This is a genomic window from Kitasatospora sp. NPDC058063 (genome assembly GCF_042885395.1).
Taxonomy (GTDB): domain Bacteria; phylum Actinomycetota; class Actinomycetes; order Streptomycetales; family Streptomycetaceae; genus Kitasatospora; species Kitasatospora lactacystinica.
Genome location: NZ_JBHVSD010000023.1, coordinates 66,330 through 119,613 on the forward strand (window position 1 = coordinate 66,330; position 53,284 = coordinate 119,613).

At 71.0% G+C, this 53,284-nt stretch carries 65 protein-coding genes (1 of these 65 running past the window's edge); 56 read left to right on the plus strand and 9 right to left on the minus strand.

Going from position 1 to position 53,284, the window contains the following annotated elements; genetic code table 11:
- Positions 1-1,153, minus strand: the 5' portion of a protein-coding gene (locus ACFVUY_RS32270) for a hypothetical protein (protein ID WP_387735825.1). It extends 608 nt beyond the left edge of the window; only the first 1,153 of its 1,761 coding nucleotides appear in the window; the start codon lies at positions 1,151-1,153; its stop codon lies beyond the left edge, outside the window.
- Between the two features lie 288 nt (positions 1,154-1,441).
- Between ACFVUY_RS32270 and ACFVUY_RS32275 the strand changes: the two genes are divergently transcribed.
- The 37 genes from ACFVUY_RS32275 to glmM all read left to right on the plus strand — a co-directional run bounded on the left by ACFVUY_RS32275 (position 1,442) and on the right by glmM (position 26,043).
- The gene (locus ACFVUY_RS32275) at positions 1,442-3,253 is read left to right on the plus strand and encodes a hypothetical protein (RefSeq protein ID WP_387735827.1); all 1,812 of its coding nucleotides are present in this window, start codon (positions 1,442-1,444) and stop codon (positions 3,251-3,253) included.
- Positions 3,254-3,645: 392 nt separating this feature from the next.
- The gene (gene rpsJ, locus ACFVUY_RS32280) at positions 3,646-3,954 is read left to right on the plus strand and encodes a 30S ribosomal protein S10 (RefSeq protein ID WP_012785157.1); all 309 of its coding nucleotides are present in this window, start codon (positions 3,646-3,648) and stop codon (positions 3,952-3,954) included.
- A 14-nt stretch (positions 3,955-3,968) separates the two neighbouring features.
- On the plus strand, positions 3,969-4,616 hold the full coding sequence (gene rplC, locus ACFVUY_RS32285) for a 50S ribosomal protein L3 (protein ID WP_189916064.1): 648 nt from the start codon (positions 3,969-3,971) through the stop codon (positions 4,614-4,616).
- A gap of 5 nt (positions 4,617-4,621) precedes the next feature.
- Positions 4,622-5,299, plus strand: coding sequence for a 50S ribosomal protein L4 (gene rplD, locus ACFVUY_RS32290; RefSeq protein WP_359897509.1), 678 nt, complete (start codon positions 4,622-4,624; stop codon positions 5,297-5,299).
- Complete coding sequence (rplW, locus tag ACFVUY_RS32295) at positions 5,299-5,616, plus strand: 50S ribosomal protein L23 (RefSeq protein ID WP_030280768.1); 318 nt, start codon at positions 5,299-5,301, stop codon at positions 5,614-5,616. The genes rplD and rplW overlap by 1 nt, the downstream gene beginning before the upstream one ends.
- 43 nt (positions 5,617-5,659) lie before the next feature.
- Positions 5,660-6,496 (plus strand): 50S ribosomal protein L2, encoded by an 837-nt coding sequence (gene rplB / locus ACFVUY_RS32300; protein WP_320440637.1) that lies wholly within the window; start codon positions 5,660-5,662, stop codon positions 6,494-6,496.
- An 11-nt stretch (positions 6,497-6,507) separates the two neighbouring features.
- On the plus strand, positions 6,508-6,789 hold the full coding sequence (gene rpsS / locus ACFVUY_RS32305) for a 30S ribosomal protein S19 (RefSeq protein WP_030055821.1): 282 nt from the start codon (positions 6,508-6,510) through the stop codon (positions 6,787-6,789).
- Between the two features lie 57 nt (positions 6,790-6,846).
- A complete protein-coding gene (gene rplV / locus ACFVUY_RS32310; RefSeq protein ID WP_030055822.1) occupies positions 6,847-7,194 on the plus strand; it encodes a 50S ribosomal protein L22 in 348 nt (115 codons plus the stop codon).
- Positions 7,194-8,018 (plus strand): 30S ribosomal protein S3, encoded by an 825-nt coding sequence (rpsC, locus tag ACFVUY_RS32315; protein WP_359820416.1) that lies wholly within the window; start codon positions 7,194-7,196, stop codon positions 8,016-8,018. The genes rplV and rpsC overlap by 1 nt, the downstream gene beginning before the upstream one ends.
- Positions 8,019-8,023: 5 nt before the next feature.
- Positions 8,024-8,443, plus strand: coding sequence for a 50S ribosomal protein L16 (gene rplP / locus ACFVUY_RS32320; protein WP_030055824.1), 420 nt, complete (start codon positions 8,024-8,026; stop codon positions 8,441-8,443).
- A complete protein-coding gene (gene rpmC / locus ACFVUY_RS32325) occupies positions 8,443-8,667 on the plus strand; it encodes a 50S ribosomal protein L29 (protein WP_063348970.1) in 225 nt (74 codons plus the stop codon). Before rplP ends, rpmC begins: the two co-directional genes overlap by 1 nt.
- Positions 8,667-8,939 carry a 30S ribosomal protein S17 gene (gene rpsQ / locus ACFVUY_RS32330; RefSeq protein ID WP_030055826.1) on the plus strand — a complete coding sequence of 91 codons (273 nt, stop codon included), beginning with the start codon at positions 8,667-8,669 and terminating at the stop codon, positions 8,937-8,939. Before rpmC ends, rpsQ begins: the two co-directional genes overlap by 1 nt.
- Positions 8,940-9,041: 102 nt before the next feature.
- Positions 9,042-9,413, plus strand: a complete 372-nt coding sequence (gene rplN, locus ACFVUY_RS32335; RefSeq protein WP_030393301.1) for a 50S ribosomal protein L14 — start codon at positions 9,042-9,044, stop codon at positions 9,411-9,413.
- Between the two features lie 15 nt (positions 9,414-9,428).
- Positions 9,429-9,740: a 50S ribosomal protein L24 gene (gene rplX / locus ACFVUY_RS32340; protein ID WP_030055828.1), complete on the plus strand. Its 312-nt coding sequence runs from the start codon at positions 9,429-9,431 to the stop codon at positions 9,738-9,740.
- Positions 9,740-10,309, plus strand: coding sequence for a 50S ribosomal protein L5 (gene rplE / locus ACFVUY_RS32345; RefSeq protein ID WP_030393302.1), 570 nt, complete (start codon positions 9,740-9,742; stop codon positions 10,307-10,309). The genes rplX and rplE overlap by 1 nt, the downstream gene beginning before the upstream one ends.
- 4 nt (positions 10,310-10,313) lie before the next feature.
- Positions 10,314-10,499: a type Z 30S ribosomal protein S14 gene (locus ACFVUY_RS32350; RefSeq protein WP_030393303.1), complete on the plus strand. Its 186-nt coding sequence runs from the start codon at positions 10,314-10,316 to the stop codon at positions 10,497-10,499.
- A 268-nt stretch (positions 10,500-10,767) separates the two neighbouring features.
- Complete coding sequence (rpsH, locus tag ACFVUY_RS32355) at positions 10,768-11,175, plus strand: 30S ribosomal protein S8 (RefSeq protein WP_033824224.1); 408 nt, start codon at positions 10,768-10,770, stop codon at positions 11,173-11,175.
- Positions 11,176-11,197: 22 nt separating this feature from the next.
- Positions 11,198-11,737 (plus strand): 50S ribosomal protein L6, encoded by a 540-nt coding sequence (rplF, locus tag ACFVUY_RS32360; RefSeq protein WP_030393304.1) that lies wholly within the window; start codon positions 11,198-11,200, stop codon positions 11,735-11,737.
- 3 nt (positions 11,738-11,740) lie between these two features.
- Positions 11,741-12,124, plus strand: coding sequence for a 50S ribosomal protein L18 (gene rplR / locus ACFVUY_RS32365; RefSeq protein ID WP_030280785.1), 384 nt, complete (start codon positions 11,741-11,743; stop codon positions 12,122-12,124).
- Between the two features lie 48 nt (positions 12,125-12,172).
- Positions 12,173-12,796, plus strand: a complete 624-nt coding sequence (rpsE, locus tag ACFVUY_RS32370) for a 30S ribosomal protein S5 (RefSeq protein WP_030055834.1) — start codon at positions 12,173-12,175, stop codon at positions 12,794-12,796.
- On the plus strand, positions 12,796-12,978 hold the full coding sequence (gene rpmD, locus ACFVUY_RS32375) for a 50S ribosomal protein L30 (protein ID WP_030055835.1): 183 nt from the start codon (positions 12,796-12,798) through the stop codon (positions 12,976-12,978). The genes rpsE and rpmD overlap by 1 nt, the downstream gene beginning before the upstream one ends.
- Before the next feature lie 2 nt (positions 12,979-12,980).
- On the plus strand, positions 12,981-13,433 hold the full coding sequence (rplO, locus tag ACFVUY_RS32380; protein WP_255752515.1) for a 50S ribosomal protein L15: 453 nt from the start codon (positions 12,981-12,983) through the stop codon (positions 13,431-13,433).
- A 309-nt stretch (positions 13,434-13,742) separates the two neighbouring features.
- Positions 13,743-15,053 (plus strand): preprotein translocase subunit SecY, encoded by a 1,311-nt coding sequence (gene secY, locus ACFVUY_RS32385; RefSeq protein WP_387686301.1) that lies wholly within the window; start codon positions 13,743-13,745, stop codon positions 15,051-15,053.
- Positions 15,053-15,706, plus strand: coding sequence for an adenylate kinase (locus tag ACFVUY_RS32390; protein WP_380538526.1), 654 nt, complete (start codon positions 15,053-15,055; stop codon positions 15,704-15,706). Before secY ends, ACFVUY_RS32390 begins: the two co-directional genes overlap by 1 nt.
- A 117-nt stretch (positions 15,707-15,823) precedes the next feature.
- On the plus strand, positions 15,824-16,663 hold the full coding sequence (gene map, locus ACFVUY_RS32395; RefSeq protein ID WP_387686304.1) for a type I methionyl aminopeptidase: 840 nt from the start codon (positions 15,824-15,826) through the stop codon (positions 16,661-16,663).
- A 131-nt stretch (positions 16,664-16,794) separates the two neighbouring features.
- Positions 16,795-17,220: a large conductance mechanosensitive channel protein MscL gene (mscL, locus tag ACFVUY_RS32400; RefSeq protein WP_359897506.1), complete on the plus strand. Its 426-nt coding sequence runs from the start codon at positions 16,795-16,797 to the stop codon at positions 17,218-17,220.
- A 194-nt stretch (positions 17,221-17,414) separates the two neighbouring features.
- Complete coding sequence (gene infA / locus ACFVUY_RS32405) at positions 17,415-17,636, plus strand: translation initiation factor IF-1 (protein WP_003956442.1); 222 nt, start codon at positions 17,415-17,417, stop codon at positions 17,634-17,636.
- A gap of 32 nt (positions 17,637-17,668) precedes the next feature.
- Complete coding sequence (gene rpmJ, locus ACFVUY_RS32410) at positions 17,669-17,782, plus strand: 50S ribosomal protein L36 (protein ID WP_003956441.1); 114 nt, start codon at positions 17,669-17,671, stop codon at positions 17,780-17,782.
- Positions 17,783-17,958: 176 nt separating this feature from the next.
- On the plus strand, positions 17,959-18,339 hold the full coding sequence (rpsM, locus tag ACFVUY_RS32415; protein ID WP_350511311.1) for a 30S ribosomal protein S13: 381 nt from the start codon (positions 17,959-17,961) through the stop codon (positions 18,337-18,339).
- A gap of 72 nt (positions 18,340-18,411) precedes the next feature.
- The gene (gene rpsK / locus ACFVUY_RS32420) at positions 18,412-18,819 is read left to right on the plus strand and encodes a 30S ribosomal protein S11 (RefSeq protein WP_030232513.1); all 408 of its coding nucleotides are present in this window, start codon (positions 18,412-18,414) and stop codon (positions 18,817-18,819) included.
- Between the two features lie 129 nt (positions 18,820-18,948).
- A complete protein-coding gene (locus ACFVUY_RS32425; RefSeq protein WP_049649049.1) occupies positions 18,949-19,971 on the plus strand; it encodes a DNA-directed RNA polymerase subunit alpha in 1,023 nt (340 codons plus the stop codon).
- 127 nt (positions 19,972-20,098) lie between these two features.
- On the plus strand, positions 20,099-20,578 hold the full coding sequence (gene rplQ, locus ACFVUY_RS32430) for a 50S ribosomal protein L17 (RefSeq protein WP_359897505.1): 480 nt from the start codon (positions 20,099-20,101) through the stop codon (positions 20,576-20,578).
- 82 nt (positions 20,579-20,660) lie between these two features.
- The gene (truA, locus tag ACFVUY_RS32435) at positions 20,661-21,572 is read left to right on the plus strand and encodes a tRNA pseudouridine(38-40) synthase TruA (protein ID WP_380631384.1); all 912 of its coding nucleotides are present in this window, start codon (positions 20,661-20,663) and stop codon (positions 21,570-21,572) included.
- A gap of 41 nt (positions 21,573-21,613) precedes the next feature.
- On the plus strand, positions 21,614-23,272 hold the full coding sequence (locus ACFVUY_RS32440; RefSeq protein ID WP_387686310.1) for an ABC-F family ATP-binding cassette domain-containing protein: 1,659 nt from the start codon (positions 21,614-21,616) through the stop codon (positions 23,270-23,272).
- A 242-nt stretch (positions 23,273-23,514) separates the two neighbouring features.
- The gene (rplM, locus tag ACFVUY_RS32445) at positions 23,515-23,958 is read left to right on the plus strand and encodes a 50S ribosomal protein L13 (protein ID WP_030055846.1); all 444 of its coding nucleotides are present in this window, start codon (positions 23,515-23,517) and stop codon (positions 23,956-23,958) included.
- A 45-nt stretch (positions 23,959-24,003) separates the two neighbouring features.
- Positions 24,004-24,513 carry a 30S ribosomal protein S9 gene (gene rpsI / locus ACFVUY_RS32450; protein ID WP_387735829.1) on the plus strand — a complete coding sequence of 170 codons (510 nt, stop codon included), beginning with the start codon at positions 24,004-24,006 and terminating at the stop codon, positions 24,511-24,513.
- A gap of 165 nt (positions 24,514-24,678) precedes the next feature.
- Positions 24,679-26,043, plus strand: coding sequence for a phosphoglucosamine mutase (glmM, locus tag ACFVUY_RS32455; protein ID WP_359897502.1), 1,365 nt, complete (start codon positions 24,679-24,681; stop codon positions 26,041-26,043).
- A gap of 65 nt (positions 26,044-26,108) precedes the next feature.
- Here the strand turns inward: glmM and coaA are convergent, their stop codons facing one another.
- Positions 26,109-27,104, minus strand: a complete 996-nt coding sequence (coaA, locus tag ACFVUY_RS32460; RefSeq protein WP_359897501.1) for a type I pantothenate kinase — start codon at positions 27,102-27,104, stop codon at positions 26,109-26,111.
- A 98-nt stretch (positions 27,105-27,202) separates the two neighbouring features.
- On the opposite strand from coaA, the gene glmS reads away from it, so the two are divergent.
- Positions 27,203-29,059 carry a glutamine--fructose-6-phosphate transaminase (isomerizing) gene (gene glmS / locus ACFVUY_RS32465; protein ID WP_387686379.1) on the plus strand — a complete coding sequence of 619 codons (1,857 nt, stop codon included), beginning with the start codon at positions 27,203-27,205 and terminating at the stop codon, positions 29,057-29,059.
- Positions 29,060-29,096: 37 nt separating this feature from the next.
- On the opposite strand, the gene ACFVUY_RS32470 is transcribed toward glmS, so the two are convergent.
- On the minus strand, positions 29,097-29,648 hold the full coding sequence (locus ACFVUY_RS32470) for a Uma2 family endonuclease (protein WP_387735832.1): 552 nt from the start codon (positions 29,646-29,648) through the stop codon (positions 29,097-29,099).
- 180 nt (positions 29,649-29,828) lie between these two features.
- Here ACFVUY_RS32470 and ACFVUY_RS32475 point away from each other — a divergent pair, with 180 nt between their 5' ends.
- From ACFVUY_RS32475 to ACFVUY_RS32495, 5 genes are all read left to right on the plus strand, one after another.
- On the plus strand, positions 29,829-31,304 hold the full coding sequence (locus ACFVUY_RS32475) for an NAD(P)H-hydrate dehydratase (protein WP_387735835.1): 1,476 nt from the start codon (positions 29,829-29,831) through the stop codon (positions 31,302-31,304).
- Between the two features lie 140 nt (positions 31,305-31,444).
- Entirely contained in the window at positions 31,445-32,644 is a 1,200-nt protein-coding gene (alr, locus tag ACFVUY_RS32480) for an alanine racemase (RefSeq protein ID WP_380538516.1), read from the plus strand.
- Positions 32,641-33,876: an alpha/beta fold hydrolase gene (locus tag ACFVUY_RS32485; RefSeq protein ID WP_387735837.1), complete on the plus strand. Its 1,236-nt coding sequence runs from the start codon at positions 32,641-32,643 to the stop codon at positions 33,874-33,876. Before alr ends, ACFVUY_RS32485 begins: the two co-directional genes overlap by 4 nt.
- An 85-nt stretch (positions 33,877-33,961) precedes the next feature.
- The gene (gene tsaE, locus ACFVUY_RS32490) at positions 33,962-34,459 is read left to right on the plus strand and encodes a tRNA (adenosine(37)-N6)-threonylcarbamoyltransferase complex ATPase subunit type 1 TsaE (RefSeq protein WP_359897495.1); all 498 of its coding nucleotides are present in this window, start codon (positions 33,962-33,964) and stop codon (positions 34,457-34,459) included.
- Positions 34,460-34,591: 132 nt separating this feature from the next.
- Entirely contained in the window at positions 34,592-34,786 is a 195-nt protein-coding gene (locus ACFVUY_RS32495; protein WP_387735839.1) for a hypothetical protein, read from the plus strand.
- A 41-nt stretch (positions 34,787-34,827) separates the two neighbouring features.
- Here the strand turns inward: ACFVUY_RS32495 and ACFVUY_RS32500 are convergent, their stop codons facing one another.
- The gene (locus ACFVUY_RS32500) at positions 34,828-35,394 is read right to left on the minus strand and encodes a hypothetical protein (protein WP_387686322.1); all 567 of its coding nucleotides are present in this window, start codon (positions 35,392-35,394) and stop codon (positions 34,828-34,830) included.
- A 154-nt stretch (positions 35,395-35,548) separates the two neighbouring features.
- On the opposite strand from ACFVUY_RS32500, the gene tsaB reads away from it, so the two are divergent.
- Genes tsaB through ACFVUY_RS32525 form a run of 5 tightly spaced genes read left to right on the plus strand, consistent with a single transcriptional unit; the run spans position 35,549 to position 39,047 of the window.
- Positions 35,549-36,205 (plus strand): tRNA (adenosine(37)-N6)-threonylcarbamoyltransferase complex dimerization subunit type 1 TsaB, encoded by a 657-nt coding sequence (gene tsaB, locus ACFVUY_RS32505; protein WP_380356892.1) that lies wholly within the window; start codon positions 35,549-35,551, stop codon positions 36,203-36,205.
- Positions 36,206-36,228: 23 nt separating this feature from the next.
- Positions 36,229-36,717, plus strand: coding sequence for a ribosomal protein S18-alanine N-acetyltransferase (gene rimI, locus ACFVUY_RS32510; RefSeq protein WP_387686383.1), 489 nt, complete (start codon positions 36,229-36,231; stop codon positions 36,715-36,717).
- Positions 36,710-37,801, plus strand: a complete 1,092-nt coding sequence (gene tsaD / locus ACFVUY_RS32515; RefSeq protein WP_387735842.1) for a tRNA (adenosine(37)-N6)-threonylcarbamoyltransferase complex transferase subunit TsaD — start codon at positions 36,710-36,712, stop codon at positions 37,799-37,801. Before rimI ends, tsaD begins: the two co-directional genes overlap by 8 nt.
- The gene (locus tag ACFVUY_RS32520) at positions 37,798-38,058 is read left to right on the plus strand and encodes a hypothetical protein (protein ID WP_387686327.1); all 261 of its coding nucleotides are present in this window, start codon (positions 37,798-37,800) and stop codon (positions 38,056-38,058) included. Before tsaD ends, ACFVUY_RS32520 begins: the two co-directional genes overlap by 4 nt.
- 50 nt (positions 38,059-38,108) lie before the next feature.
- Complete coding sequence (locus ACFVUY_RS32525) at positions 38,109-39,047, plus strand: polysaccharide deacetylase family protein (RefSeq protein WP_387735844.1); 939 nt, start codon at positions 38,109-38,111, stop codon at positions 39,045-39,047.
- Positions 39,048-39,068: 21 nt separating this feature from the next.
- Here ACFVUY_RS32525 and ACFVUY_RS32530 read toward each other — a convergent pair whose 3' ends face one another.
- Together ACFVUY_RS32530 and ACFVUY_RS32535 are read right to left on the minus strand one after the other, a co-directional pair.
- Complete coding sequence (locus tag ACFVUY_RS32530) at positions 39,069-40,253, minus strand: methyltransferase domain-containing protein (RefSeq protein WP_387735847.1); 1,185 nt, start codon at positions 40,251-40,253, stop codon at positions 39,069-39,071.
- Positions 40,254-40,291: 38 nt separating this feature from the next.
- Entirely contained in the window at positions 40,292-40,621 is a 330-nt protein-coding gene (locus ACFVUY_RS32535) for a hypothetical protein (protein ID WP_387735849.1), read from the minus strand.
- A 320-nt stretch (positions 40,622-40,941) separates the two neighbouring features.
- On the opposite strand from ACFVUY_RS32535, the gene groES reads away from it, so the two are divergent.
- From groES to ACFVUY_RS32550, 3 genes are all read left to right on the plus strand, one after another.
- Entirely contained in the window at positions 40,942-41,247 is a 306-nt protein-coding gene (gene groES / locus ACFVUY_RS32540) for a co-chaperone GroES (RefSeq protein WP_014136232.1), read from the plus strand.
- Between the two features lie 116 nt (positions 41,248-41,363).
- Complete coding sequence (groL, locus tag ACFVUY_RS32545) at positions 41,364-42,992, plus strand: chaperonin GroEL (RefSeq protein WP_387686335.1); 1,629 nt, start codon at positions 41,364-41,366, stop codon at positions 42,990-42,992.
- Positions 42,993-43,124: 132 nt separating this feature from the next.
- The gene (locus tag ACFVUY_RS32550; protein ID WP_387686337.1) at positions 43,125-44,123 is read left to right on the plus strand and encodes a LysR family transcriptional regulator; all 999 of its coding nucleotides are present in this window, start codon (positions 43,125-43,127) and stop codon (positions 44,121-44,123) included.
- A 99-nt stretch (positions 44,124-44,222) separates the two neighbouring features.
- On the opposite strand, the gene ACFVUY_RS32555 is transcribed toward ACFVUY_RS32550, so the two are convergent.
- Complete coding sequence (locus ACFVUY_RS32555; RefSeq protein ID WP_387686340.1) at positions 44,223-44,549, minus strand: WhiB family transcriptional regulator; 327 nt, start codon at positions 44,547-44,549, stop codon at positions 44,223-44,225.
- Between the two features lie 562 nt (positions 44,550-45,111).
- Here ACFVUY_RS32555 and ACFVUY_RS32560 point away from each other — a divergent pair.
- From ACFVUY_RS32560 to ACFVUY_RS32575, 4 genes are all read left to right on the plus strand, one after another.
- Complete coding sequence (locus ACFVUY_RS32560; protein WP_014136228.1) at positions 45,112-45,723, plus strand: response regulator transcription factor; 612 nt, start codon at positions 45,112-45,114, stop codon at positions 45,721-45,723.
- A 446-nt stretch (positions 45,724-46,169) separates the two neighbouring features.
- On the plus strand, positions 46,170-46,778 hold the full coding sequence (shbA, locus tag ACFVUY_RS32565) for an RNA polymerase sigma factor ShbA (protein ID WP_387686385.1): 609 nt from the start codon (positions 46,170-46,172) through the stop codon (positions 46,776-46,778).
- 294 nt (positions 46,779-47,072) lie between these two features.
- A complete protein-coding gene (guaB, locus tag ACFVUY_RS32570; protein WP_387686343.1) occupies positions 47,073-48,575 on the plus strand; it encodes an IMP dehydrogenase in 1,503 nt (500 codons plus the stop codon).
- Positions 48,576-48,816: 241 nt separating this feature from the next.
- Positions 48,817-49,944, plus strand: coding sequence for a GuaB3 family IMP dehydrogenase-related protein (locus ACFVUY_RS32575; protein WP_380356899.1), 1,128 nt, complete (start codon positions 48,817-48,819; stop codon positions 49,942-49,944).
- A gap of 80 nt (positions 49,945-50,024) precedes the next feature.
- Here ACFVUY_RS32575 and ACFVUY_RS32580 read toward each other — a convergent pair whose 3' ends face one another.
- Complete coding sequence (locus ACFVUY_RS32580; protein WP_387686346.1) at positions 50,025-50,588, minus strand: hypothetical protein; 564 nt, start codon at positions 50,586-50,588, stop codon at positions 50,025-50,027.
- A gap of 253 nt (positions 50,589-50,841) precedes the next feature.
- Between ACFVUY_RS32580 and ACFVUY_RS32585 the strand changes: the two genes are divergently transcribed.
- A complete protein-coding gene (locus ACFVUY_RS32585) occupies positions 50,842-52,722 on the plus strand; it encodes a serine/threonine-protein kinase (protein WP_387735852.1) in 1,881 nt (626 codons plus the stop codon).
- A gap of 7 nt (positions 52,723-52,729) precedes the next feature.
- On the opposite strand, the gene ACFVUY_RS32590 is transcribed toward ACFVUY_RS32585, so the two are convergent.
- The gene (locus tag ACFVUY_RS32590) at positions 52,730-53,260 is read right to left on the minus strand and encodes an SHOCT domain-containing protein (RefSeq protein ID WP_387735854.1); all 531 of its coding nucleotides are present in this window, start codon (positions 53,258-53,260) and stop codon (positions 52,730-52,732) included.
- Positions 53,261-53,284: the final 24 nt, after the last annotated feature.

Genomic DNA, 53,284 nt, shown 5'->3' on the forward strand with positions numbered 1-53,284 from the left:
GGATCGTGAAGAGGCCGACCCCGCCGATCTCGCCGGGGACCGGCCAGGTGCTCTGGCCGTCGGTGCCGGGGAGGTCGTCGCGCCACATCGCGAAGTAGGTGGGCTCGGTGTAGGTGTCGAAGTAGCAGTAGCGGTCGACGGTGCTTCCGGCGGACCCGAGCAGCCGGACCAGGTAGAAGCCGGCGACGACCAGGAAGACCCCGGCGGCGCCGCCGATCGCGCACAGGGCGTTGAGCAGGCCGGGGGTACCGCCGGTGCGGCGGGCGCGCAGCAGCAGCACCAGGGTGAGCACCACCACTCCGGCCGCGGACCACACGAACCAGCCGGAGTAGAGGAGGAACAGCAGCCCGATCCCGAGGCCGAGCACGGCGCCGCGGACGGCGGCGGTGCGGCGCGGGAGGTCCGGGGCGCGCTGGAGGAGCTGCATCAGCTTCGCCACCACCGGGAGGAAGGCGACGAGCACGAAGGTGGTGTACGGCTTGTACGGCTGCGCCATCGGCAGGGCGGCGGTGACGCCGATCCCGAGCGCCCAGAGCGGGGGCAGCAGCAGGCGCCAGGACAGGTAGGCGAGCGGGCCCAGCAGCGCGGTGAACGCCAGGTCGGCGAGCTTGAGCGCGTAGCCCACCTGGCCGTGGGTGAGGTGCTCGGCGATGAAGGCGACGATGTGCGGGAACAGCGGCGGGTAGGCGCCGTCGAGGGACTTGCCGTCCATCAGGGCGCCGACCCAGGCCTGGAGGCTGCCGGAGTCGCCGTGCTGGGCGTACAGCGGCCAGTTGGTGTCGCGCAGTGCGAGCGAGATGCCGGCGGCCAGGACGCCGGAGGACAGGCCCGCGATCGCGGCGGCGGCGAACCGCACCGGGAGGTCCGCCCAGCGGCGCATCGCCGGCACCAGGACCAGGACGACGAGGCCGACGAGCAGCAGGAGCCGGAGCTGGAGCGCGGCGAGGCCGCTGACCTGGCCGATCCTCGACATGGGGTTCAGGTGGACGGTCCATGCCAGACCGGTCATGAAGAGCGCCGCCGTGGCCGCGGTCAGGATCTCCGCGGCCCAGAGGACGGCGGGGAGGCGAAGAGCGGCTGCCCGTCTCCTCTGGCTGGGCGGTATGCCCTGATGCCTGCCCGAGGCGGGGGCGGGCTGGACGCTCGTCGTCACTGTTCGGTCCTTCTGCTTCCCGCAGCACGTGGACGCGGGGGCGGTGTGTGGTTTCGGTGGCCGGACACCGCGATTCTGCCAGCACCTCGATCGGGGGATCGTCGCGGGCTGAACCACCGTTCCCGGGCGGGTCGTTGTCGTCCAGGGGCGAGGAGTGCGTTGGCTCCGGCCGATCACCGCGTGGCACACTGCCGATGCGCTTCGACGCGTGGTGGCAGGACCCGTGGCACGCCGTCCGGAACCGGCCATGACGAGGTCGTCAACTCATACAAGTAGGGAAGTGTCTCGGTGCAGCCGCTGATCGACTCTGCCCACACGTCCGACGGGCCGCGCCGGGGTGAGGGCGGCGACGGGAGCGCGTCCGGCACCCCGGCCCCGGTCGTGCCGGTCCGGCTGCGGGCGCTCGTCGCCCACCGCTGGTTCTGGCCGGCGGCCCTGCTGCTCGGGTACGGCGCGCAGGTGGCGTTCCGCCTGGTGCTGTCGATCCACAACTACTTCCCGTCGGTGCACGCCGACGAGGACTCGTACCTGGTGATAGCGCGGGTGCTGGCCGGCCGGCCGACCACCGAGATGCCGGTCGGCGTGGTGATCCCGGGCGGTTACCCGCTGCTGATCTCGCCGGCGCTGCGGATCGCCGACAACCCGGCCACCGCGTACCACCTGGTGATGGGCATCAACGCGGTGCTCAACGCGCTGGTGTTCCCGCTGGCCGTGGTGGCGGCGCGCCGGCTGGGCCTGTCCCGGCCGCAGGCGTACCTGGTGGGCACCGCCGTGGCGCTGGTGCCGCCGGTGGTCTTCTACTCCCAGTTCGTCATGTCGGACACCGTGCTGCCGGTGCTCCTGCTGGCCTGGGTGCTCGCGATGCACGGCTGGCTCTCGCCCGGCACGGCGCGCCGCCGCGCGCTGTACGCGGCGGGGATGGGCCTGGCGGCCGGCTACACGATGGCCACCCACGACCGGGGCGGCGTGGTCGTGGCGCTGACGGCGCTGGTGCTGGTCGTGGTGCTGGTCCTCGGCTGGGCGCCGCGGCTCGCCTCGCTGGCCGGTGTCGGCGCGCTCGGGGTGTCGTACCTGGGCGCGAAGCTGCTGGCCGGCTTCGTCGAGAGCCAGTTCAAGGACGTGCCGCCGAGCGACGTCGGCAACAAGGTCTTCGAGAACCTCGAGGACAGCAAGTACATCGGCACGATCGTCGCCCGCACGTTCGGGCAGCTGTGGTACTTCATGACCTCCACGTACGGCTTCGGGGCGATCGCCCTCGTGCTGTGCGTGGTGGTGGTGTTCCGGCGCCGGTACTCGGTGGCCGAGCGGGTGGTGGCCTTCACCCTGGTGGCGATGCTGTTCGGCACCGCGCTGGCCTCGGCGGCCGGCCTGGCGGACAACGACCGGACCGACAACTGGGTGTACGCCCGGTACTGCGCGGTGCTGGTGCCGCTGTTCCTGGTGGTCGGCCTGACCGCGCTGTTCCGGGCCGGGGTCCGTGCGCTGCTGTGGATGGCGCTGGTCGGCACGGTGGTGATCGGTGTCATCCAGGTGTCGGTCGGCGCGTACGCGGGTGCCGCGCTGAAGCTCTGGATCAGCCCGTGGACGGTGCCGGACGCGATGTTCCTGGCCTCGACCTGGGACGGCCTGCACATGATCCGGACGAGCTTCGGCGCGCTGGCGGTGCTGGCCGCCTGCCTGCTGCTGCGGGTGGCCGGCGGGCGCCGGGTGGTCGCCGCGGTGGTGGCCTGCCTGACGCTGTTCGCGGCCTACGCGACGATCGCCATTACCGACAACGTCTCCGAGCCGCACGCCAAGTTCCGCAAGTACCAGGCGGTCGGCGTGGCCAAGGAGGCGGGCCTGCGCAAGGGCGACAACGTGGTCCTGGACTGGGACCTCGACTGGGACACCCGGATGGCGATGGCCTACGAGGTCTACTGGGGACGGGTCTGGACGGACGACGTCAAGGGCGGCAACACCCCGCCGGAGAAGGCCACCGCGTTCCTGGCGGCCACCGGCAAGGACGCCCCGCCGGAGACCAGCTGGCCGAATCCGAAGCCCGGCTGGCACGTCGCGAAGTACAACAAGGACCGCGGCTGGGTGCTCTGGCGCAAGGACTGACCAGGGCGTTCACCCCATCGGGGCCGGTGAGGAGCGCCTCACCGGCCCCGATTGGCATCCGGGCTGCTCCATGTGGCAGTATGTCCAAGTTGCTCGGTTGAGTGCCGATGCTGCGCGCCTCCCGCCGGGAGGACTGGAAGCGAGTCCCATGTACTCGTCGTTCCCGTGATGGCCGTCAAGCGTGAGTTCTACGCCACGGCAGCTGCGGGGCGAAAGTACGGGAATCTTCCGGGAAGCGTGAGCGGGGCCTCGACCCGGCGCCCCCAACCCCGAAAGTTTGAAACCGACGAAGTAATTCGTTGGTTTTTTGCAAGCGCGAGTGCGACACGCCCGAGCGCGGGGGTCGGAGGGTTGTCGTGCAGTGACTAAGGACAAAGGACTACTGAGTAGCCATGGCGGGACAGAAGATCCGCATCCGGCTCAAGGCCTACGACCACGAGGTCATCGACTCTTCGGCGAAGAAGATCGTCGAGACGGTGATCCGTACTGGTGCGCAGGTCGCGGGCCCGGTGCCGCTGCCCACTGAGAAGAACGTGTACTGCGTCATCCGCTCGCCGCACAAGTACAAGGACTCGCGCGAGCACTTCGAGATGCGTACTCACAAGCGTCTGATCGACATCCTCGACCCCACGCCGAAGACGGTTGACTCGCTCATGCGTCTCGACCTGCCGGCCGGCGTCGACATCGAGATCAAGCTCTGAGAGGCGCACCGAAGATGGCTAAGCAGATTAAGGGCATCCTGGGCGAGAAGCTCGGCATGACCCAGGTCTGGGACGAGAACAACCGGGTTGTCCCGGTGACCGTCGTCAAGGCTGGGCCCAATGTCGTGACCCAGGTCCACACCGCCGACAGCCCGGCCGGCTACGACGCCGTCCAGATCGGCTTCGGCGAGATCGACCCCCGCAAGGTGAACAAGCCCCTCGCGGGTCACTTCGCCAAGGCCGGTGTCACCCCGCGCCGCCACCTGGTCGAGCTGCGTACCTCGGACGCGTCCGAGTACACCCTGGGCCAGGAGATCACCGCCGAGCTGTTCGAGGCGGGTGTCAAGGTCGACGTGACCGGCACCTCCAAGGGCAAGGGCTTCGCCGGTGTCATGAAGCGCCACAACTTCCGGGGCCTCGGCGCCGGTCACGGCGTGCAGCGCAAGCACCGTTCGCCCGGTTCCATCGGTGGCTGCGCCACCCCGGGCCGCGTGTTCAAGGGCCTGAAGATGGCCGGCCGGATGGGTCACGAGCGTGTGACCACCCAGAACCTGACCGTGCACGCGGTTGACGCGGAGAAGGGTCTGCTCCTGATCAAGGGTGCGATCCCGGGCCCGAACGGCGGCCTCGTCCTCGTCCGCACCGCGGCGAAGGGGCTGTGAAGGATATGAGCACCATTGACATCCTGTCGCCCTCGGGTGACAAGACCGGCAGCCTCGAGCTGCCGGCCGAGATCTTCGACGCGAAGGTCAGCGTTCCGCTGATGCACCAGGTCGTCGTGGCGCAGCTCGCTGCGGCCCGTCAGGGCACCCACAAGACCAAGACTCGTGGCGAGGTCCGCGGCGGCGGCAAGAAGCCGTACCGCCAGAAGGGCACCGGCCGCGCCCGTCAGGGCTCGACCCGTGCGCCGCAGTTCGCCGGCGGTGGCGTCGTGCACGGTCCCGTGCCGCGCGACTACTCGCAGCGGACCCCGAAGAAGATGATCGCCGCCGCTCTGCGCGGTGCGCTCACCGACCGGGCCCGCCACAACCGCATCCACGTCGTCACCGACGTGGTCGCGGCCGAGGTGCCGTCGACCAAGGCCGCCAAGGGCCTGTTCGGCAAGATCACCGAGCGCAAGAACGTCCTCCTGGTCGTCGAGCGCGAGGACGAGCTGGGCCTGAAGTCCGCTCGGAACCTGCCGCACGTGCACATCCTGGACGCCGGTCAGCTGAACACCTACGACGTGCTCGTCTCCGACGATGTGGTCTTCACCCAGGCCGCCTTCGAGCGTTTCGTGGCCGGTCCGGCCGCGTCCGCCAAGGCCGTTGCCGCTGAGGGCGAGCTCGAAGGGAGCGCCGCCTGATGAGCGACGTTACGAGCAAGACGTTCACGGACCCCCGTGACGTCCTGGTGAAGCCGGTCATCTCCGAGAAGAGCTACAGCCTTCTCGACGAGAACAAGTACACGTTCATCGTGTCGCCGGGCGCCAACAAGACCCAGATCAAGCAGGCCGTCGAGGCGGTCTTCTCGGTCAAGGTCGAGGCTGTCAACACGATCAACCGTCAGGGCAAGCGCAAGCGCTCCAAGACGGGCTTTGGCAAGCGCAAGGACACCAAGCGCGCCATCGTGACGCTGGCCGAGGGCAACCGCATCGACATCTTCGGTGGTCCGGTCTCCTAACGGAGATCGTGATCGTCGATAAGGACGAGGACGAGAGAGCCAAATGGGCATCCGCAAGTACAAGCCGACTACGCCGGGCCGTCGTGGCTCCAGCGTGGCCGACTTCGTAGAGATCACGCGGTCCACGCCGGAGAAGTCGCTGGTTCGCCCCCTGCACAGCAAGGGCGGCCGTAACAACGCCGGTCGGATCACCGTTCGCCACCAGGGTGGCGGTCACAAGCGCGCCTACCGCGTGATCGACTTCCGTCGTCACGACAAGGACGGCGTGCCGGCCAAGGTCGCGCACATCGAGTACGACCCGAACCGCACCGCGCGCATCGCGCTCCTGCACTACGCGGACGGCGAGAAGCGCTACATCATCGCGCCGCGCGGCATCGCGCAGGGTGACCGGATCGAGAACGGCGCTGGCGCCGACATCAAGCCGGGCAACAACCTGCCGCTGCGCAACATCCCGGTCGGTACCACCATCCACGCGGTGGAGCTGCGTCCCGGTGGCGGTGCCAAGCTGGCCCGCTCCGCCGGCTCCGGCATCCAGCTGCTGGCGCGTGAGGGCAAGATGGCGCACCTGCGCATGCCCTCCGGCGAGATCCGCCTGGTGGACGCGCGCTGCCGCGCGACCGTCGGCGAGGTCGGCAACGCCGAGCAGTCGAACATCAACTGGGGCAAGGCCGGCCGTATGCGCTGGAAGGGCGTTCGCCCGACCGTGCGTGGTGTGGCCATGAACCCGATCGACCACCCGCACGGTGGTGGTGAGGGTAAGACCTCCGGTGGTCGCCACCCGGTCTCGCCGTGGGGCCAGAAGGAGGGTCGTACCCGTCGCCCGAAGAAGGCGTCGGACGCTCTCATCGTGCGCCGCCGCAAGACCAACAAGAAGCGCTAGGAGCAGGTCAGATGCCGCGCAGTCTCAAGAAGGGCCCCTTCATCGACGGCCACCTTCTCAAGAAGGTGGACGCGCAGAACGAGGCGGGTACCCAGAACGTCATCAAGACCTGGTCCCGTCGCTCCGTGATCTTCCCGGCCATGCTCGGCCACACGATCGCGGTTCACGATGGTCGCAAGCACGTCCCGGTGTTCGTCACCGAGTCGATGGTCGGCCACAAGCTGGGCGAGTTCGCTCCGACCCGCACCTTCCGCGGCCACGTCAAGGACGACCGCAAGTCGAAGCGTCGCTAGTCGCCTGAGCTTCACCGCCAGAACGACTCAATGACTTACTCCATTAAGGGGACAACCATGGAAGCCAGGGCCCAGGCGCGGTACATCCGCGTCACGCCCATGAAGGCCCGCCGCGTGGTGGACCTCATCCGTGGCCTGCCGGCCACGGAGGCCCAGGCCGTCCTGCGTTTCGCTCCGCAGGCCGCCACCGTGCCGGTCGGCAAGGTGCTCGACAGCGCCATTGCCAACGCCGCGCACAACTACAACCACTCCAACGTGGACGACCTCGTCATCAGCGAGGCGTACGTTGACGAGGGTCCGACCCTGAAGCGGTTCCGTCCGCGTGCCCAGGGCCGCGCCTACCGGATCCGCAAGCGGACCAGCCACATCACCGTGGTCGTCAGCAGCAAGGAAGGGACCCGGTAATGGGCCAGAAGGTTAACCCGCACGGGTTCCGCCTCGGCATCAGCACGGACTTCAAGTCCCGCTGGTACGCCGACAAGCTGTACAAGGACTACGTCAAGGAAGACGTTGCCATTCGTCGCATGATGACGAAGGGCATGGAGCGCGCCGGCATCTCGAAGGTTGAGATCGAGCGCACCCGCGACCGCGTCCGCGTCGACATCCACACCGCTCGCCCCGGCATCGTCATCGGTCGCCGTGGCACCGAGGCCGACCGCATCCGCGGCGACCTCGAGAAGCTGACCGGCAAGCAGGTCCAGCTGAACATCCTCGAGGTCAAGAACCCCGAGCTGGACGCCCAGCTCGTGGCTCAGGGCGTCGCGGAGCAGCTGTCCTCGCGCGTCTCCTTCCGCCGTGCCATGCGCAAGTCGATGCAGGGCACCATGAAGTCCGGCGCCAAGGGCATCAAGGTCCAGTGCTCCGGTCGTCTCGGCGGCGCCGAGATGAGCCGTTCGGAGTTCTACCGCGAGGGTCGCGTGCCGCTGCACACCCTGCGTGCGAACGTCGACTACGGCTTCTTCGAGGCCAAGACCACCTTCGGCCGCATCGGCGTGAAGGTCTGGATCTACAAGGGCGACGTCAAGAACATCGCCGAGGTCCGCGCTGAGAACGCCGCTGCCCGCTCGGGCAACCGCCCGGCCCGTCCCGAGGGTGGTCGTCCCGCCCGCGGTGGCGACCGCCGTGGTGGCGAGCGCGGTGGCCGTGGCCGTCGCCCCGCCGCTGCCGAGGCCCCCGCGGCCGCGGCCGCCGAGGCGCCGGCTGCCGAGAACACCGGAACGGAGGCCTGACCCCAATGCTGATCCCCCGTCGGGTCAAGCACCGCAAGCAGCACCACCCCAAGCGCCGTGGCGCTGCCAAGGGTGGCACCGAGCTCGCGTTCGGCGAGTACGGCATCCAGGCCGTCACCCCGGCCTACGTGACGAACCGGCAGATCGAGTCCGCTCGTATCGCCGTCACCCGTCACATCAAGCGTGGCGGCAAGGTCTGGATCAACATCTACCCGGACCGTCCGCTCACCAAGAAGCCGGCCGAGACCCGCATGGGTTCCGGTAAGGGTTCGCCCGAGTGGTGGATCGCGAACGTGCACCCGGGTCGGGTCATGTTCGAGCTGTCGTACCCCAACGAGAAGGTGGCTCGTGAGGCGCTGACCCGCGCAGCTCACAAGCTCCCGATGAAGTGCCGGATCATCCGGCGCGAGGCAGGTGAGAGCTGATGTCGGCCGGCACCAAGGCTGCTGACCTCCGCGAGCTGGACAACGAGGGTCTCGTTGCCAAGCTCCGTGAGGCCAAGGAGGAGCTGTTCAACCTCCGCTTCCAGGCGGCGACCGGGCAGCTCGACAACCACGGACGGCTGAAGCTCGTCCGCAAGGACATCGCGCGGATCTACACCCTGATGCGCGAGCGCGAGCTGGGCATCGAGACGGTGGAGAACGCCTGATGACTGAGAACACCAACGAGACGCGCGGTTTCCGCAAGACCCGTGAGGGTCTCGTCGTCAGCGACAAGATGGACAAGACCGTCGTCGTCGCCGTCGAGGACCGCGTCAAGCACGCTCTGTACGGCAAGGTCATCCGCCGTACGAACAAGCTGAAGGCGCACGACGAGGCGAACGCCTGCGGCATCGGCGACCGGGTCCTCCTCGCGGAGACCCGCCCGCTGTCCGCGACGAAGCGCTGGCGCGTCGTCGAGATCCTCGAGAAGGCCAAGTAACGAAGCCGATGTGGTACGGCCGTATGTGCAGCGGGTCCCTGCGGGACGCCGGTGTGAGCAGCGGCCGGCCCGTCAGCTCTCGTTGACGATCAGGAGAAAGCTGTGATCCAGCAGGAGTCGCGACTGCGTGTCGCCGACAACACGGGCGCGAAGGAAATCCTTTGCATCCGCGTTCTCGGTGGCTCCGGTCGTCGCTACGCCGGTATCGGGGACGTCATCGTCGCGACCGTCAAGGACGCGATCCCCGGCGGTTCGGTGAAGAAGGGTGACGTCGTCAAGTGCGTCGTCGTCCGTACCGTGAAGTCGCGTCGTCGTCCGGATGGCTCGTACATCCGCTTCGACGAGAACGCCGCGGTTGTTCTGAAGAACACCGATGGTGACCCCCGTGGCACCCGCATCTTCGGCCCGGTGGGCCGCGAGCTGCGTGACAAGAAGTTCATGAAGATCATCTCGCTTGCGCCGGAGGTGCTCTAACTCATGGCGAACAGCATGAAGATCAAGAAGGGTGACCTGGTTCAGGTCATCACCGGCAAGGACCGCGGCAAGCAGGGCAAGGTCATCCAGGCCATGCCCGCCGAGAACAAGGTCCTGGTCGAGGGTGTGAACCGGGTCAAGAAGCACACCAAGCCGGGCCCGGGCACTCAGGGTGGCATTGTCACCGTCGAGGCCCCGGTGCACGTCTCCAACGTCCAGCTGGTCGTGGAGAAGGACGGCAAGAAGGTCGTCACCCGCGTTGGCTACCGCTTCGATGACGAGGGCAACAAGATCCGCGTTGCCAAGCGAACCGGTGAGGACATCTGATGTCTGAGACGACTGTTGAGAAGGTGACCCCCCGTCTCAAGGAGCGTTACAACTCCGAGATCAAGGGTCAGCTGCAGGAGCAGTTCTCGTACGAGAACGTCATGCTGACGCCCGGCCTGGTCAAGGTCGTCGTCAACATGGGTGTCGGCGAGGCCGCCCGTGACAGCAAGCTGATCGAGGGCGCGATCCGCGACCTGACCGCGATCACCGGTCAGAAGCCGGCCGTGACCAAGGCTCGCAAGTCCATCGCGCAGTTCAAGCTGCGCGAGGGCCAGCCGATCGGCACGCACGTCACCCTCCGCGGTGACCGCATGTGGGAGTTCCTGGACCGTCTGGTTTCGCTGGCCCTGCCGCGAATCCGTGACTTCCGCGGCCTCTCCCCGAAGCAGTTCGACGGCCGTGGCAACTACACCTTCGGTCTGACCGAGCAGGTTATGTTCCACGAGATCGACCAGGACAAGGTCGACCGTCAGCGCGGTATGGACATCACCGTCGTGACCACCGCTCAGACCGACGACGAGGGCCGGGCGCTCCTGCGCGCTCTGGGCTTCCCGTTCAAGGAGGCGTGAGCCAATGGCGAAGAAGTCCCTCATCGCGAAGGCCGAGCGGAAGCCGAAGTTCGGCGTCCGGGCCTACACCCGGTGCCAGCGCTGCGGCCGTCCGCACTCGGTGTACCGCAAGTTCGGCCTCTGCCGTGTCTGCCTCCGTGAGATGGCGCACCGCGGCGAGCTGCCGGGCGTGACCAAGAGCTCCTGGTAATCAAGGCGCTTTAGGCACACAGCGAAGCAGAGGTGCCCGATCCCACACCGGCCCGTTTTGGGCCTGCCGTACGGAGTCCCGTAAGGTAGTGGGGTCGGGCCCCCTGCCACGGCTTCCCCATGGATGTCCGTGGCCCTCTCAAGGGAGGGCTCGCACCCAGTCTTACGACGTCGCAGGTCCCCTGCGCTTGTGCCCCTGACGAACTCGGAAGAGTGCGTAAGGGGGACCTGGCGCGGAGAAACCGCGGCGAGAGAGGCCTGAGGCCATCATGACCATGACCGACCCCATCGCAGACATGCTCACGCGTCTGCGTAACGCGAACTCGGCGTACCACGACACCGTGGCGATGCCGGCCAGCAAGATCAAGGCGCACGTCGCCGAGATCCTGCAGCAGGAGGGGTACATCTCCTCCTACAAGGTTGAGGAGCCCGTCGAGGGCGAGGTCGGCAAGAAGCTGACCATCGAGCTCAAGTTCGGCCCCAACCGTGAGCGCTCCATCGCCGGCATCAAGCGCATCAGCAAGCCGGGTCTGCGTGTTTACGCAAAGTCCACCAACCTGCCGAAGGTTCTCGGCGGCCTGGGCGTGGCGATCATCTCCACGTCCTCCGGCCTCCTGACCGACAAGCAGGCCGCCAAGAAGGGCGTAGGCGGAGAAGTTCTCGCCTACGTCTGGTAATTCGGGAAACGGAGGTACAGCAATGTCGCGCATTGGACGGCTGCCCATCCAGGTCCCCGCTGGCGTGGACGTCACCATCGATGGCCAGACGGTCTCGGTGAAGGGCCCGAAGGGCTCCCTCACCCACGTCGTCGCCGCGCCGATCGAGATCGGCAAGGGCGAGGACGGCATTCTGGCTGTCACCCGCCCCAACGACGAGCGTCAGTCGAAGGCCCTGCACGGCCTGACCCGCACGCTGGTGGCGAACATGATCACCGGCGTGACCGCGGGCTACCGCAAGTCGCTGGAGATCAGCGGTGTCGGCTACCGAGTTCTGGCGAAGGGCTCCGACATGGAGTTCCAGCTGGGCTACAGCCACCCGATCCTCGTCGAGGCGCCCGAGGGCATCTCCTTCGTCGTCGAGTCGGCCACCAAGTTCCACGTGGACGGCATCGACAAGCAGAAGGTCGGCGAGGTCGCCGCGAAGATCCGCAAGCTGCGCAAGCCGGACCCGTACAAGGCCAAGGGTGTCAAGTACGCGGGCGAGGTCATCCGCCGCAAGGTCGGAAAGAGTGGTAAGTAAGCGATGAGTGTCTCTGTCAAGATCGGCAAGGGCAACGCCTACAAGAGCGCCGCTCGCAAGCGCCGCGCGATCCGCGTTCGCAAGCGCGTCGTCGGCACCGAGGTGCGTCCGCGCCTCGTCGTGACGCGCTCGAACCGTCACATGGTCGCCCAGGTCATCGACGACGCCAAGGGTCACACCCTGGCGTCGGCGTCCACCCTCGACGTGTCCATCAAGGGCGCCGAGGGCGACAAGACCGAGCTGGCCAAGAAGGTCGGGAGCCTGGTCGCCGAGCGCGCCAAGGCCGCCGGCATCGAGTCGGTCGTCTTCGACCGCGCGGGCAACCGGTACGCCGGCCGCATCGCCGCCCTGGCGGACGCGGCTCGCGAGGCCGGGCTCGACTTCTAAGCCGCTCGTCGACTCTGTCGACGGACGTAAACGAGAGAGGTAATTCCAATGGCTGGACCCCAGCGCCGCGGTAGCGGCGCCGGCGGTGGCACCGGCGGTGGCGAGCGGCGCGACCGTAAGCGTGACGACCGGGGCAACGCCCCCGCCGTCGAGAAGACCGCTTACGTCGAGCGCGTCGTCGCGATCAACCGTGTCGCCAAGGTTGTCAAGGGTGGTCGTCGCTTCAGCTTCACCGCGCTGGTCGTGGTGGGCGACGGTGACGGCACCGTGGGTGTCGGTTACGGCAAGGCGAAGGAGGTTCCGGCCGCCATCGCCAAGGGTGTTGAGGAGGCCAAGAAGAACTTCTTCAAGGTCCCCCGTATCCAGGGCACCATCCCGCACCCGATCCAGGGTGAGAAGGCCGCCGGCGTCGTGCTGCTGAAGCCCGCCGCCCCCGGTACCGGTGTTATCGCCGGTGGTCCGGTGCGCGCCGTCCTGGAGTGCGCCGGCATCCACGACATCCTGTCGAAGTCGCTCGGCTCGGACAACGCGATCAACATCGTGCACGCCACCGTGGCCGCTCTGAAGGGCCTCGTGCGCCCCGAGGAGATCGCCGCCCGTCGTGGTCTGCCGCTGGAGGACGTGGCCCCCGCCGCTCTGCTGCGGGCGCGTGCTGCTGGGGTGAGCGCCTGATGGCTCGCCTGAAGATCACGCAGACCAAGTCGTACATCGGCAGCAAGCAGAACCACCGTGACACCCTGCGTTCGCTTGGTCTCAAGCGCATGCACGACGTGGTGGTCAAGGAGGACCGTCCCGAGATTCGCGGGATGGCCCACACGGTCCGTCACCTGGTGACGGTTGAGGAGGTGGACTGATCATGGGCGACAACCCGATCAAGATCCACAACCTGCGTCCCGCCCCGGGTGCCAAGACCGACAAGATCCGCGTGGGTCGTGGTGAGGGCTCCAAGGGTAAGACCGCTGGTCGTGGTACCAAGGGCACGAAGGCCCGCTACCAGGTTCCGCAGCGCTTCGAGGGTGGCCAGATGCCGCTCCACATGCGCCTGCCGAAGCTGAAGGGTTTCAAGAACCCGTTCAAGATCACCTTCCAGGTCGTCAACCTCGACAAGCTGGCCGAGCTCTACCCGCAGGGTGGAGAGGTCACGGTCGAGGACCTGGTCGCCAAGGGCGCGGTTCGCAAGAACTCCCTCGTCAAGGTGCTCGGCACCGGCGAGATCTCGGTTGCCCTGCAGGTGACGGTCGACGCCGTCTCCGGCTCGGCCGCCGAGAAGATCACCGCCGCCGGCGGTACGGTCACCGAGCTCGTCTGAGCCCGCTGACAACCGGCTTCGAGCCCCGCACCTCCTCCGGGAGGTGCGGGGCTCGTGCCGTTCCCGGGGATATCCGGCCGGACGGCGCTCGTTCTTTTGTGTGGCAAACCCGGGCATCCCGTACCCCATGAGTGGGGGAGGGGCGGTACGCGCTTCTTCCGAGTGGCTGCGCACTGTTAGAGTCCGTGGAGTTCCCTTGTAGGCTGCGCGTAGGCTCGCCTGTGCCGTCTGTACGGGGGCCCGAACCGCAAACTCCCCATTCAGGACCGACCCTCCCGCCGACGACGCGCGGGAGGCGCAGGAGGCACCGTGCTCAGTGCGTTCGCGCGGGCGTTCCAGACGCCCGACCTGCGCAAGAAGCTGCTGTTCACGCTGGGCATCATGGTGCTGTTCCGCCTGGGCTCGCACATCCCGATCCCGGGCGTGAGCTTCACGGCCGTGAACGAGTGCGTGAAGGAGACCAAGAACAGCGGCCTCTTCGGACTCGTCAACCTGTTCAGCGGTGGCGCGCTCCTCCAGCTGACGATCTTCGCCCTCGGCATCATGCCGTACATCACGGCGAGCATCATCCTCCAGCTCCTCACCGTCGTGATCCCGCGACTGGAGATGCTGAAGAAGGAGGGACAGGCCGGCCAGGCCAAGATCACCCAGTACACCCGCTACCTGACCATCGCGCTCGCCGTGCTCCAGGGCACCGGCATCGTGGCGACGGCCTCCAGCGGTGCGCTGTTCTCCGGCTGCCCGCTGGCCAACGAGATCGTCCCGGACACCGGCGTGTTCCGGATCGCCGTCATGGTGCTCACCATGACCGCCGGCACGACGGTCATCATGTGGCTCGGCGAGCTGATCACCGACCGCGGCATCGGCAACGGCATGTCGCTGCTGATCTTCACCTCGATCGCGGCCCAGTTCCCGTCCTCGATGTGGGCGATCAAGCAGTCCGGCACCATCGGCGGCGGCTGGGTCGAGTTCCTCTCCGTGGTCGCGGTCGGCGTCATCGTCGTGATGCTGGTCATCTTCGTCGAGCAGGCCCAGCGCCGGATCCCGGTCCAGTACGCGAAGCGGATGATCGGGCGCCGGGCGTTCGGCGGGACCTCGACCTACATCCCGCTCAAGGTGAACCAGGCCGGTGTCATCCCGGTCATCTTCGCCTCGTCGCTGCTGTACATCCCCGCCCTGGTGGTCCAGCTGACCAACAGCCAGGCAGGCTGGGCCACGTGGATCCGGACGAACTTCGTCAAGGGTGACCACCCGATCTACATGGCCACCTACTTCCTGCTGATCGTCTTCTTCGCGTTCTTCTACGTCGCCATCTCCTTCAACCCCGAAGAAGTTGCCGACAACATGAAGAAGTATGGTGGGTTCATCCCGGGTATCCGGGCCGGCCGACCGACGGCCGAGTACCTGAACTACGTGCTGACCCGTATCACGTGGCCGGGTTCGCTCTACCTGGGCCTGATCGCGTTGATCCCGATGATCGCCCTGGTCGCCTTCGGACAGCAGACCAACTTCCCGTTCGGCGGCACCAGCGTGCTCATCGTCGTCGGCGTCGGACTCGAAACTGTGAAGCAGATCGAGAGCCAGCTCCAGCAGCGCAATTACGAAGGGTTCCTCCGCTGATGCGTATCGTCCTCGTTGGTCCTCCCGGGGCCGGGAAGGGTACTCAGGCGCACCTGCTCGCCAAGACCCTGTCCATCCCGCACATCTCCACCGGCGACCTGTTCCGTGCCAACATCGGCCAGGGCACCCCGCTGGGGCTCGAGGCCAAGGGCTACATGGACGCAGGCCGCCTGGTACCGGACGAGGTCACCATCGGGATGGCCAAGGACCGCATGCTCCAGGCGGACGCCGAGAACGGCTTCCTGCTCGACGGCTTCCCCCGCAACCTCGGCCAGGCCGAGGCGCTCGACGAGTTCCTCGCCGAGAAGGGCATCAAGCTGGACGGCGTCCTGGACCTGGAGGTCCCCGAGGACGAGGTCGTCAAGCGGATCGCGGGCCGTCGCCTGTGCCGCAAGAACGGCAGCCACGTGTTCCACGTCGCGTACAACCCGCCGAAGGAGGAGGGTGTCTGCGACGAGTGCGGTGGCGAGCTCTACCAGCGCTCGGACGACACCGAGGCAGCGGTGCGCACCCGCCTGGAGGTCTACCACACGGAGACCGAGCCGATCATCGGCTACTACAAGGAGCAGGGGCTGCTGGTGACCATCCCGGCCCTCGGCAAGGTGGACGAGGTCACCTCCCGCGCCATCGAGGCGCTGAAGCAGGACAGCTGAGTCTCTCGGCGAACGTACGACGGTACGGCCGGGTCGCCCGCCCCTCGCGGGTGGCCCGGCCGTTTCGGCGTCGTACGGTGGTAGCAGTGGTAATCCGGACTTGGAAGGCGTGACCAGATGGTGGAGATCAAGACCCCCGAGCAGATCGCGAAGATGCGAGCGGCCGGGCTGGTCGTCGCCGAGGCCCTGAAGGCCTGTCGCGAGGCGGTCGTCCCCGGGGTGACCACCCAGGAGCTCAACGACGTCGCGGACAAGGTCATCACCGGCCACGGTGCCACCTCGAACTTCCGGGCCCACCACGGCGGGCTCTGGTTCCCGGGCGTGATCTGCGCCTCGGTGAACAACGAGGTCGTGCACGGCATCCCCGGCGAGCGGGTGCTCCAGGAGGGTGACGTCATCTCGATCGACTGCGGCGCCATCCTGGACGGCTGGCACGGCGACTCGGCCATCACGGTGGCGGTCGGCGAGGTCCGCCCGGAGGTCGAGATGCTGAGCCGGGTCACCGAGGGCTCGATGTGGGCCGGCATCGCCCAGATGAAGAAGAACAACCGCCTGGTGGACGTCTCCAAGGCGATCGAGGGCTTCATCCGTCGCCAGCCGCTGCCGCCGAAGGGCAAGTGGGGCATCACCGAGGGCTACGGCGGTCACGGCATCGGCACCGCGATGCACATGGAGCCGCACGTGCTGAACTACGTCGAGCGCGGCCGCGGCAAGGGCCCGAAGCTGGTCCCCGGCACCGTGCTCGCGATCGAGCCGATGGTGTCGCTCGGCACCCCGCACACCACCGTGCTGGACGACGAGTGGACGGTCGTCACCAACGACGGCACCTGGGCCTCGCACTGGGAGCACTCGGTGGCCGTCACCGAGCAGGGCCCGCTGGTGCTGACCGCCTTCGACGGCGGCAAGGCCGAACTGGCCAAGCTGGGCATCACCGCAGCTCCGGACCCCCTCGCGTAGTCGCCACGGCGCTCAACTGCCGCTGCTGACAAGGGATCAGAGCCCTGGAGGTTTGGACCTCCAGGGCTTTTGTCCTATTTTTATCGGCTGGCAGGGTCTGTAGTGGCTTACGAGCGAGCAGGAGAGAGTACGTGCTCAAGGGATTCCGCGACTTCATGATGCGCGGCAACGTCGTCGACATGGCGGTCGGTGTGGTCATCGGTGCCGCGTTCACCGCGGTGGTGACCGGCTTCGTGTCCGCCTTCCTCACCCCGCTGGTGGGCGTGGTGGTCGGTGCGGCCGGCGACTTCAGCTCGTACAAGGCGCACATCGCGGGGGTGACCTTCCCGTACGGGCAGTTCCTCAACGTGCTGATCGCGTTCTTCATGACCGCCGCGGTGCTGTACTTCTGCGTGGTGCTGCCGATCACCAAGGCGACCGCGCGCTACATGCCGAAGAAGCCGAAGACGCCGAAGCGTCCCTGCCCCGAGTGCCTGACCGAGATCCCCGAGGCCGCCCGCCGCTGCTCGGCCTGCACCGCCCACGTCGAGCCGCTGGTGGTCGTCGCCAAGGCCTGACGCGACGGGTGTGACGGTGACCGCTTTCCGGGACCCCCGTTTTGGTCCGTCGGACGCGCTGGCGTAGGATGGACCGTCGGCTCACTCGTAGCGTGCTTCAGCGCGCCCTCTTCCCCCCGGGGGAGGGGTGAACCCAGGTTCGCACGAGCGTTCCGCATACGGTAGCCGGTCCCGGAAGGTGGATCTCGCAGTTCATGGCTAAGAAGCAAGGCGCCATTGAGATCGAGGGCACCGTGATCGAGTCTCTGCCGAACGCGATGTTCAAGGTCGAGCTGCAGAACGGTCACAAGGTCCTCGCGCACATCAGTGGCAAGATGCGCATGCACTACATCCGCATCCTGCCGGACGACCGGGTCGTCGTGGAGCTCAGCCCCTACGACCTCACGCGCGGGCGGATCGTCTACCGCTACAAGTAAGAACGTCAGATCTAGACCCGGAGAACCTGAACATGAAGGTCAAGCCGAGCGTCAAGAAGATCTGCGACAAGTGCAAGGTGATCCGCCGTCACGGCCGGGTCATGGTGATCTGCGACAACCTGCGCCACAAGCAGCGCCAGGGCTGATCTCTCCCCAGCATTTCTCGTAGTACTTCGCGCGACGCGAAAACGTCATAAGCGGGCTGCCCGATCCGTTCCGTCCGGAACGGACTGCCACCCCCGGTCAGAGGCCGGGGCTCCCTCACCGTGAGGTGTCGGAGTAGGTAGCACGCAAGACCTCTGAAAAAGCACAGGAGCCTTGAATGGCACGCCTCGCCGGCGTTGATCTCCCCCGTGAGAAGCGGATCGAGATCGCCCTCACCTACGTGTACGGCATCGGCCGTACCCGCGCCCAGCAGACCCTGGCCGAGACCGGTGTGAACCCGGACGTCCGCGTCCGCGACATCACCGAGGACGACCTGGTCAAGCTGGGTCAGTACATCGACGCCAACTACACGGTCGAGGGTGACCTCCGCCGTGAGGTGGCCGCCGACATCCGCCGCAAGGTCGAGATCGGCTGCTACGAGGGTCTGCGTCACCGCCGTGGCCTGCCGGTCCGCGGCCAGCGCACCCACACCAACGCGCGTACCCGCAAGGGCCCGCGTCGCGCGATCGCCGGTAAGAAGAAGCCGGGCAAGAAGTAGTCCGTCCCGTAACCGGACATCCCTCCGGCCCGCGGGTCAGCGGACCGACCACCTCAGTAGGAGAACAGACTTATGCCCCCCAAGGGTCGTCAGGCTGCCGGCGCGAAGAAGATCCGCCGCAAGGAAAAGAAGAACGTCGCTCACGGCCACGCGCACATCAAGAGCACGTTCAACAACACCATCGTTTCGATCACCGACCCCGCGGGCAACGTGATCTCCTGGGCCTCTGCCGGCCACGTCGGCTTCAAGGGCTCGCGCAAGTCGACCCCGTTCGCCGCGCAGATGGCCGCCGAGGCCGCTGCCCGTCGCGCGCAGGAGCACGGCATGCGCAAGGTTGACGTCTTCGTGAAGGGTCCGGGCTCCGGCCGCGAGACCGCGATCCGTTCGCTCCAGGCCACCGGCCTGGAGGTCGGCTCGATCCAGGACGTCACCCCCACCCCGCACAACGGCTGCCGTCCGCCGAAGCGCCGCCGCGTCTGACGCAGCGCCTTCGGGCACGCAGGTGATGTTTTAAACCTCGTACGGGCTCCCGTTCTCCACGGGAGCCCGTACGCTTGGTCCTGTCGGCATCAAATAGTGGGTGCCGAAGACAACCGGAGGATTTCCCCCATGCTTATCGCTCAGCGTCCCTCGCTGACCGAAGAGGTCGTCGACGAGTTCCGCTCCCGGTTCGTGATCGAGCCGCTGGAGCCGGGCTTCGGCTACACCCTCGGCAACTCCCTGCGCCGCACGCTCCTGTCGTCGATCCCGGGTGCCGCTGTCACCAGCATCCGCATCGACGGCGTCCTGCACGAGTTCACCACCGTGCCGGGCGTCAAGGAGGACGTGACCGACCTCATCCTCAACATCAAGCAGCTGGTCGTCTCCTCGGAGCACGACGAGCCGGTCGTGATGTACCTGCGCAAGCAGGGCCCGGGTGTCGTCACCGCCGCCGACATCGCCCCGCCGGCGGGTGTCGAGGTGCACAACCCCGAGCTGGTCCTCGCCACGCTGAACGGCAAGGGCAAGCTGGAGATGGAGCTGACCGTCGAGCGCGGTCGCGGCTACGTCTCCGCCGTCCAGAACAAGGCCTCCGGCCAGGAGATCGGCCGCATCCCGGTCGACTCGATCTACAGCCCCGTGCTGAAGGTCACCTACAAGGTCGAGGCCACCCGTGTCGAGCAGCGGACCGACTTCGACAAGCTGATCGTCGACGTCGAGACCAAGCCCGCCATGCGTCCGCGCGACGCCATGGCCTCGGCCGGCAAGACCCTGGTCGAGCTGTTCGGTCTCGCCCGCGAGCTGAACATCGACGCCGAGGGCATCGACATGGGCCCGTCCCCGACGGACGCCGCCCTGGCCGCCGACCTGGCGCTGCCGATCGAGGAGCTGGAGCTCACCGTCCGCTCCTACAACTGCCTCAAGCGCGAGGGCATCCACACCGTGGGTGAGCTCGTCGCCCGCTCCGAGGCCGACCTGCTCGACATCCGCAACTTCGGTGCGAAGTCGATCGACGAGGTCAAGGCGAAGCTGGCCGGCATGGGCCTGGCCCTCAAGGACAGCCCGCCCGGGTTCGACCCGACCGCTGCCGCCGACGCCTTCGGCGCCGACGACCTCGACGACTCGCACTTCGCCGAGACCGAGCAGTACTAAGAGAATTGGCCGCGGGGGCGGTTCCACGGAGCCGCCCCCGTCGTCGTGAAAGTCGTACGGGCAACAGTGCCCGTACGCCCGCTGCGGTACCTGATACGGCCGTAGTCGGAGATCCAAGGAGAAATCCATGCCGCGTCCCACCAAGGGTGCCCGCCTCGGCGGCGGCCCGCACCACGAGCCGCTGCTGCTCGCCGGTCTGTGCCGGGAGCTGTTCCAGTACGGCCGCATCACCACGACCGAGGCCAAGGCCCGTCGGATGCGCCCGCTGGCGGAGAAGCTGATCACCAAGGCGAAGAAGGGCGACATCCACAACCGTCGCCTGGTGCGCAAGACCATCACCGACATCTCGGTGCTGCACACCCTCTTCACCGAGATCGCGCCGCGCTACGAGAACCGCCCGGGTGGCTACACCCGCATCACCAAGATCGGTCCCCGTCGTGGCGACAACGCCCCGATGGCCGTGATCGAGCTGGTCGAGGCGCTGACCGTCGCGCAGACCGCCGTCGGCGAGGCCGAGGCCGCCACCAAGCGCGCCGTCAAGGAGGCCGACGAGGCCGCTGCCGTCGAGACCAAGGCCGACGAGGCCGAGGCCGCCGAGCAGGCCTGACGCCTCTAGGTGTTCCGCGGGCCCGTTTCCCCAGCAGTGGGGGAGCGGGCCCGTTCCTCATCCCCGGGAGATGTGAGAAGCAGTGGTCAACGATTGCGCCGAGCAGCCGCCGGTGAAGGACGGCCCGGCCGACGGGTACGTCCGGGTCCGGCTCGACCTCGCCTACCAGGGCGCCGAGTTCTCCGGCTGGGCCCGCCAGAAGGGCGGCCGCCGGACGGTCCAGGAGGAGATCGAGACCGCGCTGCAGATCGTCACCCGCAGCCCCGAACTGTTCCCGCTGACCGTGGCCGGCCGCACCGACGCCGGGGTGCACGCCCGCGGCCAGGTCGCCCACGTCGACCTGCCGGCCGAGCTGTGGGAGGCGCACCGGGAGAAGCTGCTGCGCCGGCTGGCGGGCCGGCTGCCCGGGGACGTCCGGATCTACCGGGTCGGCGAGGCCCCGGCCGGGTTCGACGCCCGCTTCTCGGCGGTCTGGCGCCGGTACGCGTACCGCGTCGCCGACCACCCCGGCGGGGTGGACCCGCTGCTGCGCGGCCACGTGCTCTGGCACGACCGCCCGCTCGACGTGGACCGGATGAACGCCGCCGCGAAGCTGCTGCTCGGCGAGCACGACTTCGCCGCGTACTGCAAGAAGCGCGAGGGCGCCACCACCATCCGCACCCTGCTGGAGCTGCACTGGGACCGCGTCCCGGTGGACTCCTACGCCGCCCAGGAGGGCTCGCTCGCGGTCGCCACCGTCCGGGCCGACGCCTTCTGCCACAACATGGTCCGGGCGCTGGTCGGCGCGATGCTGCTGGTCGGCGACGGGCACCGGCCGGTGGAGTTCCCCGGCGAGGTGCTGGCGGGCGGGGTGCGCAACTCCGCCGTCAACGTGATCCGGCCGTACGGGCTCACGCTGGAGGAGGTCGGCTACCCGCCGGACGACCAGCTGGCCGAGCGCAACCGGGCGGCCCGGCGGATGCGGACCCTGCCCGGGCAGCCGGCCGTCGGGTAATCCGTTTTGGCACGGCGCGTCCGCTTGGGAGAATCGCTCCCATGGGACACGTCGAGATTTCGCACCTGGAGTACTACCTGCCGGACGGGCGCGTGTTGTTCGACGACGCGTCCTTCCGGGTCGGAGAGGGCGCCGCGGTCGCCCTGGTCGGTGCCAACGGCGCCGGCAAGACCACCCTGCTGCGCATGATCGCGGGGGACATCCAGCCGCACGGCGGCTCGGTGACGATCAGCGGCGGGCTCGGCGTGATGCGCCAGTTCGTCGGCACCACCGGCCGCGAGGACCAGTCGTCCACCCCCGGCGCGCTGCCGGCCGACGCCTCGGTGCGCGACCTGCTGGTGTCGGTCGCCCCCGAGCGGATCGCCAAGGCCGCCCGCGCGGTGGACGCCGCCGAGCTGGCGATGATCGCCCAGGACGACGAGAAGACGCAGATGGCCTACGCCCAGGCGCTCTCCGACTGGGCCGACGTCGGCGGCTACGACTACGAGACGGACTGGGACGTCTGCACCACGGCGGCCCTCGGGGTGCCGTTCGACAAGGCCCAGTGGCGGGGCCTGAACACCCTCTCCGGCGGCGAGCAGAAGCGGCTCGTCCTGGAGGCGCTGCTGCGCGGCCCGGAGGAGGTGCTGCTGCTCGACGAGCCGGACAACTACCTGGACGTCCCGGGCAAGCGCTGGCTGGAGGAGGCCATCAAGACCACCTCGAAGACCGTGCTGTACATCTCGCACGACCGCGAGCTGCTCTCGAAGACCGCGGACAAGATCATCGCCGTCGAGTCCGGCGCCGCCGGCAGCAGCGTCTGGGTGCACGGCGGCGGCTTCGACAGCTTCCACGAGGCCCGCAAGGACCGCTTCGCGCGCTTCGAGGAGCTGGGCCGGCGCTGGGACGAGGAGCACGCCAAGCTCAAGAAGCTGGTCGTCACCCTGCGCCAGGCGGCCTCGGTCAGCCACGCGCTCGCCACCCGCTACGCCGCCGCCCAGACCCGGCTGAAGAAGTTCGAGGAGGCCGGCCGCCCCGAGGAGCCCCCGCGCGAGCAGAGCATCACCATGCGGCTCAAGGGCGGGCGCACCGGCATGCGCGCCTTCACCCTGGAGCAGCTGGAGCTCACCGGCCTGATGCAGCCCTTCGACCTGGAGGTCTTCTACGGCGAGCGGGTCGCGGTGCTGGGCGCCAACGGCGCCGGCAAGTCGCACCTGCTGCGGCTGCTGGCCGGTGACACGACGGTCGGGCACACCGGGAACTGGAAGCTCGGCGCCCGGGTCGTCCCCGGCCACTTCCGGCAGACCCACGCCCACCCGGAGCTGTTCGGCCGCACCGTGCGGTCGATCGTCGAGGAGGAGCACGCGCTCAGCCGCGGCGCCGCGATGGGGGCGCTGCGCCGCTACGAGCTGGACCGCCAGGAGGAGCAGAAGTTCGAGTCGCTGTCCGGCGGGCAGCAGGCCCGGCTGATGATCCTCAAGCTCGAACTCTCCGGCGTGACGGCCCTGTTGCTCGACGAGCCGACCGACAACCTGGACCTGGAGAGCGCCGAGGCCCTGCAGACCGGCCTGGAGGCCTTCGAGGGCACCGTGCTGTGCGTCACCCACGACCGCTGGTTCGCCAGGACCTTCGACCGCTTCCTGGTGTTCGGGGCGGACGGCCGGGTGTACGAGTCGTCGGAGCCGGTCTGGGACGTGACCCGGGTGGAGCGCGAACGCTGAGTCGCGACCGGCCCCGACCGGGAGGGGGCCAGCCGATTTTTGACCCCTCAGGGTCGGGCCGGTAACCTGGACGCTTGATGTGCGTATTGGCTCGCTCTATCTCACGTGAGAGGTCGGTACGCCGGAGACATCAGGTCGTCGACCAGCGGTCCCCCTTGAATTGCGTCCAAGGTTGGCCAGGCTGCTCTGCCGTCCGGGTGCTCCTGTCAGGACTCACTCACTGAAAAGCGAAGGCTACGACCGTGCGTACGTACAGCCCCAAGCCCGGCGACGTCCAGCGTCAGTGGCACGTCATCGACGCGACCGACGTCGTGCTCGGCCGCCTGGCCTCCCAGGCCGCCAACCTCCTCCGGGGCAAGCACAAGGCGATCTACGCGCCGCACGTTGACACTGGTGACTTCGTCATCATCATCAACGCCGACAAGGTGCACCTGTCCGGTAACAAGAAGACCCAGAAGCTGGCCTACCGCCACTCGGGCTTCCCGGGCGGTCTGCGCTCGGTGCGCTACGACGACCTGCTGGCGAACAACCCGGAGAAGGCCGTCGAGAAGGCCATCAAGGGCATGATCCCCAAGAACAGCCTGGGCCGCCAGATGCTCTCCAAGCTGAAGGTCTACTCGGGCGACCAGCACCCGCACGCTGCCCAGCAGCCGGTGCCGTTCGAGATCACCCAGGTCGCGCAGTAATTCGGCCACCAAGCCCCCCAACACTGAAAAGAGCTGAGGAACATCGTGGCCGAGACCACTGAAACCCTTGAGGTCGACTTCGACGAGGCCGTTGAGGCCGTCGAGGGCGAGTACACCTCCGAGGAGAGCTACACCTCCGAGTCCCTGGCCGGCCGCTTCGGCGAGGCCACCCCGGGCGCCGGCCTCGGCCGTCGCAAGGAGGCGATCGCCCGCGTGCGCATCGTCCCCGGCACCGGCCAGTGGAAGATCAACGGTCGCACCCTCGAGGGTTACTTCCCGAACAAGGTGCACCAGCAGACCGTGAACGAGCCCTTCAAGCTCCTTGAGCTGGACGGCCGTTACGACGTCATCGCCCGCATCAGCGGTGGTGGCACCTCCGGCCAGGCCTACGCGCTGCGCCTCGGCGTCGCCCGTGCCCTGAACGAGGCCGACGTGGACAACAACCGCGCCGCCCTGAAGAAGGCCGGCTTCCTGATGCGTGACGCCCGTGCCGTCGAGCGCAAGAAGGCCGGTCTGAAGAAGGCCCGCAAGGCGCCGCAGTACAGCAAGCGCTAATCGCCTCCCCGGGGGTGCGCTCCGCCCTGGCGGCGCACCCCCTGGTTGTGCGAAACCGTCGCCCCGGAGTACCTCGAGTACTCCGGGGCGACGTGTTCCCCGGCTACTGTGCGGCGGCCGGGATCTTCGGTTGGGTTCCGAGCAGTGGTGATGGAGGACGGGACAGTGGGACGACTCTTCGGTACGGACGGCGTGCGCGGGGTGGCCAACGAGGGCCTGACGGCGGAGCTGGCGCTCGGCCTGTCGGTCGCGGCGGCCCATGTGCTCGGCGAGGCCGGCGCCTTCGACGGCCACCGGCCGGTCGCGGTGGTCGGCCGTGACCCGCGCGCCTCGGGCGAGTTCCTGGAGGCCGCCGTCATCGCCGGTCTGGCGAGCGCCGGCGTCGACGTCCTGCGGGTCGGCGTCCTGCCCACCCCGGCCGTGGCGTACCTCACCGGCGCGCTCGGCGCCGACTTCGGCGTGATGCTGTCCGCCAGTCACAACGCCATGCCGGACAACGGCATCAAGTTCCTCGCCCGCGGCGGCCACAAGCTGGACGACCGGATCGAGGACGCGATCGAGTCCCACTACCGCAAGCACACGCTCGGCGACGAGGACTGGAACCGTCCGACCGGCGCGGCCGTCGGCCGGGTGCGCGAGTACACCGAGGGCTTCGACAAGTACGTCGCCCACCTGATCGGCGTGCTGCCCAACCGCCTGGACGGCATCAAGGTCGTCATCGACGGCGCCCACGGCGCGGCCGCCTACGTCGCCCCCGAGGCCTTCGCCCGGGCCGGCGCCGAGGTGGTCCACACCCTGGGGGCCGAGCCCACCGGCCTCAACATCAACGACGGCGTCGGCTCCACCCACCTGGACCGGCTGCGGGTCGCGATGAAGGAGCACAAGGCCGACCTGGGCATCGCCCTGGACGGCGACGCCGACCGCTGCCTGGCCGCCGACGCCGAGGGCGCCGAGGTGGACGGCGACCAGATCATCGCGATCCTCGCGGTCGCCATGAAGGAGGCCGGCACCCTGCGCCGCAACACCGCGGTGGCCACCGTGATGTCCAACCTCGGCTTCAAGCTGGCGATGGAGCGCGAGGGCATCGAGCTGGTGGAGACCGCCGTCGGCGACCGCTACGTGCTGGAGGCGATGAAGGAGCACGGCTTCGCGCTGGGCGGCGAGCAGTCCGGCCACGTGATCCTGCTGGACCACGCCACCACCGGCGACGGCACCCTGACCGGCCTGATGCTGGGCGCCCGGCTGGCCGCCACCAAGCAGCCGCTGGCCGACCTGGCCGCCGTGATGACCCGGCTGCCGCAGGTGCTGATCAACGTCAAGGGCGTCGACAAGTCCCGGGTGCGGACCAGCACCGAGCTGACCGCGGCGGTCGCCGCGGCCGAGGCCGAGCTGGGCTCCACCGGCCGGGTGCTGCTGCGCCCGTCGGGCACCGAGCCGCTGGTCCGGGTGATGGTCGAGGCCGCCGACCCGGCGCAGGCCGAGGCGGTCGGGCAGCGGCTGGCCGACGCGGTGCGCACCCACCTGGGCTGAGCCCCGGAGACGGCGAAGGGCCCCCGCGCGACGCGGGGGCCCTTCGTGTCGTGCCCGGCGGGCGTTCAGAGCTTGCGCAGCAGCGCCCGGCGGACCTTGTGGTCCGAGCCCTTCTGGAGGATCAGGGTGGCGCGGCCGCGGGTCGGCAGCACGTTCTCCAGCAGGTTGGGCTTGTTGATGGTGCGCCAGACCTGCCGGCCGTACTCCATCGCCTCCTCCTCCGGCACCTCGGTGAAGCGGCGGAAGTAGGAGTTCGGGTCCTGGAAGGCGGTCTGCCGCAGCTTGCGGAAGCGGTCCAGGTACCAGTGCTCGATGTCGTCGGTCCGGGCGTCGACGTAGATCGAGAAGTCGAAGTAGTCGGCCACCGCGAGGCGGGTGCGGCCGTCGGAGCCGGGCAGGGCCGGCTGGAGCACGTTCAGCCCCTCGACGATCAGGATGTCCGGGCGCTCCACGGTCAGCCGCTCGCCCTGCACGATGTCGTACACCAGGTGCGAGTAGACCGGCGCGCTGACCCGCTCCTTGCCCGCCTTCACGTCCGCGACGAAGCGCATCAGCGCCCGGCGGTCGTACGACTCCGGGAAGCCCTTGCGGGCCATCAGGCCGCGCCGGCGCAGCTCGGCGTTGGGGAGCAGGAAGCCGTCGGTGGTGACCAGCTCGACCCGGGGGTGCTCGGGCCAGCGGGCGAGCAGCGCCTGGAGCAGGCGGGCGGTGGTGGACTTGCCGACCGCCACGGAGCCGGCCACGCCGATGATGAACGGGGTGCGGGTGCGTTCGGTGTCCGGGGTGTCCAGGAAGGTGCCCAGCGTGCCGCGCAGCTCGTGCGTGGCGTGGATGTACAGGTTCAGCAGGCGCGACAGCGGCAGGTAGACGTCGCGGACCTCGTCCAGGTCGAGGGCGGTGCCGAGGCCGCGCAGCCGTTCCACCTCCTCGGCGGTCAGCGGCAGTGGCGTACGCTCGCGCAGCGCGCTCCACTCGGCCCGGCTGAGGTCGACGTAGGGGGACGGCGACGGGCCGGGCGTGGCGGCGCCCCGCGTACAGAGTTCGGTCAGCACATGCTCCATTGTGAGCCGTAGCGGCGCTCACGGTGGCTGTGGTGTCGGTCACGCAGCGTTCGCGCGCGAGGGGAAACGGCCACAGAACCGCCCTTATGCTGGCACGCATGTGCGGAATTGTTGGATACGTGGGCGCTCAGTCCGCCCTCGACGTAGTAATCGCAGGCTTGCAGCGACTGGAGTACCGGGGCTATGACTCGGCCGGTGTCGCGGTGCAGGTCCAGGACTCCGAGGGGCAGTGGAGCCTGGCCACCGACAAGCGGGCGGGCAAGCTCGCCAATCTGGAGAAGTCGCTCGCCGAGACCCCTCTGCCCGGCGGCACCACCGGCATCGGCCACACCCGCTGGGCCACCCACGGCGGCCCGACGGACGCCAACGCCCACCCCCACCTGGACGACCAGCAGCGGGTGGCCGTGGTGCACAACGGCATCATCGAGAACTTCGCGCAGCTGCGCGCCGAGATCGCCGAGCGCGGCCACACCCTCCGGTCCGAGACCGACACCGAGGTCGTCGCCCACCTGCTGGGCGAGGCCTACGCGGGTGACCTCGCCGAGGCCATGCGGGTGGTCTGCCGTCAGCTGCAGGGCGCCTTCACCCTGGTCGCCGTGCACGCGGACGCGCCGGACGTGGTCGTCGGTGCCCGCCGCAACTCGCCGCTGGTCGTCGGCCGCGGCGAGGGCGAGAACTTCCTCGCCTCGGACGTCGCCGCCTTCATCGCCCACACCCGCGAGGCGATCGAGCTGGGCCAGGACCAGGTGGTCGAGCTGCGCCGGGAGGGCGTGACCGTCACCAACTTCGACGGCACCGCGGCCGACGTGCGCGAGTACCACGTCGACTGGGACGCCTCGGCCGCCGAGAAGGGCGGCTACGACTACTTCATGCTCAAGGAGATCGCCGAGCAGCCGAAGGCGGTCGCCGACACCCTCCTCGGCCGGATCGGCACCGACGGCCGGCTGACCCTGGACGAGCTGCGGATCTCCGACGCCGACCTGCGCTCGGTCGACAAGGTCGTCATCGTGGCCTGCGGCACGGCCTTCCACGCCGGCATGATCGCCAAGTACGCGATCGAGCACTGGACCCGCATCCCCTGCGAGGTCGAGGTCGCCTCCGAGTTCCGCTACCGCGACCCGATCATGGGCCCGGGCACGCTGGTCATCGCCATCTCGCAGTCCGGCGAGACCATGGACACCCTGATGGCCCTGCGGCACGCCCGGGAGCAGGGCGCCAAGGTGCTGGCGATCTGCAACACCAACGGCTCCACCATCCCGCGCGAGTCGGACGCGGTGCTGTACACCCACGCCGGCCCGGAGGTCGCGGTCGCCTCGACCAAGGCGTTCCTGACCCAGCTGGTCGCCTGCTACCTGGTCGCCCTGTACCTGGGCCAGGTGCGCGGCACCAAGTGGGGCGACGAGATCTTCGCCGTCATCAAGGAGCTCGGCGACGCGCCGAAGCAGGTCGAGCAGGTCCTGGAGACCATGGAGCCGGTGCGCGAGCTGGCCCGCTCGCTGGCCGACGCCCGCTCGGTGCTGTTCCTCGGCCGCCACGTCGGCTTCCCGGTGGCCCTGGAGGGCGCGCTCAAGCTCAAGGAGCTGGCGTACATGCACGCCGAGGGCTTCGCGGCGGGCGAGCTCAAGCACGGTCCGATCGCGCTGATCGAGGAGGGGCTGCCGGTCGTCGTGGTCGTGCCCTCGCCGCGCGGGCGCTCGATCCTGCACGACAAGATCGTCTCCAACATCCAGGAGATCCGGGCCCGCGGTGCCCGCACGATCGTGATCGCCGAGGAGGGCGACGAGGCCGTCGTCCCGTACGCGGACCACCTGATCCGCATCCCGGCCACCCCGGTGCTGCTCCAGCCGCTGGTCGCCACCGTCCCGCTGCAGGTCTTCGCCTGCGAGCTGGCCACGGCCAAGGGCCACGAGGTCGACCAGCCGCGCAACCTGGCGAAGTCGGTCACCGTCGAGTAGTCGCTCGGCGGCACGGCGCCCCTGCGGTGGCTGCGTCCTACCGCAGGGGCGCCGTGTCGAGCGTGAAGGAGAACGGGGCGGGGAGGTCGATGGGCTTGCCGAACTCGATCCTGGTCTGCGTGGCGTAGTCGCCGCCCTGGGGGTTGGTGAAGAGCGTGACCACCCCATCGTCACGGTCGATCAGCAGGTAGCAGGGGATGCCTGCGGAGGCACAGCCCTTGCGCTTGGGCTCGCGGTCCTTGTGCGGGTTGATCGAGGTGATCTCGAAGACGAGCAGGACGCCTTCGGCCGGGGCCCAGGAGTCCGCGTTCTCGAAGTGGCCGACCGGGCTCACGGTGCCGTCCGGGATGAACCGGCTCTTGGGGCCGATGATCAGGCCCTTGTTCCCCGAGAGGTCCAGATCGATCGCGGCCTTGCGGAAGAACTGCTTGGCGAGCAGCGAGAACGCGGTCTCGTGCGCTCCGTCCGGCGGCGGCGTCACGACGATCTCCCCTTCGATGAATTCAGCCTTGCTTCCCAGCGGGGTGTCCAACTCCAGAAACGCCTGGAGGAGGCTGTCCTCGCCCAGTGGGTGCTCAGTAGCTGGCATGGCGACCATGGCCCTCCTCCCTCCTGTGGGTCCGTGCCGAGCCACAAGGTAGGCGTACGGACCGGCACCGGCGGGGGATCGAAGTGGTTGTCACTCGAAAGTGTGCCGCAGGCCCGGCTCCCGCGGGGCGGTGGCGCGGGCTAGCGTCGGAGGCAGCCGACCGCTGAAGGAGTTCTCCCCATGCGTCATGCACACCCTGTGGAAACCGTCCGGGCCGCCGAGGCCGAGCTGATGGCGCGGCTGCCGGAGGGCACCCTGATGCAGCGGGCGGCCGCGGGGCTGGCCGCGACCTGCGCGCGGCTGCTGACGCGGCGTCGGGGGCGGGTGTACGGCAGCCGGGTGACGGTGCTCGCGGGCAGCGGGGACAACGGGGGTGACGCCCTGTACGCCGGGGCCGCGCTGGCCCGGCGCGGGGCGCGGGTGACGGCGGTGCTGCTGGCGCCGCAGAAGGCCCACCCGGGCGGGCTGGCCGCGCTGCGGGCCGCCGGCGGGCGGGTGACGGCGGAGCAGGAAGTCGGCCTGGCCGACTTCTCGCGCGCGGACCTGGTGCTGGACGGCATCGTCGGCATCGGCGGCCGGGGCGGGCTGCGCCCGGAGGCCGTGCCGTACGCCCAGGCCGAGCGGCACGGGATCGTGGTGGCGGTGGACCTGCCCAGCGGGGTGGACGCCGACACCGGGGAGGTGCCGGGCGCCGCGCTGCGGGCCGACGTCACGGTCTGCTTCGGCACGTACAAGCCCGGGCTGCTGGTCGACCCGGGCGCCTCGTACGCGGGCGCCGTGCAGCTGGTCGGAATCGGGCTGGAGCCGCCGGAGGCGGACGTGACGGCCCTCCAGCACGCGGACGTGGCGGCGCTGCTGCCGCTGCCGGGCGCGGAGAGCGACAAGTACCGGCGCGGCGTGGTCGGGGTGGCGGCCGGCTCGGCGACCTACCCGGGGGCGGCGCTGCTGGCGGTGGCCGGGGCGCTGCACGGCGGCGCGGGCGCCGTCCGGTACGTGGGCACGGCGGCCGAGGAGGTGGTGCGGCGCTTCCCGGAGGTGCTGGTCACCGAGGGCGGGCCGGCCGGCGCCGGACGGGTGCAGGCCTGGGTGGTCGGGCCGGGCGGCGGCGAGGGGGCGCGGCAGGCGCTGACCGAGGCGCTGGCGAGCGACGTCCCGGTGCTGGTGGACGCCGACGGGCTGACCGAACTGGGCCGGCTCGGCCCGGACGTGCTGGCCGGCCGCACCGCGCCCACCCTGCTCACCCCGCACACCGGCGAGGCCGCCCGGCTGCTCGCCGGCGCCGACGGCGGCACACCGCCGGCCGCCGCCGACCTGGCCGCGGCCCGGCTGGCCACCGCCCGGCGGCTGGCGGCCGGCTACCGCGCCACGGTGCTGCTGAAGGGCTCCACCACGGTGGTCGCCGATCCGGGCGGAGCCGTCCGGGTGAACCCCACCGGCACCTCCTGGCTGGCCACCGCCGGCAGCGGCGACGTGCTGGCCGGGCTGGCCGGCTCCCTGCTGGCGGCCGGCCTCGCGCCGCTGGACGCCGCGTCCGTGGCCGCCTACCTGCACGGCCTGGCCGGCCGGGAGGCGGCGGGCGTGCCGGGCGCCCCGACCACGGCGCTCGCGGTGGCCGGGGCGCTCCCGGCGGTGTGGCGGGCGGTCCGCGCGGGGTGACCCCCGGAACCGGGACATCCGGTTGCGGCGTCCTGAACGGGGTGAACGGGCGGTCCGCCGCACGTCGGCGCGTCGTAGGGGTCCGCCGCGCCGACGGGCCGTTCGGCGAGGACTCCGGGACGTCTGGGAGACTGACCCTGATGACAACTGCGAACACGACCGGCACAGCCACCCGCACCGACGGCCTCCGGGCCGAGGCGACCATCGATCTCGCCGCCCTGCGCGGCAACCTCGCCGCCCTGCGCGAACGCGTCGGCGGCGCGGCGGTGATGCTCGCCGTCAAGGCGAACGCCTACGGCCACGGCGCGGTCGAGTGCGCCCGGGAAGCGGTCGCGAACGGGATCGGCTGGCTCGGCTGCGCGACGCCGGACGAGGCGCTGGCGCTGCGGGCCGCGGGCATCCGCCCGGAGCAGGCCCGCATTCTGTGCTGGCTGTGGACGCCGGGCGGGCCCTGGCACGAGGCGCTGCGCGCCGACCTGGACATCTCGGTCAGCGGCCAGTGGGCGCTGGACGAGCTGCTGCCCGCCGTCCGCGAGACCGGTATCCCGGCCCGGGTGCACCTGAAGGCCGACACCGGCCTCGGCCGCAACGGCTGCCAGCCGCACGACTGGCCGCGGCTGGTGGCCGCCGCCCGCCGGGCCGAGACGGAGGGGCTGCTGACGGTCGTCGGCGTCTGGTCGCACTTCGCCGCGGCGGACGAGCCGGGCCACCCGTCGATCCAGGCCCAGCTGGACTCCTACCGCGCCGCGCTGGCCACGGCCGAGGCCGCCGGGCTGCGCCCCGCGGTCCGGCACCTGGCGAACTCCCCGGCCACCCTGCTGCTGCCCGAGTCGCACTTCGACCTGGTCCGCACCGGCCTGGCCGCGTACGGGCTGTCGCCGGTGCCGGAGGTGGGCTCGCCGGCCGACTTCGGGCTGCGCCCGGTGATGGCGCTGACCGCGCGGCTGGCGCTGGTCAAGCACGTCCCCGGCGGGCACGGGGTCAGCTACGGCCACCACTACACGACGCCGGGCGAGACCACCCTGGGCCTGGTACCGGTCGGCTACGGCGACGGCATCCCCCGGCACGCCAGCGGCACCGGCCCGGTGCAGATCGACGGCAAGTGGCGCACGGTGGCCGGCCGGGTCGCGATGGACCAGTTCGTGGTGGACCTCGGCGGCGACACCCCGGCGATCGGCGACGAGGTGCTGCTGTTCGGCAACGGCGAGCGCGGCGAGCCCACCGCGGAGGACTGGGCCCGCGCCTGCGGCACCATCTCGTACGAGATCATCACCCGGATCGGCGCCCGGGTGCCCCGCCGCTACCTGGGCGGCAGCCACCCGGAGGGCCCGTCGGCATGACCGGCGCACCGGCCGAGGGCAGTCCGGTCGCGGCGGTCGCCAAGGCGGCCGGCGCCGCCTCCGGGGTGAGCCGGGCGGGTGTGATCGGGATCTCGGTCGGCGTACTGGCGGCCGGGGCGGCCGCGGGCGTCGCGGTGGAGCGGCTGACCGTCGGCCGGGCGATGCGCCGCCGGGCCCGGGCCGAGCTGGACGCGAACGCCCCGTACGGCTCGCTGCGCGGCCGTCCCAGGACGGTGGCCGCGCCGGACGGCACCGAGCTGTACGTCGAGCTGGACGGCACCGGCTGGAGCGGGCCGGACGGGGACGGCGCCGGCGCCGAGCCGCTGACCGTGGTGTTCTGCCACGGCTACTGCCTCAACCAGGACAGCTGGCACTTCCAGCGGGCCGCGCTGCGCGAGGGCATGCGGCTGGTTTTTTGGGACCAGCGCAGCCACGGCCGCTCCGAGCGCTCCCGTTCGTACCTGGCGGGCGAGCCGGCCGGCATCGACCAGCTGGGCGGCGACCTCAAGGCCGTGATCGACGCCGTCGCCCCGACCGGGCCGCTGGTGCTGGTGGGCCACTCGATGGGCGGCATGACGGTGATGGCGCTGGCCGACCAGCACCCGGAGCTGTTCCGCGAGAGGGTCGCCGGGGTGGCGCTGATCGGCACCCTCGCCGGGGACTGGAACGAGGTCAGCCTCGGCCTGCCGAGGGCCGGCGCGAAGCTGTTCAGGAAGGTCGCGCCCGGCATGGTGAAGCTGCTGGGCCGCCAGGTCGACCTGGTCGAGGCGACCAGGCGGCTGGGCTCGGACGTGGCCGCCGTGTTCTACCGGAGGTTCTCCTTCGGCGGCCGGGACGTCGACCCCGGCGTGGTGCGCTTCGCCGAGCAGCTGCTGGACGCCACCCCGATCGACGTGGTCGCCGAGTTCTACCCGGTGTTCGGCGCGCACGAGAAGTACGAGGCGCTGGCCGCCCTGCGGGGCCTGCCCGCGCTGGTGCTGGCCGGGACGAAGGACCTGCTGACGCCCTCGACGCACAGCGAGGCGATGGCCGCGCGGCTGCCCGGCGCCGAACTGGTCCTGGCCGAGGGCGCCGGGCACCTGGTGATGCTGGAGCGCCCGGAGCTGGTGGACCACGAGCTGGCGCGGCTGCTGCGCCGGGCCGCCGGCTTCGTCGGGGCGGCGCCGCTGCCCGCGGCCGTCCTCGACCTGGCCCGGGAGCGGGTCGCGGAAGCCGTCGTCGACCCCGTGTGAGCCCCGGTGGCGCGCGGATGTGGCACGGTAGCGGTGGCGGCCGGTGGTCGGTGCGCCGGTACGGACCGAAGGGCAAGACACGCGCATGGGCTCGCACGCCACTCTCACCGTCCCCACCCCGGAGCGGATGGGCCGGCTCGGCCGGGAGCTGGCCGCGCTGCTGCGGCCGGGTGACCTGGTGCTGCTCTCCGGGGAGCTGGGCGCGGGGAAGACCACGCTGACCCGGGGCCTGGGGGAGGGACTGCAGGTCCGCGGGGCGGTGACCTCGCCGACCTTCGTGATCGCCCGGGTGCACCCCTCGCTGGTCGGCGGCCCGGCGCTGGTGCACGTGGACGCGTACCGGCTGGGCGGGGACCTGGACGAGATGGAGGACCTCGACCTGGACGTCTCGCTGCCCGAGTCGGTGGTCGTGGTCGAGTGGGGCGAGGGCAAGGTCGAGCGGCTGTCCGAGGACCGGCTGGAGGTCCGGATCGAGCGCGCCATCGGCGGCACGGCGGACGGGGACGACCAGGACCCGCGCCGGGTCGTGCTGACCGGGATCGGCCCGCGCTGGGCGGACGCGGCGCTGGCGGACCTCGGATAGCCGACGGGCGCCAACGTCCCGCCGACGGGTGCCGACATCTTGCCGACAGGCTGTCGGCAAGATGTTGCGGGCGGGGTGCCGGGCGTGGTGGGATGGGTGCTGCGGTTAGGTCTGCCTAACTAGGGAGGCGCCATGTCGAGCACCACCCCCGCCCCGGAGCGCGCGGTCCCCGCCGCCGGGGCCGGAGAACCGGCCCGTCGCGCTCCGGGAGAGCCGATGCGGGCGCTGCTGGCCGCCTGCGCGGCCGCCGAGGCGGTGTCCACCCCGCCCGAACCGCGGCCCCGACAGGACGAACGGCCCGAGGCGCAGGCGCCCCGGGCCGCGTGAGGCCGGTCCTTCCGGGCCCGGGCCGTTCCGGGCCGTCCGGGTCAGGCGATCACGACCACCTTGGTGTCCTTGGGCGCGAAGTCCCAGAGCAGCTGCCCCTCGGCGCGCCCGCTGCGGATGCCGCCGGTCTTGGCGCTCGGGTCGGTGGTCGGCGTCGCGCCGTCCACTGCCGCGCTGAAGCCGAACACCACGCCGTTCTGCTGCGCGAAGCGCACCACGTGCTCGATCTGCTTGCCGTCCGTCCCGGTGGTGGTCTGGGTGCGGCTGTACACGGCGTAGCTGCCCGGGGCCGGCTCGACCGAGCCCGGGGTGACCGGGAAGGCGGCCGCGACCTGCGGGGTCTTCTTCGGGTCGACCAGCCAGACGTAGTGGCTACCGACCGAGTAGACCACCCGGATGCCGGTGCCCGAGGTGGTCGGCAGCGCCGGGACGGTCGGGGTGGCCGAGGCCGTCGGCGCCGCGGCGGTGGCGGTGCCGGTCGCCGTGGTGGTGGCCGTGGGCTTGGGGCCGCCGGCCCGGTCCTGGGCGCCGTTGGCCTGGAAGGCCAGCAGGCTCACCACCGCCAGGGCCCCCAGGGTCAACCCCGTGACCACCACTCCAGGACCCATCTTCGCCACGTTGCCGCTCCCGCCGCCGTCCCTTTACGTACGGCCCCATCGTGCCAGGTTCATCCGCGCGGGTCGCAGCGCCTCGGATGTGTGTTCCCGGGTGGTACACCTTGCCGATCGGCCGGTCGGCCCAACGCGGTCTAACCTTGACCCCGTGCTGCTGCTCGCGTTCGACACCGCTACCCCCGCCGTCACCGCCGCCGTCCACGACGGCACGGCCGTCCTCGCCGAGACCCACCAGGTCGACGCCAGGCGCCACGGCGAACTGTTGCTGCCCGCGATCGACGGGGTGCTGCGGGCCGCGGGGGTGGACAAGCACCGGCTGACCGGCATCGCGGTCGGCGTCGGCCCCGGCCCGTACACCGGCCTGCGGGTCGGCCTGGTGACCGCCGCCGCGCTCGGCCACGCGCTCGGGCTGCCGGTGCACGGCGTCTGCACCCTGGACGCGATCGCCTTCCAGGCCCGCGCCGAGGGCCTGGCCGGGCAGCCGTTCACCGTCGCCACCGACGCGCGCCGCAAGGAGGTCTACTGGGCCTCCTACGACGCCGAGGGCCGCCGCACCGAGGGCCCCGGCGTGGACCGCCCGGCCGAGCTGACCCCGCAGGAACGCTCCGTCGGCGCCGGCGCGCTGCTCTACCCCGACGCCTTCCCGGGCGGGCACGGCCCCGAGCACGTCTCGGCCGGCGCCCTGGCCGGGTTCGCCGCCGCCGAACTGGCCGCCGGGCGCGAGCTGCTGCCGAACCACCCGCTGTACCTGCGCCGCCCGGACGCCCAGGTCCCGGCCGGCTACAAGGCGGTGCTCCCGGCGTGAACCACGGCACCACCCTGCGCCCGATGCGCTGGTGGGACATCGCGCCGGTGCTGGAGCTGGAGCTGCGGCTCTTCCCCGAGGACGCCTGGTCCGCCGGGATGTTCTGGTCCGAACTGGCCGAGTCCCACCCCGGCGGAACCCGCCACTACACCGTCGCGGCCGCCCCGGACGGCACGATCGTCGGCTACGCCGGCCTGATGGCGATCGCCGGTGAGGGCGACGTCCAGACCATCGCCGTCGACGCGCGTCACCAGGGCGCCGGCCTCGGCGCGGCGCTGCTCACCGACCTGATCCGGGAGGCCGCCCGGCGCGAGTGCGCCGAGCTGCTGCTGGAGGTGCGGGTGGACAACCCGCGCGCCCAGCGGCTGTACGAGCGCCACGGCTTCGAACCGGTGGGCATCCGGCGCGGCTACTACCAGCCCGCCAACGTCGACGCGCTGGTGATGCGCCTCGACTCCCCGAGCACTGACAGCACTGACCCGAAGGACATTGAGGACACCCGCCATGGCTGACGAACCGCTCGTCCTCGGCATCGAGACCTCCTGCGACGAGACCGGCGTCGGCATCGTGCGCGGCACCACGCTGCTGGCCGACGCGGTCGCCTCCAGCGTCAACGACCACGCCCGCTTCGGCGGCGTCGTCCCGGAGATCGCCAGCCGCGCGCACCTGGAGGCGATGATCCCGACCATCCGGCGCGCCCTGGACACCGCCGGGATCAAGGCGAGCGACCTGGACGGCATCGCCGTCACCGCGGGCCCCGGCCTGGCCGGCGCGCTGCTGGTCGGCGTCAGCGCCGCGAAGGCGTACGCCTGGGCGCTGGACAAGCCGCTGTACGGGGTCAACCACCTCGCCTCGCACATCTGCGTCGACCAGCTGGAGCACGGCCGGCTGCCCTCGCCGACGATGGCCCTGCTGGTCTCCGGCGGGCACTCCTCGCTGCTGCTCAGCGAGGACATCACCAGCGACGTCCGCCCGCTCGGCGCGACCATCGACGACGCGGCCGGCGAGGCCTTCGACAAGGTCGCCCGGGTGCTCGGCCTCGGCTTCCCCGGCGGCCCGATCGTCGACCGCACGGCCCGCGAGGGCGACCCGAAGGCGATCGCCTTCCCGCGCGGCCTGACCGGCAAGAACGACCCGGAGTATGACTTCTCCTTCTCCGGCCTGAAGACCGCCGTCGCCCGCTGGGTGGAGGCCAGGCGCCGGGCCGGCGAGGAGGTGCCGATCGCCGACGTGGCGGCGTCCTTCCAGGAGGCGGTCACCGACGTGCTCACCCGCAAGGCCGTCAAGGCGTGCAAGGACAGCGGCGTCGACCACCTGATGATCGGCGGCGGCGTGGCGGCCAACTCGCGGCTGCGCGAGATGGCCCAGCAGCGCTGCGACCGGGCCGGCATCCGGCTGCGGGTGCCCCGGCCGGGCCTGTGCACCGACAACGGCGCGATGGTCGCGGCGCTCGGCGCCGAGATGGTGTGGCGCGGCCGCACGCCGTCCGCCTTCGACCTGTCCGCCGACTCCTCGCTGCCGGTGACCGAGGTCCACGTGCCCCACACCGACATCCACGGCCAGGCCTACGACGCCCTCGGCGGTGGCGCGGCATGACCGTCGCCGCGATGTGGGAGGCCCGGGCCGCCGACGGGCGCGGGCCCGAACTCGCCGCCTGGGCCCGGGAGTCGGCGCTGCCCGGGCTCCGCGGCTCGACCGGGCTGGAGCGCCTCGAACTGCTCACCGCCCCGGGCGGGCGGGTGCTGCTGATCACCTGGTGGAACGGCGAGCCGGTGCCCGTCGCCGACCCGCCGGCCGAGCTGCTCGGCCGCCCGGTGCACCGCTGGTCCTTCACCAGCGAGCACATGGAGTAGCCCCGTACCGGGAACCGCGCGACCGGCCGTTACCGTGCATAGCTGAGAGAATGCTGGACGGGAACCGGGAGCGCGCAGCGGTGATCAGGAACGGGCGGAGCAGGACCAGGACGTACGCGGCGGGGGCGGTGGCTCTGCTGGCCTTCGCCACCGGGTGCGGCGACAACGGGGGCGGCGGCAGCGCCGCCCCGGCCGCCGCGACCACGCCGGCCGCGCCCCGGCCCTCCGGCGCCGCGCCGACCGCGGCCGCGACCACCGCCGCCGCGGCCGGCGCCCCGGCGGGAGCGGGCGCGGCGGCCTGGGCCAAGTGGAACCTCACCCCGCTCGCCCCCGCCCCGGCGGCGCCCGCCGACAAGCCGATAAAGCTCGAACGGACCGGCCCTGTCCCGGTGTTCAGCGACGTGAAAACGAGCGACAAGGTCGTCTTCATCACCATCGACGACGGGGCCGAGAAGGACCCGAAGTTCGTCGAGATGCTCACCGACCTCAAGGTGCCGATATCGATGTTCCTGACCCGGGACATCGTCAAGAACGACTACGGCTACTTCAAGCCGCTCCAGGCCCTGGGCAACCACGTCCAGAACCACACCGTGGACCACCCGGTGATGAGCAAGATCCCGGCGGAGAAGCAGAAGTCCGAGATCTGCGACGCGCAGTCCGCGCTCACCCAGCAGTACGGCGCCGCCCCGCTGCTGTTCCGCCCGCCGTTCGGCGACGGCGCCAACACCCCGACGCTCAACACCTCCGTCCAGCAGTGCGGCCCGCGCGCGATGGTGCTCTGGCGCGAGTCGATGCAGATCCACGACATGCAGTACCAGGCGGCGGACAAGCAGCTGAAGCCCGGCGACATAATCCTGGCGCACTTCCGCGGCCCCAAGGAGCTCAAGGGCGCCACGATGACCCAGATGTTCGGCGACCTGCTGGCCCGGATACAGGAGCAGGGCTTCTCGGTGGCGCGGCTGGAGGACTACATCCAGCCACCCGCGTGACCGACGCCGCGGGTCGACCCCCTAGCGCGCCGCGACCGGCTGTCCCAGCATCATCAGCGGCCCGTTGTCGGTGCGGCTGAGGATCACCGTGACGCTGTTCGGCCCGGAGGGCTTGAGCTGGCGGCGCAGCTCCTCCGGGGTGATCGCCATCCCGCGCTTCTTGATCACCACCGTGCCGACCGCCCGCTCGCGCAGCAGCGCCTTCAGCTTCTTGATGTGGAACGGCAGCACGTCGGTGAGCTCGAAGGCGTGCGCGTACGGGGTGGCGACCAGCTCGTCCGAGGTCAGGTAGGCGATCTTCGGGTCGATCAGCCGGCCGCCCACCTGCCCGGCCACCTCGGCCACCAGGTGGGCCCGGATCACCGCGCCGTCCGGCTCGTACAGGTACCGCCCGACCGGGCCGGCCGGCGGGTCGGGCAGGTCGCCGCCGGTCAGGCTGGCGCCCTGCGGCAGCAGGGTGGCGCGGTGCGGGCTCGCGGCCCGGGTGCCGAACCAGAGCACGGCCTCCTTGACGTCGCCGTGGTCGGAGACCCACTCGGCCTCGGCGTCCTCCGGCACGGCCTCGTGCGGGATGCCCGGCGCGACCTTCAGCGCGCCGATCGGGGTCCGCCGGCCGGCCTCGATCGCCCAGGAGAGCGGCGGGGCGTACGCCTCCGGGTCGAACACCCGGCCGCGCGAGGTGCGCCGGGCCGGGTCGGTGAACACCGCGTCGTAGCCGCTGACGTCCACCTCGGCGACGTCCGCGCAGCGCACCTCGACCAGCTCGGACAGGCCCAGGGCGGCGGCGTTGGCCGCGGTGGTGGCGCAGGCCGCCGGGTCCTTGTCGACGGCCAGCACCTCGATGCCCGCCCGGGCCAGCGCCAGCACGTCCCCGCCGATGCCGCAGCACAGGTCCGCCAGCCGTCGGACGCCCAGCGCGGCGAACCGCTGCGCCCGCCACTCGGCCACGCTGCGCCGGGTGGACTGCTCGACCCCGTTGGGCGTGAAGTACATCAGGTCGGCGTCCGCCCCGAACTTCGCCCGCGCCCGCTGCCGCAGCCGCGCCTGCCCGAAGGCCGCCGAGACCAGCTCCGCCGGATGCTCCCGGCGCAGGCGGGTCGCCAGCGCCAGCTCCTCCTCGGGGGTGAACTCGCGCAATTCGGCGAGCAGGGCCTGGCCCTCGGGCGTCAGCAGCGGCTGGAGGTTCTCGGTGTCCACGGGGGCCATTCTCGCCGCTCGGCCGGTCGGTCACCGCAGCGCGGCGGTCACCGGCCGATGACGGGGATGCCGGAGGCGAGCCAGCCCACGAGCACGCCCAGCGGTGCCGCGGCCACCGCGGCGTACGGCGTGATCCGGTAGCCGAGGCGCCGGGTGCCCCGGTGGGTCAGGGCCAGCAGCACGAGCAGGACCACGATGCCGAAGACGTCCAGGGCCACCGTCCCGGGGCCGTACAGGGCGAGCAGCTTCAGCACGTTGAGCACGAGCGATCCGAGGAACACCGCGACGGCGGTCACCGCGAGCACCACCGCGGCGAGCACCAGGTCCGCCGCCCAGTGGATCCGCGGCGGCTCGGACGGGGCGGCCGGTCGGCTCACCGGAACACCCCCGGGACGAGCGGCGGCGCGGGCGGGGCGTCCTTCGCGCCGGAGGGTCCGACGCGTACCGGGGTGTCGGTCATGGCAGGAGTCTGCCCGAGGGAGCGCCGTCCGTACATGGGTACGGGAATCCGGACGCCCCAGGGCGCGTCGTTGGCACTCTGGTTGACTGAGTGCTAACACGGCCCTATGGTCGTCCTTGGCACTCTCCACCGGGAGAGTGCTAATGCGACGACGTGTGTCTGACCCCCGCGACGGCAGGCCCGCAGGATCGCCCTACCCGTTAGAAAACCCCGTAATCTCCGAAGGGGAGCTCGGACGTGACCACCAGCAGCAAGGTTGCCATCAAGCCGCTCGAGGACCGCATTGTGGTCCAGCCGCTCGACGCCGAGACCACCACGGCCTCCGGCCTGGTTATCCCGGACACCGCCAAGGAGAAGCCCCAGGAGGGCGTCGTCCTGGCTGTCGGCCCGGGCCGCTTCGAGGACGGCCAGCGTCTGCCGCTCGACGTCGCCGTGGGTGACATCGTCCTGTACTCGAAGTACGGCGGCACCGAGGTGAAGTACCAGGGCGAGGAGTACCTGGTGCTCTCCGCCCGCGACGTCCTCGCGATCATCGAGAAGTAAGACGTTCCGACCCGCCCCGGATCCGTGTCCCAAGTGACAGGGGCCCGGGGCGTGGTTGTTGGTTCACGTAGTTCGGCGGCCGGTGGGCCGGCCGCAGCCCCGAGGGAATAGGGAACATGGCGAAGATCCTGCAGTTCGACGAGGACGCCCGCCGCTCGCTGGAGCGCGGTGTCAACAAGCTGGCCGACACCGTCAAGGTGACCATCGGCCCCAAGGGCCGCAACGTCGTCATCGACAAGAAGTTCGGCGCCCCGACCATCACCAACGACGGTGTCACCATCGCCCGCGAGGTCGAGCTGGACGACCCGTACGAGAACCTTGGCGCGCAGCTCGTCAAGGAGGTCGCCACCAAGACCAACGACGTCGCGGGTGACGGCACCACCACCGCCACCGTGCTGGCCCAGGCCCTGGTCAACGAGGGCCTGCGCAACGTCGCCGCCGGTGCCGGCCCGGCCGCCCTGAAGAAGGGCATCGACAAGGCCGTCGCCGCCGTCTCCGAGCACCTGCTCTCGGTCGCCCGCGAGATCGAGGGCAAGGACGACGTCGCCGCCGTCGCGTCCCTCTCCGCCCAGGACACCCAGGTCGGCGAGCTGATCGCCGAGGCGATCGACAAGGTCGGCAAGGACGGTGTCATCACCGTCGAGGAGTCGAACACCTTCGGCGTGGAGCTGGACTTCACCGAGGGCATGCAGTTCGACAAGGGCTACCTGTCGCCGTACTTCGTCACCGACGCGGAGCGGCAGGAGGCGGTCCTGGAGGACCCGTACATCCTGATCAACCAGGGCAAGATCTCCTCCATCCAGGAGCTGCTGCCGCTGCTGGAGAAGATCCTCCAGGGCGGTGCCTCCAAGCCGCTGCTGATCATCGCCGAGGACGTCGACGGCGAGGCGCTGTCGACCCTGGTCGTCAACAAGATCCGCGGCACCTTCAACGCCGTCGCCGTCAAGGCCCCGGGCTTCGGCGACCGCCGCAAGGCGATCCTCGGCGACCTGGCCGTCCTGACCGGTGGCCAGGTCATCTCCGAGGAGGTCGGCCTCAAGCTCGACCAGGTCGGCCTGGACGTGCTGGGCACCGCCCGCCGCGTGACCATCACCAAGGACGAGACCACCGTCGTCGACGGCGCCGGTGACACCGAGGCCGTGGCCGGCCGCGTCGCCCAGATCAAGGGCGAGATCGCCGCGACCGACTCCGACTGGGACCGCGAGAAGCTGCAGGAGCGCCTGGCCAAGCTGGCCGGCGGCGTCTGCGTCATCAAGGTCGGCGCCGCCACCGAGGTGGAGCTGAAGGAGCGCAAGCACCGCCTGGAGGACGCCATCTCGGCGACCCGTGCCGCGGTCGAGGAGGGCATCGTCGCCGGCGGTGGCGCCTCCCTGGTCCACGCCGCCAAGGTGCTGGACGGCGGCCTGGGCCTGTCGGGCGACGAGGCCACCGGTGTCGCCGTGGTCCGCAAGGCGCTGCACGAGCCGCTGCGCTGGATCGCCCAGAACGCCGGGCTCGAGGGCTACGTCATCACCCACAAGGTTGCCGAGCTGGAGGCCGGTCACGGCTACAACGCGGCCACCGGTGAGTACGGCGACCTGCTGAAGGCCGGCGTCATCGACCCGGTCAAGGTCACCCGCTCCGCCCTGGAGAACGCCGCCTCGATCGCCTCCCTGCTTCTCACCACCGAGACCCTCGTGGTGGAGAAGAAGGAGGAGGAGGCCGACAACGGTCACGGCCACGGCGGCCACGGCCACTCGCACTGAGGCTCCGACGCCTGACCGGAGGCCCGGTCCGCGCCCCGCGAGGGGTGGCGGGCCGGGCCTCCGGCGTTCACCTTCACCGTTCAACTATCAGTAGAATTTTGCAGAATGCAAAGATTGCCTTATAACTAAGGCATGATCGAGGCCCGCCATCTGCGCGTCCTGCGTGCCGTCGCCCGCACCGGCTCCTTCTCCGCCGCCGCCCGCGAGCTGGGGTGTACGCAGCCCGCCATCAGCCAGCAGATGAAGGCGCTGGAGAAGTCGGTGGACACCCCGCTGGTGGTTCGCTCGGGCCGCGGGATGCAGCTCAGCGAGGCCGGCCGGGTCCTGCTCAAGCATGCCACCGGAATCCTCGCCGGGCTCTCGGCCGCCGAGGAGGAGGTGGCCGCGATCGCCGGGCTGCGGGCCGGGCGGGTGCGGCTGGTCTCCTTCCCGACCGCGAGTTCCACCCTGGTGCCGCCCGCGGTCGCCCGCCTGCGGGACGGCCATCCGGGGGTGCGCGTGTCGCTGGTCGAGGCGGAGCCGCCGGAGTCGCTGGCGATGCTGCGCGGCGGCGAGTGCGAGATCGCGCTGGCCTTCCGCTACCCGCAGTCCGACGGCGCCGTCGCGCTCCCGGCGCCGGCCCACGGCACGCCGCGCGAGGCGCGCGCCGAGGCCAATCTGGAGGCTCAGCAGCTGACCGCGGGGTCCGACTGGTCCGATCTGGTGGTCACCCCGCTGCTGGACGACCCGCTGGTGGGCCTGCTGCCCGCCGCCCACGGGCTGGCGGGGCGGGGCGGGGCGGTGGGGCTGGCCGAGCTGGCGGGGGAGCAGTGGATCGCGGGCTGCCCGCAGTGCCGGGGGCACCTGGTGGAGCTGTGCGCCGGGGCGGGCTTCGAGCCGCGGATCGACTTCGCGACGGACGACTATCCGGCGGTGGTCGGCCTGGTGGCGGCCGGGCTGGGAGTGGCGGTGCTGCCCCGGCTGGCGCTCCGGTCGGTGCGTCCTGACGGCGTGTCGACGGTGCCGGTGCACACGGCCTCCGGGGCGCCCGCGGTGCGCCAGGTGGTCGCGCTGACCCTGCCGGACCTGGCGGAGGTGCCGGCCGTGGCGCTGATGCTGGAGCGGCTGGCGGGGGCGGCCGCCGATCGCTGACGGTGGGTGACGGGGCCGCGGGGGTCCGGTACGTACGGTGAGCCAGAAGGCTGAAGCGCCGCGAAGGAACGTTTCTTCACGGCGCTCACGGAGTCGGGTCTAGCGCTGGGCGACCGCCGGCGGGGCCAGCGGGACCTCGATCAGTCGGTGCCGCGAGCGCCCCAGCATCTCCTCGCGCTCGTCCTCGGTCATCCCGCCCCAGACGCCGTACGGCTCACGGACCGCCAGCGCGTGCGCCGCGCACTCGGCGATCACCGGGCAGCGCATGCAGACCTCCTTGGCGCTGGCCTCGCGCGAACTGCGCGCGGCCCCGCGCTCGCCCTCGGGGTGGAAGAAGAGCGAGCTGTCCACGCCACGGCAGGCTGCGGAGAGCTGCCAGTCCCAGAGGTCCGCGTTGGGACCGGGGAGGCGGGAGAAATCTGCCATGGCTCATTCCCTTCAGAGGCTGTCGGCCGTCGGCCGGGCGTTCGGCGGGGCTGCTGCCGAGCGGTGCGGCGGGGCTTCGATGCACTGGTGTGGACACCTGGAAATATGACTTAAGGCAACTCCATGGACAAGTCACCCACACACTGGCACAACAGTCAATGACCATACGAAAGCTATAAAAACGGGCATAGTGGGCAAGGGCTCCGCCGGGCGCGGGCGTGGCAATCGGGTGGCCGACGGGCGCGCGACGTGCCGAATCGGTGTGCGGGTCGTACGCCCACCGCGCGCGAGCTGCGCAAAAGTGCGGCGTGTGCACCGCGATGCGGCTGATCGGTAATGGGTTGGCCACGTACAGTGGTGGAGATGGCCCCGAAGGCCGTAACTCATTCGAGTGACGGTCGTTGGAAGTGCGGAGGCGGTTAGCGGGCGCCGGACGTCGGGAACGATCGCGGGCAGGTTGGGGCGATCAGGACGGAGTCTGTCGCCGATCGGCCGTGTCGGAGAGGTTCGTACCAGCCAGGAGGCTCAACGTGACGCGGATCAGCTGCGGAGGACGACGGTCATGACTTCCGTTCTCGTTTGCGACGATTCCCCGCTCGCCCGCGAGGCGCTTCGCCGCGCGGTCGCGACCGTACCCGGTGTGGACCGGGTCACCACCGCGACGAACGGGGAGGAGGTCCTCCGCCGCTGGGTGGCCGACCGCTCCGATCTCGTTCTGATGGACGTCCGGATGCCCGGCCTCGGCGGGGTCGAGACGGTCCGGCGGCTGCTGTCCGCCGACCCCGGCGCGCGGATCATCATGCTCACCGTCGCCGAGGACCTCGACGGCGTCGCGCTCGCGGTGGCCGCCGGCGCCCGCGGGTACCTGCACAAGGACGCCTCGCGCGCCGAGCTGCGGGCCACCGTCACCCAGGCCCTCGCCGACCCGACCTGGCGGCTCGCCCCGCGCCGGCTGCGCAGCCCCGACATGGGCGCGGCACCGACGCTGACGGCGCGTGAGATCCAGGTGCTGGAGGGCATGAGCCACGGCCGCAGCAACGCCGAGATCGGCCGTGAACTGTTCCTCTCCGAGGACACCGTCAAGACCCACGCCCGACGGCTGTTCAAGAAGCTCGGGGCCTCCGACCGGGCGCACGCGGTGGCGCTGGGTTTCCGCTGGGGCCTGGTCCGCTGACCACCGGCGGCGCCGCCGGGTGCGGCGTGCCGCCGGCGGTTCCCGGAGCGGGTGCCGCACAGGCGTGTGACGTTACGGTCCCGAGGTTGCACCATGGAGGAGTGGAGCACCTCGGGGACCAGCGGACAGGCACTGCGGCGAACCACGCAGCCGCAGGACACTCGGCGGACGGCGCGACGGACGGGACCACCACCGATCGCGGCGGGGCGGGAGGCGGCACGGTGCAGGAGGGGCCGGTGGTGCGGGGCACGCCCTACGGTGCCGCAGCGCATAACGTTCCGGTGCACAACTCCGGACGCGGTGCCGCGTTTTCCCGCTCGACCAGGCACCATGGACCGATGCGCGACGACGTCGCCGGTACGGCCGGCCAGGCGGACCCGGCGGAGGCCGAGCCCTCCGGTCCGGGCCGTGATCCGTCGTACGCCGACTCCGACGGTCCCGCCGGCATGACCGGCCAGGACCGCCCGCCGGTGCTCGGCACGGGCGGCTCGCCGCTGATGGGCGAACTGGTCGCGGCCGCGGTCCGCGGCGAGGGCCCGGCGATCGACGCGCTGCTCGCCTACGTCCACCCGCTGGCGCTGCGGTACTGCCGCGCCCGGCTGGTTCGGCTGCCCGGCGGGGCCCGGCACCACGTGGACGACGTCGCGCAGGAGGTCTGCGTGGCCGTCCTGTGCGCGCTGCCCCGGTACAAGGACCAGGGGCGCCCGTTCGAGGCCTTCGTGTACGGGATCGCCGCTCACAAGATCGCCGACCTCCAGCGGGCCGCGATGCGCGGACCCGGCTCGACCGTCGTGCCGCAGGACGACCTGCCCGAGGTGCCGGACGAGGCGCTCGGCCCCGAGGAACAGGCGCTGCTGAGCAGCGACGCCGCCTGGGCGAAGGAGCTCCTCTCCAACCTGCCGGCCCGTCAGCGCGAGCTGGTGCTGCTGCGGGTGGCCGCCGGGCTGTCGGCGGAGGAGACCGGCGAGGTGCTCGGGATGTCGCCCGGCGCCGTCCGGGTCGCCCAGCACCGGGCGCTCAGCCGGCTGCGGGCCCTCGCGGAGGAGTCCTCCTGATCGGGTCCCCCGATCCGGCGGCCCGTCCCGATCCGCACTCTTTCCACCGTTTGCGGGCGGAATGAGCCACGGGGCCGGGTTGTTGTCAAGGGCACACGAGGACACATTCGCGGTGCCAGTACCATGGGGTATCGGCGCCTGGGCGGGTTGCCAAAGTTTGACGGGTGCGCTCTGGATCCCCTTGGAGGATCCTCCCATTGCATCCGGCTTCGGCGGTCTGCGCGAGTGAGCGATGAATGCGCCCCCACCCTCGGGCGTGAGCGGATAAGGCCGGCCACGGAAGGTACCCCCCAAATGTCTTACAACGCCGCAGGCGTACCCGAGAAGTTCGCGATGCTCGGGCTCACGTACGACGACGTCCTGCTGCTGCCCGGGGCCTCCGAGGTGCTGCCGAACCAGGTGGACACCTCCTCGCGGGTCTCCCGGAACGTGCGCGTCAACATCCCGCTGCTGTCCGCGGCGATGGACAAGGTGACCGAGTCGCGCATGGCCATCGCCATGGCCCGCCAGGGCGGCGTCGGCGTGCTGCACCGCAACCTGTCGGTCGAGGACCAGGCCAACCAGGTCGACCTGGTCAAGCGCTCCGAGTCCGGCATGGTCACCGACCCGATCACGGTCGGCCCGGAGACCACCCTGGCCGAGGCCGACGCGCTGTGCGCCAAGTTCCGCATCTCCGGCGTGCCGATCGCCGACGAGGCCGGCAAGCTGCTCGGCATCGTCACCAACCGCGACATGGCCTTCGAGTCGGACCGCAGCCGCCAGGTCCGCGAGATCATGACCCCGATGCCGCTGATCACCGGCAAGGTCGGCATCTCCGGGGTGGACGCGATGGCCCTGCTGCGCCGCCACAAGATCGAGAAGCTGCCGCTGGTCGACGACGAGGGCCGGATCAAGGGCCTGATCACCGTCAAGGACTTCGTCAAGGCCGAGCAGTACCCGAACGCGGCCAAGGACGCCGAGGGCCGGCTGCTGGTCGGCGCCGCCGTCGGTGCCAGCGCCGAGGCGTTCGACCGGGCCCAGGCCCTGGTCGAGGCCGGTGCGGACTTCCTGGTGGTGGACACCTCGCACGGCCACAGCCACAACGCGCTGGCCTGGATCGCGAAGATCAAGTCGGCCGTCGGGATCGACGTGGTCGGCGGCAACGTGGCCACCCGGGACGGCGCCCAGGCGCTGATCGACGCCGGCGTGGACGGCGTCAAGGTCGGCGTCGGCCCCGGCTCCATCTGCACCACCCGCGTGGTCGCCGGCATCGGCGTCCCGCAGGTCACCGCCATCTACGAGGCCGCCCAGGCCTGCCTGGCGGCCGGTGTGCCGGTCATCGGCGACGGCGGCCTGCAGTACTCGGGCGACATCGGCAAGGCGCTCGCCGCCGGTGCCGACACCGTGATGCTCGGCTCGCTGCTGGCCGGCTGCGAGGAGTCCCCGGGCGAGCTGATGTTCATCAACGGCAAGCAGTTCAAGTCCTACCGCGGCATGGGCTCGCTCGGCGCCATGCAGTCCCGCGGCCAGGGCCGCTCGTACTCCAAGGACCGCTACTTCCAGGCCGAGGTGGCCTCGGACGACAAGCTCGTCCCCGAGGGCATCGAGGGCCAGGTGCCCTACCGCGGCCCGCTGTCGGCCGTGCTGCACCAGCTCGTCGGCGGTCTGCGCCAGACCATGGGCTACGTCGGCGCCGCCACCGTCGCCGAGATGGAGAGCAAGGGCCGGTTCGTCCGGATCACCTCGGCGGGCCTCAAGGAGAGCCACCCGCACGACATCCAGATGACCGTCGAGGCGCCGAACTACTCGGCCCGCTGACCCGCTGAACCCCCGAAGGGCCCGCTGCCGCACCGCGGCGACGGGCCCTTCGGGCTGCCCGGGGCGCGGCCCGCGTGCGCCGGGAGTGCGGCCCGGGGGCGCGGCTCCGGGCGCGGCCGGACGCGTCCGGGGCGTGTCCGGGCCGTGGGCCGTCGGGGCGGGACCAGCGGCGGTACGGGATACTGGGGTGCGGCCGGGGTGACCCGGCGCGGGCATGAGCAACAAAGCAGAAGGGCTCGAAGTGACTGAGATCGAGATCGGGCGAGGCAAGCGCGGCCGACGGGCGTACGCCTTCGACGACATCGCCGTCGTCCCCAGCCGCCGTACCCGGGACCCGAAGGAGGTCTCGATCGCCTGGCAGATCGACGCGTACCGCTTCGAGCTGCCGTTCCTGGCCGCCCCGATGGACAGCGTGGTCTCGCCGCAGCAGGCCATCCAGATCGGCCGCCTCGGCGGTCTGGGCGTGCTGAACCTCGAAGGCCTGTGGACCCGCTACGAGGACCCGCAGCCGCTGCTGGACGAGATCGCCGCGATCACCGACGAGTCCACCGCGACCCGCCGCCTCCAGGAGATCTACGCCGCGCCGATCCGCGCCGAGCTGATCAAGCAGCGGATCCAGGAGGTCCGCGACTCCGGTGTGGTCACCGCCGCCGCGCTCTCGCCGCAGCGCACCGCCGAGTTCTCCAAGGCCGTTGTCGACGCCGGCGTCGACGTCTTCGTCATCCGCGGCACCACCGTCTCGGCCGAGCACGTCTCCAGCGCCGCCGAGCCGCTCAACCTCAAGCAGTTCATCTACGAGCTGGACGTTCCGGTGATCGTCGGCGGCTGCGCCACCTACACCGCCGCGCTGCACCTGATGCGCACCGGCGCCGCCGGCGTCCTGGTCGGGTTCGGCGGGGGCGCCGCCCACACCACCCGGAACGTCCTGGGCATCCAGGTGCCGATGGCGACCGCCGTGGCCGACGTGGCGGCCGCCCGTCGCGACTACATGGACGAGTCCGGCGGGCGCTACGTGCACGTGATCGCGGACGGGGGCGTCGGCTACAGCGGGGACATCCCGAAGGCGGTCGCCTGCGGCGCGGACGCGGTGATGATCGGGGCCGCGCTGGCCCGGGCGACCGACGCCCCGGGCAAGGGGTTCCACTGGGGGATGGAGGCCGTCCACGAGGAGCTGCCGCGCGGCAAGCGGGTGAACCTCGGCGCGGTCGGCACCACCGAGGAGATCCTCACCGGGCCTTCGCACACCCCGGACGGGACCATGAACCTGTTCGGTGCGCTGCGGCGCGCGATGGCCACCACGGGGTACACGGAGCTCAAGGAGTTCCAGCGGGTCGAGGTGACGGTGAACCCGGCGCTCGATCACCGCTGACGGGTGTCGACGGAGGCCCCTGCCGGGAATCGGCGGGGGCCTTCGGGGTTTTCGGGGGGCTTGCGGGAGGGGCGCCGGCGTCAGCTTCGGGTGGCGGTGCGGCGGGTGAGGAGGAAGCCGCCGATGAGGGCGATGGCGTAGAAGGCGGCGTCGAGGGGGCGGAGGTCGGCGCGCCAGGCGGTGACGGTGTCGTGCAGCAGGCCGTGGGGGGCGGGGCCCTCGGCGCGCAGGCGGCGGAGGTGTTCGATCAGTTGGCCGAGGAGGAGGGCGCCGGCGGCGAGGAGGGCGCCGAGCGGGGGGAGCGAGCGGCTCTTGCCGCCGAGGCGGCCGAGGGGGAGGGCGACCAGGCCGGCCGGGGCGATGGCCAGCCAGCCGAGGCTGTCGGCGGCGCGCAGGGGGGCGCTGCCGTAGGCCAGGCCGCCGATCAGCATGGCGAGCACGGCGAGGGCCACGGCCAGGGCGGTGCGGCGGCGGGGGACGGGCCGGGGCGGGGGTTCGGTGGGTTCGAAACCGGCCACGGGGGCGCCGGGCATGCCGGGGGCGACGTAGCCCTCGGGGGCGGCCGGGGGCGGCGCGACCGAGTAGTGCTCGGCGGTGCGGGGCCGGGTCGATGGGCCGTCAGTGCCCGGCGCGGGTGCGGTCATGGGCGTCGAATCCCCCCGGAAAGACGATGAGCTGCCGAACGGTAGCAGTGGTTCGGGCAGATCTTGGCGAGTTTTCGATCACAGATCGAGCACGGAGCGCCGCGCCCGTTCCGGTTCGTCCCGGCTTGTGGCGGGGGCCGGGTGGTCGCGGGCCCTCCGGACAGGAGATGATGGAGGCTTGGGCGTCCGGGCCCCAGGTCGGGCCGACGTGCCGTCACCACGACCGCCAGCAGCACATGGGGGAACGTTCCGAATGACCCAGGCGAAGGGTTCCACCGGCCGCCTCCTGGCCGGCCGCTACCGCCTGAACGGCGTGCTCGGGCGCGGTGGCATGGGCACGGTCTGGCGCGCCGAGGACGAGATGCTGGGCCGGACCGTCGCGGTCAAGGAACTGCGGATGAACGCCAGCGTCGACGAGGAGGAGAAGCACCGGCTGATCACCCGGACGCTGCGCGAGGCCAAGGCGACCGCGCGGATCCGGCACAGTTCGGCGGTGACGGTCTTCGACGTGGTCGACGAGGACGACCGGCCGTGGATCGTCATGGAGCTGGTCGAGTCCCGCTCGCTGGCCGACGTGGTGCGGGAGGACGGGCCGCTGGAGCCCGCCCGGGCCGCGGAGATCGCGCTGGACGTGCTGGGCGTGCTGAGCGCGGCGCACGCGCTGGGCATCCTGCACCGGGACGTCAAGCCGTCCAACGTGCTGATCGGCGAGGACGGCCGGGTGGTGCTCACCGACTTCGGCATCGCCAGTGTGGAGGGCGACGCCTCCGTCACCTCGACCGGGATGCTGGTCGGCGCGCCCTCGTACATCTCGCCGGAGCGGGCCCGCGGGCAGAAGCCCGGGCCGCCGGCCGATCTGTGGTCGCTGGGCGGCACGCTGTACGCGATGGTCGAGGGCCGGCCGCCGTACGACCGGGGCTCCGCGCTGGCCACGCTGACCGCGGTGATGACCGAGGACCTGGCGGCGCCGGTGAACGCCGGGCCGCTGCGGCCGGTGATCGAGGGGCTGCTGGCGAAGGACCCGGCCGAGCGGCTGGACGCCTCGCAGACCCGGTCGATGCTCAAGCGGGTGGTCGCGGATTCCACCGCGCGGGCGGAGTCGACCACCGAGCACGCGGTGCCGGTGGAGAAGGCGGCGCCGGAGCCCGCGAAGGAGGAGCCGGAGCAGGCCGAGGAGGGCCGCAAGCGGCCCGTGGCCGGGCTGCTGGGGACGGTCCGGGTCGGCAGCCGGGCCCAGGACGAGGAGCCCGTCGAGAAGCCGGCCGGGGAGCCGGAGGCGCCGGAGCCGGAGTCGATCCGGCCGGTGACCAGTGAGTGGACGATGGGCGCGACGCAGGCGGCCGGGGCCGACCCGCGCACCGGTCGGCGGCGGCTGGCCATCGCCACCGTGATCGTGGTGCTGCTGCTGATCGCCGGGGTGGTGGCGGTGCTCCGGATGGTCGGCAACGAGGACGGCGGGTCGGGCGGCGGGGCCGCGCAGAGCGCGGGGGCCACCGCGCCGGTGACGGCGGGTACGGAGCCGGAGTCGAGCCCGGGCGCGGCGGCGCCGCCGGCGGGCGGACCCGCTCCGCAGCCGACCGGCGACCCGGCCGCGGTGCCGGACGCGCCCGTGCAGTCGGCCGGTTCGCCGGCGGCTCCCGTGCAGCCCCCGGCACCGGTCCAGACCCCGGCGCAGCCCACGCCGGGGGGCGTGCCGGCCGGATACCACGAGTACAAGGACCCGAGCGGCTTCTCGGTCGTGCTGCCGGACGGCCTGCAGCCGACGGCGTCCGACGCCAACCGGCGGATCTTCAAGAACGCGGCGGACGGCAGCCAGCTGCGGATCGAGTGGACCACGTCGCCCGGCGCGAGCGCGGTCGCCGACTGGCAGGAGTCGGAGCCGAGCGTCCGCGGGCAGGTCACCAACTACCAGCGGCTGAACCTGGCGGCGATCACCTACCGGCAGTGGAGCAACGCCGCGGACTGGGAGTGGACCAACGGCACGCCCAGGATGCACTCGCTCAACCGCGGCTTCGTGACCGGGACCCCGGCCAAGTACGGGTACTCGATCTACTGGATCGTCCCGGACGCCGAGTGGGCCGCCCAGGCCCCGGTCCGGGACGTCGTCTTCAACAGCTTCCAGCCCGCGCCGTAGACAGGTTCTAGCCGAGCAGGCGCTGCTTGGCGCGGGTGAACTCGTCCTCGGTGAGGGCACCGGAGGTGCGCAGGGCGGCCAGCCGTTCGAGCTGGCCGATGAGCTGTTCGCCGGTGGCGGCTCCGGCCGGTGCGGCGGGCAGGGCCTTCGGGGTGTTGCGGGCGGCGCGGGCGGCGGCCCGGAGCTGCTCGGCGAAGAACTCGGCCTTGACCACGTCCTCGAAGCGGTGCGAGCCGGTGAGCGCCACCACCAGGAGCACTTCGCCGTTGAGCTTGGTGCGGGTCACGGCGACGTCGCTGACGGCGGCGAGCGGAACCGGGACCGGCGGCTTGCCGTCCTTCAGGAACAGGAGCCGATGGGTGGTCAGCACGAGCACTCCCTTGCGGAAGTGCTCGGGGTGGCGCCCGGCGGTGGAGGCGACCGGTTTCTCGCCGTCGATGACGGTCGCCTCCACGGCGCGGACGGCCTCGGCCTGGTTGGCCTTGCTGCTGTTCCCGGACGCCTCGAGGGCGGTGTCGATCAGATCGGTCCAGTCCATGGATCGAGCCTAAGGGAGCCGCTC

Excerpts from the sequence above, each read along its gene's own strand:
- rpsJ (WP_012785157.1), top strand. The coding sequence starts at position 3,646 with ATGGCGGGACAGAAGATCCGCATCCGGCTCAAGGCCTACGACCACGAG.
- rplC (WP_189916064.1), top strand. The coding sequence starts at position 3,969 with ATGGCTAAGCAGATTAAGGGCATCCTGGGCGAGAAGCTCGGCATGACC.
- rplD (WP_359897509.1), top strand. The coding sequence starts at position 4,622 with ATGAGCACCATTGACATCCTGTCGCCCTCGGGTGACAAGACCGGCAGC.
- rplW (WP_030280768.1), top strand. The coding sequence starts at position 5,299 with ATGAGCGACGTTACGAGCAAGACGTTCACGGACCCCCGTGACGTCCTG.
- rplB (WP_320440637.1), top strand. The coding sequence starts at position 5,660 with ATGGGCATCCGCAAGTACAAGCCGACTACGCCGGGCCGTCGTGGCTCC.
- rpsS (WP_030055821.1), top strand. The coding sequence starts at position 6,508 with ATGCCGCGCAGTCTCAAGAAGGGCCCCTTCATCGACGGCCACCTTCTC.
- rplV (WP_030055822.1), top strand. The coding sequence starts at position 6,847 with ATGGAAGCCAGGGCCCAGGCGCGGTACATCCGCGTCACGCCCATGAAG.
- rpsC (WP_359820416.1), top strand. The coding sequence starts at position 7,194 with ATGGGCCAGAAGGTTAACCCGCACGGGTTCCGCCTCGGCATCAGCACG.
- rplP (WP_030055824.1), top strand. The coding sequence starts at position 8,024 with ATGCTGATCCCCCGTCGGGTCAAGCACCGCAAGCAGCACCACCCCAAG.
- rpmC (WP_063348970.1), top strand. The coding sequence starts at position 8,443 with ATGTCGGCCGGCACCAAGGCTGCTGACCTCCGCGAGCTGGACAACGAG.
- rpsQ (WP_030055826.1), top strand. The coding sequence starts at position 8,667 with ATGACTGAGAACACCAACGAGACGCGCGGTTTCCGCAAGACCCGTGAG.
- rplX (WP_030055828.1), top strand. The coding sequence starts at position 9,429 with ATGAAGATCAAGAAGGGTGACCTGGTTCAGGTCATCACCGGCAAGGAC.
- rplE (WP_030393302.1), top strand. The coding sequence starts at position 9,740 with ATGTCTGAGACGACTGTTGAGAAGGTGACCCCCCGTCTCAAGGAGCGT.
- ACFVUY_RS32350 (WP_030393303.1), top strand. The coding sequence starts at position 10,314 with ATGGCGAAGAAGTCCCTCATCGCGAAGGCCGAGCGGAAGCCGAAGTTC.
- rpsH (WP_033824224.1), top strand. The coding sequence starts at position 10,768 with ATGACCATGACCGACCCCATCGCAGACATGCTCACGCGTCTGCGTAAC.
- rplF (WP_030393304.1), top strand. The coding sequence starts at position 11,198 with ATGTCGCGCATTGGACGGCTGCCCATCCAGGTCCCCGCTGGCGTGGAC.
- rplR (WP_030280785.1), top strand. The coding sequence starts at position 11,741 with ATGAGTGTCTCTGTCAAGATCGGCAAGGGCAACGCCTACAAGAGCGCC.
- rpsE (WP_030055834.1), top strand. The coding sequence starts at position 12,173 with ATGGCTGGACCCCAGCGCCGCGGTAGCGGCGCCGGCGGTGGCACCGGC.
- rpmD (WP_030055835.1), top strand. The coding sequence starts at position 12,796 with ATGGCTCGCCTGAAGATCACGCAGACCAAGTCGTACATCGGCAGCAAG.
- rplO (WP_255752515.1), top strand. The coding sequence starts at position 12,981 with ATGGGCGACAACCCGATCAAGATCCACAACCTGCGTCCCGCCCCGGGT.
- ACFVUY_RS32390 (WP_380538526.1), top strand. The coding sequence starts at position 15,053 with ATGCGTATCGTCCTCGTTGGTCCTCCCGGGGCCGGGAAGGGTACTCAG.
- map (WP_387686304.1), top strand. The coding sequence starts at position 15,824 with ATGGTGGAGATCAAGACCCCCGAGCAGATCGCGAAGATGCGAGCGGCC.
- infA (WP_003956442.1), top strand. The coding sequence starts at position 17,415 with ATGGCTAAGAAGCAAGGCGCCATTGAGATCGAGGGCACCGTGATCGAG.
- rpmJ (WP_003956441.1), top strand. The coding sequence starts at position 17,669 with ATGAAGGTCAAGCCGAGCGTCAAGAAGATCTGCGACAAGTGCAAGGTG.
- rpsM (WP_350511311.1), top strand. The coding sequence starts at position 17,959 with ATGGCACGCCTCGCCGGCGTTGATCTCCCCCGTGAGAAGCGGATCGAG.
- rpsK (WP_030232513.1), top strand. The coding sequence starts at position 18,412 with ATGCCCCCCAAGGGTCGTCAGGCTGCCGGCGCGAAGAAGATCCGCCGC.
- ACFVUY_RS32425 (WP_049649049.1), top strand. The coding sequence starts at position 18,949 with ATGCTTATCGCTCAGCGTCCCTCGCTGACCGAAGAGGTCGTCGACGAG.
- rplQ (WP_359897505.1), top strand. The coding sequence starts at position 20,099 with ATGCCGCGTCCCACCAAGGGTGCCCGCCTCGGCGGCGGCCCGCACCAC.
- ACFVUY_RS32440 (WP_387686310.1), top strand. The coding sequence starts at position 21,614 with ATGGGACACGTCGAGATTTCGCACCTGGAGTACTACCTGCCGGACGGG.
- coaA (WP_359897501.1), bottom strand. The coding sequence starts at position 27,104 with ATGGAGCATGTGCTGACCGAACTCTGTACGCGGGGCGCCGCCACGCCC.
- glmS (WP_387686379.1), top strand. The coding sequence starts at position 27,203 with ATGTGCGGAATTGTTGGATACGTGGGCGCTCAGTCCGCCCTCGACGTA.
- ACFVUY_RS32470 (WP_387735832.1), bottom strand. The coding sequence starts at position 29,648 with ATGCCAGCTACTGAGCACCCACTGGGCGAGGACAGCCTCCTCCAGGCG.
- ACFVUY_RS32475 (WP_387735835.1), top strand. The coding sequence starts at position 29,829 with ATGCGTCATGCACACCCTGTGGAAACCGTCCGGGCCGCCGAGGCCGAG.
- alr (WP_380538516.1), top strand. The coding sequence starts at position 31,445 with ATGACAACTGCGAACACGACCGGCACAGCCACCCGCACCGACGGCCTC.
- ACFVUY_RS32485 (WP_387735837.1), top strand. The coding sequence starts at position 32,641 with ATGACCGGCGCACCGGCCGAGGGCAGTCCGGTCGCGGCGGTCGCCAAG.
- tsaE (WP_359897495.1), top strand. The coding sequence starts at position 33,962 with ATGGGCTCGCACGCCACTCTCACCGTCCCCACCCCGGAGCGGATGGGC.
- ACFVUY_RS32495 (WP_387735839.1), top strand. The coding sequence starts at position 34,592 with ATGTCGAGCACCACCCCCGCCCCGGAGCGCGCGGTCCCCGCCGCCGGG.
- ACFVUY_RS32500 (WP_387686322.1), bottom strand. The coding sequence starts at position 35,394 with ATGGGTCCTGGAGTGGTGGTCACGGGGTTGACCCTGGGGGCCCTGGCG.
- rimI (WP_387686383.1), top strand. The coding sequence starts at position 36,229 with ATGCGCTGGTGGGACATCGCGCCGGTGCTGGAGCTGGAGCTGCGGCTC.
- tsaD (WP_387735842.1), top strand. The coding sequence starts at position 36,710 with ATGGCTGACGAACCGCTCGTCCTCGGCATCGAGACCTCCTGCGACGAG.
- ACFVUY_RS32520 (WP_387686327.1), top strand. The coding sequence starts at position 37,798 with ATGACCGTCGCCGCGATGTGGGAGGCCCGGGCCGCCGACGGGCGCGGG.
- ACFVUY_RS32525 (WP_387735844.1), top strand. The coding sequence starts at position 38,109 with ATGCTGGACGGGAACCGGGAGCGCGCAGCGGTGATCAGGAACGGGCGG.
- ACFVUY_RS32530 (WP_387735847.1), bottom strand. The coding sequence starts at position 40,253 with ATGGCCCCCGTGGACACCGAGAACCTCCAGCCGCTGCTGACGCCCGAG.
- groL (WP_387686335.1), top strand. The coding sequence starts at position 41,364 with ATGGCGAAGATCCTGCAGTTCGACGAGGACGCCCGCCGCTCGCTGGAG.
- ACFVUY_RS32550 (WP_387686337.1), top strand. The coding sequence starts at position 43,125 with ATGATCGAGGCCCGCCATCTGCGCGTCCTGCGTGCCGTCGCCCGCACC.
- ACFVUY_RS32555 (WP_387686340.1), bottom strand. The coding sequence starts at position 44,549 with ATGGCAGATTTCTCCCGCCTCCCCGGTCCCAACGCGGACCTCTGGGAC.
- ACFVUY_RS32560 (WP_014136228.1), top strand. The coding sequence starts at position 45,112 with ATGACTTCCGTTCTCGTTTGCGACGATTCCCCGCTCGCCCGCGAGGCG.
- shbA (WP_387686385.1), top strand. The coding sequence starts at position 46,170 with ATGACCGGCCAGGACCGCCCGCCGGTGCTCGGCACGGGCGGCTCGCCG.
- guaB (WP_387686343.1), top strand. The coding sequence starts at position 47,073 with ATGTCTTACAACGCCGCAGGCGTACCCGAGAAGTTCGCGATGCTCGGG.
- ACFVUY_RS32580 (WP_387686346.1), bottom strand. The coding sequence starts at position 50,588 with ATGACCGCACCCGCGCCGGGCACTGACGGCCCATCGACCCGGCCCCGC.
- ACFVUY_RS32585 (WP_387735852.1), top strand. The coding sequence starts at position 50,842 with ATGACCCAGGCGAAGGGTTCCACCGGCCGCCTCCTGGCCGGCCGCTAC.
- ACFVUY_RS32590 (WP_387735854.1), bottom strand. The coding sequence starts at position 53,260 with ATGGACTGGACCGATCTGATCGACACCGCCCTCGAGGCGTCCGGGAAC.